The sequence below is a fragment of the Streptomyces sp. NBC_00775 genome (assembly GCF_036347135.1).
Lineage (GTDB): Bacteria > Actinomycetota > Actinomycetes > Streptomycetales > Streptomycetaceae > Streptomyces > Streptomyces lutosisoli.
Genome location: NZ_CP108938.1, coordinates 5,442,528 through 5,500,198, shown reverse-complemented (window position 1 = coordinate 5,500,198; position 57,671 = coordinate 5,442,528). Strand labels below are relative to the sequence as shown.

Annotated in this window: 51 protein-coding genes (1 of these 51 only partly in view); 29 read left to right on the top strand and 22 right to left on the bottom strand. The window is 68.0% G+C overall.

Annotated elements, in window-relative coordinates; translation table 11 throughout:
• Positions 1–30: 30 nt before the first annotated feature.
• The 5 genes from OIC96_RS24490 to OIC96_RS24470 all read left to right on the top strand — a co-directional run bounded on the left by OIC96_RS24490 (position 31) and on the right by OIC96_RS24470 (position 3,784).
• Entirely contained in the window at positions 31–411 is a 381-nt protein-coding gene (locus OIC96_RS24490; RefSeq protein WP_330305777.1) for a phage holin family protein, read from the top strand.
• Between the two features lie 7 nt (positions 412–418).
• Positions 419–910, top strand: a complete 492-nt coding sequence (locus tag OIC96_RS24485) for a low molecular weight protein-tyrosine-phosphatase (protein WP_330305778.1) — start codon at positions 419–421, stop codon at positions 908–910.
• Positions 907–2,079: a cystathionine gamma-lyase gene (locus OIC96_RS24480; RefSeq protein WP_330305779.1), complete on the top strand. Its 1,173-nt coding sequence runs from the start codon at positions 907–909 to the stop codon at positions 2,077–2,079. The genes OIC96_RS24485 and OIC96_RS24480 overlap by 4 nt, the downstream gene beginning before the upstream one ends.
• A 249-nt stretch (positions 2,080–2,328) precedes the next feature.
• Positions 2,329–3,234 (top strand): LysR family transcriptional regulator, encoded by a 906-nt coding sequence (locus OIC96_RS24475; protein ID WP_330305780.1) that lies wholly within the window; start codon positions 2,329–2,331, stop codon positions 3,232–3,234.
• A gap of 67 nt (positions 3,235–3,301) precedes the next feature.
• The gene (locus OIC96_RS24470; RefSeq protein ID WP_327430051.1) at positions 3,302–3,784 is read left to right on the top strand and encodes an NUDIX hydrolase; all 483 of its coding nucleotides are present in this window, start codon (positions 3,302–3,304) and stop codon (positions 3,782–3,784) included.
• 34 nt (positions 3,785–3,818) lie between these two features.
• On the opposite strand, the gene OIC96_RS24465 is transcribed toward OIC96_RS24470, so the two are convergent.
• Complete coding sequence (locus OIC96_RS24465; protein ID WP_406501793.1) at positions 3,819–5,516, bottom strand: globin domain-containing protein; 1,698 nt, start codon at positions 5,514–5,516, stop codon at positions 3,819–3,821.
• A 420-nt stretch (positions 5,517–5,936) separates the two neighbouring features.
• Positions 5,937–6,569, bottom strand: a complete 633-nt coding sequence (locus OIC96_RS24460) for an HAD family hydrolase (protein WP_330305782.1) — start codon at positions 6,567–6,569, stop codon at positions 5,937–5,939.
• A gap of 208 nt (positions 6,570–6,777) precedes the next feature.
• On the opposite strand from OIC96_RS24460, the gene OIC96_RS24455 reads away from it, so the two are divergent.
• On the top strand, positions 6,778–7,644 hold the full coding sequence (locus OIC96_RS24455; RefSeq protein WP_330305783.1) for a GNAT family N-acetyltransferase: 867 nt from the start codon (positions 6,778–6,780) through the stop codon (positions 7,642–7,644).
• Between the two features lie 130 nt (positions 7,645–7,774).
• Here OIC96_RS24455 and OIC96_RS24450 read toward each other — a convergent pair whose 3' ends face one another.
• Together OIC96_RS24450 and OIC96_RS24445 are read right to left on the bottom strand one after the other, a co-directional pair.
• Positions 7,775–8,194: a GlcG/HbpS family heme-binding protein gene (locus OIC96_RS24450; protein WP_330305784.1), complete on the bottom strand. Its 420-nt coding sequence runs from the start codon at positions 8,192–8,194 to the stop codon at positions 7,775–7,777.
• 122 nt (positions 8,195–8,316) lie between these two features.
• The gene (locus OIC96_RS24445; protein ID WP_330305785.1) at positions 8,317–9,528 is read right to left on the bottom strand and encodes an MFS transporter; all 1,212 of its coding nucleotides are present in this window, start codon (positions 9,526–9,528) and stop codon (positions 8,317–8,319) included.
• 144 nt (positions 9,529–9,672) lie between these two features.
• Between OIC96_RS24445 and OIC96_RS24440 the strand changes: the two genes are divergently transcribed.
• Positions 9,673–10,131 carry a MarR family winged helix-turn-helix transcriptional regulator gene (locus OIC96_RS24440; RefSeq protein WP_330305786.1) on the top strand — a complete coding sequence of 153 codons (459 nt, stop codon included), beginning with the start codon at positions 9,673–9,675 and terminating at the stop codon, positions 10,129–10,131.
• Between the two features lie 39 nt (positions 10,132–10,170).
• A complete protein-coding gene (locus OIC96_RS24435; RefSeq protein ID WP_330305787.1) occupies positions 10,171–10,623 on the top strand; it encodes a GNAT family N-acetyltransferase in 453 nt (150 codons plus the stop codon).
• 84 nt (positions 10,624–10,707) lie between these two features.
• Here OIC96_RS24435 and OIC96_RS24430 read toward each other — a convergent pair whose 3' ends face one another.
• On the bottom strand, positions 10,708–12,093 hold the full coding sequence (locus OIC96_RS24430) for a serine hydrolase domain-containing protein (RefSeq protein WP_330305788.1): 1,386 nt from the start codon (positions 12,091–12,093) through the stop codon (positions 10,708–10,710).
• Between the two features lie 76 nt (positions 12,094–12,169).
• Complete coding sequence (gene dnaB, locus OIC96_RS24425; protein ID WP_330305789.1) at positions 12,170–13,645, bottom strand: replicative DNA helicase; 1,476 nt, start codon at positions 13,643–13,645, stop codon at positions 12,170–12,172.
• 450 nt (positions 13,646–14,095) lie between these two features.
• Here dnaB and OIC96_RS24420 point away from each other — a divergent pair, with 450 nt between their 5' ends.
• Positions 14,096–15,442, top strand: a complete 1,347-nt coding sequence (locus OIC96_RS24420; protein WP_406501796.1) for an MATE family efflux transporter — start codon at positions 14,096–14,098, stop codon at positions 15,440–15,442.
• A 233-nt stretch (positions 15,443–15,675) separates the two neighbouring features.
• Here OIC96_RS24420 and rplI read toward each other — a convergent pair whose 3' ends face one another.
• The 4 genes from rplI to rpsF all read right to left on the bottom strand — a co-directional run bounded on the left by rplI (position 15,676) and on the right by rpsF (position 17,400).
• Positions 15,676–16,122 carry a 50S ribosomal protein L9 gene (rplI, locus tag OIC96_RS24415; protein WP_189187153.1) on the bottom strand — a complete coding sequence of 149 codons (447 nt, stop codon included), beginning with the start codon at positions 16,120–16,122 and terminating at the stop codon, positions 15,676–15,678.
• Positions 16,123–16,140: 18 nt separating this feature from the next.
• The gene (gene rpsR, locus OIC96_RS24410; RefSeq protein WP_003949403.1) at positions 16,141–16,377 is read right to left on the bottom strand and encodes a 30S ribosomal protein S18; all 237 of its coding nucleotides are present in this window, start codon (positions 16,375–16,377) and stop codon (positions 16,141–16,143) included.
• A gap of 57 nt (positions 16,378–16,434) precedes the next feature.
• Complete coding sequence (locus tag OIC96_RS24405; RefSeq protein ID WP_330305791.1) at positions 16,435–17,034, bottom strand: single-stranded DNA-binding protein; 600 nt, start codon at positions 17,032–17,034, stop codon at positions 16,435–16,437.
• Between the two features lie 75 nt (positions 17,035–17,109).
• The gene (gene rpsF, locus OIC96_RS24400) at positions 17,110–17,400 is read right to left on the bottom strand and encodes a 30S ribosomal protein S6 (protein ID WP_005482942.1); all 291 of its coding nucleotides are present in this window, start codon (positions 17,398–17,400) and stop codon (positions 17,110–17,112) included.
• 288 nt (positions 17,401–17,688) lie between these two features.
• Here rpsF and OIC96_RS24395 point away from each other — a divergent pair, with 288 nt between their 5' ends.
• From OIC96_RS24395 to OIC96_RS24385, 3 genes are all read left to right on the top strand, one after another.
• The gene (locus OIC96_RS24395; protein WP_330305792.1) at positions 17,689–18,000 is read left to right on the top strand and encodes a hypothetical protein; all 312 of its coding nucleotides are present in this window, start codon (positions 17,689–17,691) and stop codon (positions 17,998–18,000) included.
• A 163-nt stretch (positions 18,001–18,163) separates the two neighbouring features.
• On the top strand, positions 18,164–19,285 hold the full coding sequence (gene femX, locus OIC96_RS24390) for a peptidoglycan bridge formation glycyltransferase FemX (protein WP_327430064.1): 1,122 nt from the start codon (positions 18,164–18,166) through the stop codon (positions 19,283–19,285).
• Positions 19,286–19,437: 152 nt separating this feature from the next.
• Positions 19,438–20,469: an alanine racemase gene (locus OIC96_RS24385; protein WP_327430065.1), complete on the top strand. Its 1,032-nt coding sequence runs from the start codon at positions 19,438–19,440 to the stop codon at positions 20,467–20,469.
• A 92-nt stretch (positions 20,470–20,561) separates the two neighbouring features.
• On the opposite strand, the gene OIC96_RS24380 is transcribed toward OIC96_RS24385, so the two are convergent.
• Positions 20,562–22,067 carry a glycosyltransferase family 87 protein gene (locus OIC96_RS24380; protein WP_330305793.1) on the bottom strand — a complete coding sequence of 502 codons (1,506 nt, stop codon included), beginning with the start codon at positions 22,065–22,067 and terminating at the stop codon, positions 20,562–20,564.
• Positions 22,068–22,185: 118 nt separating this feature from the next.
• A complete protein-coding gene (locus tag OIC96_RS24375) occupies positions 22,186–24,903 on the bottom strand; it encodes a transglycosylase domain-containing protein (protein ID WP_330305794.1) in 2,718 nt (905 codons plus the stop codon).
• 374 nt (positions 24,904–25,277) lie between these two features.
• Between OIC96_RS24375 and OIC96_RS24370 the strand changes: the two genes are divergently transcribed.
• From OIC96_RS24370 to OIC96_RS24355, 4 genes are all read left to right on the top strand, one after another.
• Positions 25,278–25,961, top strand: a complete 684-nt coding sequence (locus OIC96_RS24370) for a PadR family transcriptional regulator (RefSeq protein ID WP_330305795.1) — start codon at positions 25,278–25,280, stop codon at positions 25,959–25,961.
• 43 nt (positions 25,962–26,004) lie between these two features.
• Entirely contained in the window at positions 26,005–27,087 is a 1,083-nt protein-coding gene (locus OIC96_RS24365; RefSeq protein WP_330305796.1) for an inositol-3-phosphate synthase, read from the top strand.
• 101 nt (positions 27,088–27,188) lie between these two features.
• The gene (locus OIC96_RS24360) at positions 27,189–28,457 is read left to right on the top strand and encodes an MFS transporter (RefSeq protein ID WP_330305797.1); all 1,269 of its coding nucleotides are present in this window, start codon (positions 27,189–27,191) and stop codon (positions 28,455–28,457) included.
• Between the two features lie 120 nt (positions 28,458–28,577).
• On the top strand, positions 28,578–29,090 hold the full coding sequence (locus OIC96_RS24355) for an LppU/SCO3897 family protein (protein WP_330305798.1): 513 nt from the start codon (positions 28,578–28,580) through the stop codon (positions 29,088–29,090).
• 106 nt (positions 29,091–29,196) lie between these two features.
• Here OIC96_RS24355 and OIC96_RS24350 read toward each other — a convergent pair whose 3' ends face one another.
• On the bottom strand, positions 29,197–30,663 hold the full coding sequence (locus OIC96_RS24350; RefSeq protein WP_330305799.1) for a CCA tRNA nucleotidyltransferase: 1,467 nt from the start codon (positions 30,661–30,663) through the stop codon (positions 29,197–29,199).
• A gap of 222 nt (positions 30,664–30,885) precedes the next feature.
• On the opposite strand from OIC96_RS24350, the gene OIC96_RS24345 reads away from it, so the two are divergent.
• The 7 genes from OIC96_RS24345 (at position 30,886) to trxA (ending at position 40,671) form a co-directional block, all read left to right on the top strand.
• A complete protein-coding gene (locus tag OIC96_RS24345; RefSeq protein WP_330305800.1) occupies positions 30,886–33,303 on the top strand; it encodes a DUF6049 family protein in 2,418 nt (805 codons plus the stop codon).
• A gap of 46 nt (positions 33,304–33,349) precedes the next feature.
• Complete coding sequence (gene murJ, locus OIC96_RS24340) at positions 33,350–35,605, top strand: murein biosynthesis integral membrane protein MurJ (RefSeq protein WP_330305801.1); 2,256 nt, start codon at positions 33,350–33,352, stop codon at positions 35,603–35,605.
• Between the two features lie 118 nt (positions 35,606–35,723).
• Positions 35,724–37,439 carry a protein kinase family protein gene (locus OIC96_RS24335; RefSeq protein ID WP_330305802.1) on the top strand — a complete coding sequence of 572 codons (1,716 nt, stop codon included), beginning with the start codon at positions 35,724–35,726 and terminating at the stop codon, positions 37,437–37,439.
• A 37-nt stretch (positions 37,440–37,476) separates the two neighbouring features.
• Positions 37,477–38,208 carry an RNA polymerase sigma factor SigM gene (gene sigM / locus OIC96_RS24330; protein WP_330305803.1) on the top strand — a complete coding sequence of 244 codons (732 nt, stop codon included), beginning with the start codon at positions 37,477–37,479 and terminating at the stop codon, positions 38,206–38,208.
• On the top strand, positions 38,205–39,152 hold the full coding sequence (locus tag OIC96_RS24325; RefSeq protein ID WP_330305804.1) for a hypothetical protein: 948 nt from the start codon (positions 38,205–38,207) through the stop codon (positions 39,150–39,152). Before sigM ends, OIC96_RS24325 begins: the two co-directional genes overlap by 4 nt.
• A gap of 180 nt (positions 39,153–39,332) precedes the next feature.
• Positions 39,333–40,295: a thioredoxin-disulfide reductase gene (gene trxB / locus OIC96_RS24320; protein ID WP_327430079.1), complete on the top strand. Its 963-nt coding sequence runs from the start codon at positions 39,333–39,335 to the stop codon at positions 40,293–40,295.
• A gap of 43 nt (positions 40,296–40,338) precedes the next feature.
• Positions 40,339–40,671, top strand: a complete 333-nt coding sequence (gene trxA / locus OIC96_RS24315) for a thioredoxin (RefSeq protein WP_327430080.1) — start codon at positions 40,339–40,341, stop codon at positions 40,669–40,671.
• Positions 40,672–40,809: 138 nt separating this feature from the next.
• Here the strand turns inward: trxA and OIC96_RS24310 are convergent, their stop codons facing one another.
• The 9 genes from OIC96_RS24310 to rpmH all read right to left on the bottom strand — a co-directional run bounded on the left by OIC96_RS24310 (position 40,810) and on the right by rpmH (position 47,900).
• Positions 40,810–41,427: a GNAT family N-acetyltransferase gene (locus OIC96_RS24310; protein ID WP_327430081.1), complete on the bottom strand. Its 618-nt coding sequence runs from the start codon at positions 41,425–41,427 to the stop codon at positions 40,810–40,812.
• Positions 41,428–41,754: 327 nt separating this feature from the next.
• The gene (locus tag OIC96_RS24305) at positions 41,755–42,849 is read right to left on the bottom strand and encodes a ParB/RepB/Spo0J family partition protein (protein WP_330305805.1); all 1,095 of its coding nucleotides are present in this window, start codon (positions 42,847–42,849) and stop codon (positions 41,755–41,757) included.
• Positions 42,846–43,919 carry a ParA family protein gene (locus OIC96_RS24300; protein WP_330310193.1) on the bottom strand — a complete coding sequence of 358 codons (1,074 nt, stop codon included), beginning with the start codon at positions 43,917–43,919 and terminating at the stop codon, positions 42,846–42,848. Before OIC96_RS24300 ends, OIC96_RS24305 begins: the two co-directional genes overlap by 4 nt.
• Positions 43,920–44,258: 339 nt before the next feature.
• On the bottom strand, positions 44,259–44,975 hold the full coding sequence (gene rsmG / locus OIC96_RS24295; RefSeq protein ID WP_327430083.1) for a 16S rRNA (guanine(527)-N(7))-methyltransferase RsmG: 717 nt from the start codon (positions 44,973–44,975) through the stop codon (positions 44,259–44,261).
• Between the two features lie 196 nt (positions 44,976–45,171).
• Positions 45,172–45,681, bottom strand: coding sequence for a Jag family protein (locus OIC96_RS24290; RefSeq protein ID WP_327430084.1), 510 nt, complete (start codon positions 45,679–45,681; stop codon positions 45,172–45,174).
• Positions 45,682–45,696: 15 nt separating this feature from the next.
• Positions 45,697–47,007, bottom strand: a complete 1,311-nt coding sequence (gene yidC, locus OIC96_RS24285) for a membrane protein insertase YidC (RefSeq protein ID WP_330305806.1) — start codon at positions 47,005–47,007, stop codon at positions 45,697–45,699.
• A gap of 3 nt (positions 47,008–47,010) precedes the next feature.
• Positions 47,011–47,376 carry a membrane protein insertion efficiency factor YidD gene (gene yidD, locus OIC96_RS24280; RefSeq protein WP_054236429.1) on the bottom strand — a complete coding sequence of 122 codons (366 nt, stop codon included), beginning with the start codon at positions 47,374–47,376 and terminating at the stop codon, positions 47,011–47,013.
• Entirely contained in the window at positions 47,373–47,744 is a 372-nt protein-coding gene (gene rnpA, locus OIC96_RS24275) for a ribonuclease P protein component (RefSeq protein ID WP_327430087.1), read from the bottom strand. Before rnpA ends, yidD begins: the two co-directional genes overlap by 4 nt.
• A gap of 18 nt (positions 47,745–47,762) precedes the next feature.
• The gene (rpmH, locus tag OIC96_RS24270) at positions 47,763–47,900 is read right to left on the bottom strand and encodes a 50S ribosomal protein L34 (RefSeq protein WP_006381191.1); all 138 of its coding nucleotides are present in this window, start codon (positions 47,898–47,900) and stop codon (positions 47,763–47,765) included.
• Positions 47,901–48,298: 398 nt separating this feature from the next.
• On the opposite strand from rpmH, the gene dnaA reads away from it, so the two are divergent.
• The 6 genes from dnaA to gyrB all read left to right on the top strand — a co-directional run.
• A complete protein-coding gene (gene dnaA, locus OIC96_RS24265) occupies positions 48,299–50,347 on the top strand; it encodes a chromosomal replication initiator protein DnaA (RefSeq protein WP_330305807.1) in 2,049 nt (682 codons plus the stop codon).
• Positions 50,348–51,339: 992 nt separating this feature from the next.
• Positions 51,340–52,470, top strand: coding sequence for a DNA polymerase III subunit beta (gene dnaN, locus OIC96_RS24260; RefSeq protein WP_330305808.1), 1,131 nt, complete (start codon positions 51,340–51,342; stop codon positions 52,468–52,470).
• Positions 52,471–52,632: 162 nt separating this feature from the next.
• Positions 52,633–53,508 carry a phosphogluconate dehydrogenase (NAD(+)-dependent, decarboxylating) gene (gnd, locus tag OIC96_RS24255; protein ID WP_327430090.1) on the top strand — a complete coding sequence of 292 codons (876 nt, stop codon included), beginning with the start codon at positions 52,633–52,635 and terminating at the stop codon, positions 53,506–53,508.
• Between the two features lie 168 nt (positions 53,509–53,676).
• Positions 53,677–54,798 (top strand): DNA replication/repair protein RecF, encoded by a 1,122-nt coding sequence (gene recF, locus OIC96_RS24250; protein ID WP_330305809.1) that lies wholly within the window; start codon positions 53,677–53,679, stop codon positions 54,796–54,798.
• The gene (locus OIC96_RS24245) at positions 54,795–55,394 is read left to right on the top strand and encodes a DUF721 domain-containing protein (RefSeq protein ID WP_330305810.1); all 600 of its coding nucleotides are present in this window, start codon (positions 54,795–54,797) and stop codon (positions 55,392–55,394) included. Before recF ends, OIC96_RS24245 begins: the two co-directional genes overlap by 4 nt.
• Before the next feature lie 328 nt (positions 55,395–55,722).
• Positions 55,723–57,671, top strand: partial view of a DNA topoisomerase (ATP-hydrolyzing) subunit B gene (gene gyrB, locus OIC96_RS24240; protein WP_330305811.1) — the 5' portion only. Its footprint extends 115 nt past the window's final position; only the first 1,949 of its 2,064 coding nucleotides appear in the window; the start codon lies at positions 55,723–55,725; its stop codon lies beyond the right edge, outside the window.

The window sequence follows — 57,671 nt, the reverse complement described above, 5'->3', positions numbered from 1 at the left end:
CAGTCGATCTCTTCTGCCACGATCAGACACATGAAGAATTTCGTAGTCAAGACGCTCGCCAACGCGGGGGCCCTGGCCGTCGCCGTGTGGCTGCTCGACAAGATCACCCTGACGGGCGGCAGCACCGGCAAGAAGATCGGCACGCTGCTGCTCGTCGCGCTGGTCTTCGGCCTGGTCAACTTCCTGGTCAAGCCGATCGTGCAGGTGCTGACGTTCCCGCTCTTCATCCTCACGCTCGGCCTGATCACCCTTGTGGTCAACGCCCTGATGCTGCTGCTCACCTCATGGCTGGCCGACAAGCTCGATCTGAGTTTCCACGTCGAGGGCTTCTGGACCGCCGTCGTCGGCGGCCTGATCATCTCCGTCGTGTCCTGGGCGCTCAACGTCGTACTGCCCGACGGCAAGGACTGAGTGCCCGATGCCCTATCGCGTCTGTTTCGTCTGCACCGGCAACATCTGCCGCTCCCCGATGGCCGAGTCCGTCTTCCGCGCCCGCATAGAAGAGGCCGGGCTCGACGGCCTCGTCGAGGTCGACAGCGCGGGCACGGGCGGCTGGCACGAAGGCGACGGCGCCGACTCGCGCACCGTCGCCGTGCTGGAGGCCGGCGGCTACGAGAGCAGCCACGCGGCCCGGCAGTTCCAGGCCTCGTGGTTCTCCCGCCTCGACCTCGTCATCGCCCTCGACTCCGGCCACCTCAAGGCCCTGCGCCGCCTCGCGCCCACGGCCGAGGACGCGGACAAGGTCAAGCTGCTGCGGTCGTACGACCCCGCCGCGGGCGACGATCTGGACGTTCCCGATCCGTATTACGGACATATAGATGGCTTCGAAGAGTGTCTTGAGATGGTGGAAGCGGCGAGCCCCGGACTGCTCGCCGCGATACAGGAGCGAGTGGAGGGACGGGCGGCATGACGTCAGGAGATTCCGTTACGGCCAGCGGTGACGGCACGCGCGCGGCAGGGCAGGGCGACGGCACGCGCGCGGTTCGGGCCGGACTGCCCGAACCCGTCAAGTACGAACCGACGCTCCCGGGCCCGGCCTTCGCCGCGCACTACCACCTGCCCGGCGAGCCCACCGGCCCGTACACCTACGGCCGTGACGAGAACCCGACGTGGACGCTCCTGGAGCGCGCCATAGGCGAGCTGGAGGCCCCCGGACAGGACGGCGTCGAAACGCTCGCCTTCCCTTCCGGCATGGCCGCCATCTCGGCGGTGCTCTTCTCCCAGCTGCGCGCCGGCGACGTCGTGGTCCTGCCCGACGACGGCTATCAGGTGCTACCGCTGGTGCGCGAACAACTGACCGCGTACGGCATCGAGGTGCGCACCGCCCCGACCGGCGGCGACGCCCAGCTGGAGGTCCTCAACGGCGCGAAGCTGCTGTGGATCGAGACGCCGTCGAACCCGGGCCTCGACGTGTGCGACGTACGACGGCTCGTCGCGGCGGCTCACGCGCAGGGCACCCTCGTCGCCGTCGACAACACCCTGGCGACCCCGCTCGGACAGCGCCCGCTGGAGCTGGGCGCCGACTTCTCCGTGGCCAGCGGCACCAAGATGCTCACCGGGCACGGCGACCTTCTCCTGGGATACGTCACCGTCCGCGACGCCGCTCTGATGGCTCCCGTACGACGCTGGCGGAAGATCGTCGGCGCGATCCCCGGCCCCATGGAGGCCTGGCTCGCGCACCGCTCGCTGGCCACACTCCAGCTGCGCGCCGACCGGCAGACCGCCAACGCCCTGGTGATCGCCGAGGCGCTGCGGGAGCGGCCCGAGGTGACCGGGCTGCGCTACCCGGGGCTGCCCGACGACCCCTCGCACAAGATCGCTTCACAGCAGATGCGGCGCTTCGGGTGCGTGGTGTCCTTCACGCTGCCCACGCGCGCGCGTGCAGACCGTTTTCTCGACGCGCTGCGGCTGGTGGACGAGGCGACGAGCTTCGGCGGCGTGCGGTCCACGGCCGAGCGGCGCGGCCGGTGGGGCGGGGACGCGGTGCCGGAAGGCTTCATCCGTTTCTCGGCCGGCGCCGAGGATCCCGAGGACCTGGTGGCGGACGTTCTGCGCGCTCTCGAGGAATCCGCGGAGTGAACCGTTCCTGAGCGACCGGTGAGTACGCTGCTGCGCGCCTCCGGGCCGCGGGTTTAGTACCTCGCTACGTACAACGGACGGTCCGAGCCTCCCCCCTCGTGGCTCGGACCGTCCCGGTTCTGCGCGCGAAGAACCGCGCGAACAAGGCTAGTTGACTCTGTGTCAGTGTCCAATCACAGTAGCGACAGAGACCTATCGACTTATTTATAGTTAGGGCTCGCGCGGGGGTGCTGGGAGGGGAGGGGCACCATGGATTTGGCCTTGCTGCGCACTTTTGTGACTGTGCACCGGGCCGGTTCCTTCACCCGCGCCGCCGCGCTGCTCGGACTCTCGCAGCCGGCCGTCACCTCGCAGATCCGCACACTGGAGCGGCAGTTGGGGCGGCCCCTGTTTCTGCGCCAGGCCCGCGGGGTGACTCCGACGACCATCGGCGACGAACTCGCCCACAAGGCCGCACCGCATCTCGACGCCCTGGTGGAGATCGCCGAGACCGGCCTCGACGAGGACTCCTCAATACGCACCCTGCATCTCGCCGGGCCGCCGGAGTTCACCGCGGAACGGGCGCTGCCCGCGCTCACGGAGCTGACGGGCGACGACGGCCAGGGCTTCGCGCTGCGGGCCTCCTTCGGGAACGCCGAGGAGACGCTGGAGGGGCTCGCCGCCGGACATCATGATCTGGCCATTACGACGGCCCGTCCGCGCGGTGCGCTGCTCACCGCGACTCCGCTCTGCGACGAGGAGCACGTCCTGGTCGCCGCCCCGCGCTGGGCCGCCTGCGTCGGCCCCGGCAAGCTGCGCCGCAAGGGCGCCTACGCCCTGGAGAACTTCCCCGTCGTCGAGGTGCACGAGTCGCTGCCGCTCGTCGCCCGCTACTGGGCCTCCGTCTTCGACTCCCGCCCGGCTGCCGCGGGCACCGTCGTCGTCCCCGATCTGCGCGCGGTCCTCGCCTGCGCCACCGCGGGCGCCGGCATCGCCGTACTACCCCGGTATCTCTGCGCCGCCGCACTGGAGCGCGGCGACGTCGTGGCACTCCTCGACCCGGCGGTCCCTCCGTTGCGTACGTACTTTCTGGTGGTCCGCACCGGAACGCTGGCGATGCCGCACATCGCGCGGGCGCATGAGTGGCTGCTGAGGGCGGCGGTCGACTGGAGCTGAGGGCCCTCCTGAAGGTCTCAGGGCTCCACGATGTTTCACGTGGAACCAGCCGGGCCACATTTCTCCCATGACCGTCCGACCCGTGGTCAAGCGCACCGCCCGCGCCATCCTGCTCGATGGCGACGACCTGATTCTCATCAAACGCACCAAGCCCGGCGTCGATCCCTACTGGCTCACACCGGGTGGCGGGGTCGAACCGGAGGACACGACTGTCGTCGACGCACTCCACCGTGAGGTGCATGAAGAGCTCGGCGCCAAGATCACCGATGTGGTGCCCTGCTTCGTCGACACCGTCGAGCACATCGGCGACGACGGCGGCGCGACCGGCGTGAAGGTGCAGCACTTCTTCGTCTGCCGTCTGGAGTCCATGGATCCGGCCCAGCGCCACGGCCCCGAGATCGACGAGCCGTGCGGCGAGTACGAAATCGTCCGTGTGCCCTTCACCCGCGTCGGGATCGCCTCCGTCCACCTCGTACCGCTGTCCCTGCGGCACTACCTCGACGGGAACATCGAGGGCGTACGGGCGATGCACGCGCCTGACCTGGGCTGACGTACGGCGCGGGGAGGGCCCTCTGGGGCCTTGCTCAGTCCCCGGCCGCGACGAGTTCCTCGACGGAGTCGTGGCGTATGCGATCCGACGGGATGCCGATGTCCCTCAGCGCGTCCACACCGCTGCGGATCATTCCGGGCGGACCCGAGAGATAGGCGTCGTACTCGTTCCACGGCCCGTACTCGCGTACGACGTCCGGCAGCTGGAGATGAGCCTGCTGGTCGACGACCGGGCGTACCGCGAGCCAGGGGTGGCTCTGCTGGAGGCGCAGCATCGTGTCGATGTCGTACAGGTCGTGATCGGTGCGGGCCCCGTAGAAGACCTCGACCGGGCGGCGCTCTCCGTGCTCGGCGACATCCTCGACCAGGGCCTTGATGGGCGCTATGCCGGTGCCGCCGCCCAGACAGAGCAGTCCGCTGTCGGTGGTGTGGTCGACAGTCATCGAGCCGGCCGGCGGGCCGAGCCGGATGATGTCGCCGGGCCGGGCGCGGTGCACCAGCGCGTTGGACACCCAGCCCGCCGGAACCGCCTTCACATGGAACGCCAGCAGTCCGTCGGAGCGGGGCGCCGAGGCGAACGAGTAGTGCCGCCAGATCCGCGGCCACCACGGCGTCTCCAGGCTTGTGTACTGCCCGGCGAGGAAGGGGTACGGCTGGTCGGGGCGAACCGTGACGACGGCGACGTCCGGGGTCCTGAGATCGTGCGAGACCACCTCGGCGTACCACCAGGCCGGGGCACGCAGTTCGTCCACGGCCGCCGCGTCGATCATGACCTGGGAGATCGTCGTGTACGCACGCACCCAGGCCGCCTCCATCTCGGGCTCCCAGATCGCCGAGGCGAACCGGCTGAGCGAACCGATGAGGCACTCGCCGACAGCCGGGTAGTGCTCGGGCCGGGTGCCGTACTTGCGGTGTCCACGGCCGAGGTTCTGCAGATACGCGACGAGGACCTCGGTGTTGTCGATGTGCTCGGCGGCGGTCAGCAGCGCCTTGAGCAGCCGGTCCCGCTGGGTGTCCATCGCGGCGGGGAACAGCGAGCGCAGTTCCGGGTGGCGCACGAAGAGCAGCGCGTAGAAGTACGAGGTGACCTTGTCGGCGACGGGGCCGACCTCGGCCATGGTCCGGCGGATCAGCACGGCGTCGGGGGACGCCTTCGGAGCGGGGGCCGCCTCGGGGGCGGGCCTCTGGACGGGCACACGCGGCTCCGGAGTGGGATCAGGCTGCGGAGCGCCGTGTCCGGGCTGCGCGGGGCCCGACTGCGGTCGTACGGCTTCGTGGGCGTTGTGAGCGCCATGGGCGCCGTGGGCGGACTCCGGCTCAGGGCGCGGCGCCTCGGGCTGTGACGGCTGACGGGGGCGCATCTCAGTCGGTGCCGCCTCGTAAGGCCGCATCGCAGTCGGTTCTGCTTCCTGGGGCCGCGTCGCGGTCGGTGCTGCCTGTCGGTGCGTCGGCGCGGCCTCGTCCGGCGCGGGTGACGCTTGCACGGCCGAGGATATTCGTTCCTGCGCCGCTGTTTCCCGCTCTGGCGTTTCCTGCGCCGACGTTCCCTGTCCAGGCGTTCCCTGTCCCGTGGTGGGTCGGCCGACCGGACGCATTGCGGCGAGTCGACGGCCGCCGGCTGCCCCCTGCTCCCCGCCGGAAGGCGCCGGCTCCTTGCGCGGCGTGAACCAGCCGCCCCCTCCGTTGCCGCCGGAAGTGCCGTTGTCGGCCGACGTGGTGGTCGGAGCGTCCATGGTGTGCCTCGCCTCGAACATCTTTCGGTCGGTCTGCGCACTTCCGTGGTCGGAAGATGCCTGCTTTCCCCCGCAGACGGCTTGCTTTCTTTCCCGGTTCAGTCCCCGTCGCCCAATGCGGCCACATTGAACCCGGATTCCCGCTCCGTACGGACAAGTAAGGCGAGAATGTGACATTGGCCGCAGTACCCTCACCGCAGCATCCCACCCCGAGTCAACACCCGGCCGCATAACGGAAAATGCGAGTCTTCGATCTCTCCGTCCCGTTAGGCTGCATTGGCCTGCGTTCGTGCCCCCACGAGACGTGCGTACATCTCGGTGGACGCGAACCGGACTCGACCATACCGGCAGCCGCTCCATACACAAGTCCCCGCTTCCGCCACCATGAATTGGCGGGAGCCGATACATCAATTGCCTCAATTAACGGGCCCGACGGACCAATTCATAGGCATCCCACAGATCCCGTCCCACGTAGGAGTGGGTGGCGAGGCCCGCCAGATGTCGATCCGCATTGACCGCGACGGATACCGGCACGGCACCGAACAGGTCCCTGTCCGACAATGAGTCGCCGTAGGCCACGCAGTCGGCCCGGCCCACCCCGAACTCTTCACAGAGCCGGTCGACGATCTGCACCTTGGCCGCGCTGCTGAGAATCCCCGCCGGGTCGACCGGCTCGGTGAACGGCACGGCGGGAAACCGTGAGCCGTATGCCGCGTGCGCTCCCCACGCCGTCAGCCGTTCCACGAAGAAGGAGGGCGAGAGCGAGACAACGGCGCAGTAGTCACCGTTCCCCCGGATCTCCGCCCAGACATCCTCGATGCCGGACAGCCAGGGCGCTCCCTCGAAAGCCGCCGTCACATGCGCCTCGGTGAGCTCCGTCCACAGGGCATGCACCTGTGTCGCGTACTCCGGAGGGCCTATGCGCCCCTCGGAGATCGCCTGATCGAGTGCCACGGTCTCGGCTTCCCGTCCGAGCTGCCGCGAGATCTCCACCGGTGCGGTGCTCCCGTGCAGCAACGTCCCGTCGAGATCGAAGAGATGAAGTCGTGCCATGTCGGCCGAGGTTAGCGGTGTGAGCTGTCCCTCCACCGGCAAGCCCAGCCATTGATCCGTTCGCTGGCGAGCCGAGCTGTTGATCGCGCCGTTTCACGTGAAACATCTGTCCGCGCGCTGTGCGGTTGTGCACGACATGGCCAAAAGCGCGTACGTGTGCCCGCAAACGGGTGGACGTCAGGGGTGGGTGTCAGACAGCCTGACCTGCGTGTCGACACCTTCCCTCGCCGCTCTGCCCATCCGTCGTCTGACGCCTCGCGATCTCACCGCCTGCGCCGACTTGTCCGAGGACCGGGGCTGGCCCCGCGAGGAGCACAAGTGGGGTCTTCTCCTCACGGCGGGAACCGGTTACGGCATCGATGACCCCGAAGGCGGCCTCGTCACCGCCTGCGTCGTGACCGAGTACGGACCGCGGGAGTGCCCTGATCTGAGTGCGATCGGCATGGTGCTCGTCGCCGAGAGGCATGCCCGCCAAGGCGTCGGCCGTCGACTGATGCGGCATGTGGTCGCGGAGATGGGCACCACCCCGCTGACCCTGCATGCGACGGCGTACGGCCGCCCGCTCTACGAGGAACTGGGTTTCAAGGTCACCGGCCGCGCCGAGATGGTCCGTGGACACTTCGTCCCCGGCAGGCCGGAACCCGAGGTCTTCACGCGCCCGGCCACGGCCGAGGACCTCACCGCCATCCTCCGCCTCGACGAGGAGATCTTCGGGTCTGATCGCACCCACATGATCGCGCGGCTGCCCGCCTTCTCCGACCAGCTGCGCGTCGCCGAGGAGAACGGCCGGATCATCGGGTACGCATCCGCCTGGCCCAATATGAACAACCATGTCGTGGGTCCGCTGATCGCCCGCGACACGGAGACCGCGAAGGCACTCATCACCTCGCTGGCCGCCCACACCGATCGCCCTCTGCGCACCGACATCGACGTACGGCACGAAGAGCTGCTGTCGTGGCTGAAGGAGCGCGGACTGGCGTCCATCAGCTTCAACTCGGTCATGACGTACGGGATCTCGGAGCTGCCTGGGGACTGGACGCGACGCTTCGCTCCACTGACGGTGGCGGCAGCTTAGGGCCCTTCTTTCGGATCAGGCCGGCTTCGGGGCGCGGCACCGAGAAACCCAAAAGGAGGTGTCGGTCCCCCATAGGACGCTGGGGGACCGACACCTCTCTACTCACGTACGACTTCTGTGCTCACATACGTCAGGAGAGCGACTCGACGGCTGCGACGGCAAAGCCGTGGTCCTGATCCGGCATGCCGCCACCGACACCGATCGCGCCGATCAGGCGGCCGTCGCGGTGGACCGGTACGCCGCCCGCGATGAACAGCAGGGGCCGGTCGAGCGCGGTGGGCAAGGTGTGGAAGAGGCCGCCGGGCTGGACCGCGTCGACGAGGTCGGCGGTGGCGGAGTCCAGCTGCAGCGCTGTGTAGGCCTTGCGCGTGCTCGTCTCACCTGAGATCAGGACGGCCTGGTCGTCGCGCCGGAAAGCGAGCAGATGACCGCCCGCGTCGAGGACGGTGACGCTGACCCTGACTCCGGAGGCTTCGGCGGCGCGGCGGGCCGCGGTGACGAGGACTTCGGCGTCCTCGATGGTCAGCGGGGCGACGGCGGTGGTGCTCATGAGGGGTGTCTCCTTGTGGGGGCGTGCTGAGTCGAGTGCGGGTGGTGTCGGATCGAGTGCGGGTGATGCAGGGTCGAGTCGGTGCGGGGACGGCCCTGGCCCCACACCTGGCTCGACGCCGGTCAGTGGTGGACGGCGGTTCGCTGTTCGGCAGGCGCGCCGCCGGCCACGACGACGGCGCTCGGGGCGTCCGTGCGGCGTTCCAGGGCGGCCGAGAGGACGGCGAGGAGGAGCGCGCTCGCGGCGAGGACGGCTCCGACCCAGTTGGGGGCGGTGTAGCCCATACCCGCGGCGATGACGATGCCGCCGATCCAGGCCGAGAGGGCGTTGCCAAGGTTGAAGGCGCCGATGTTCACGGCCGAGGCCAGGGTGGGGGCACCGTGCGCCTGGTCGAGGACGCGCTTCTGCAACGGCGGCACGGTGGCGAAGCCCAGAGCGCCGATCAGGGCGATGGTGACAGCCGCGAGGATCTTGTTGTGCGCGGTGACGGTGAACAGGGCCAGCACGACCGCGAGGCCGCCCAGGGAGACGTACAGCATCGGCATCAGTGCGCGGTCGGCGAACTTGCCGCCGATGAGGTTCCCGCCGACCATGCCGAGGCCGAAGAGGACCAGCAGCCAAGTGACGGAGCCGTCGGCGAAGCCCGCGACATGGGTCATCATCGGAGCGATATAGGTGATGGCCGCGAAGACTCCGCCGAAGCCGAGCACGGTCATCGCCATGGCCAGCAGCACCTGGACGTTCTTGAAGGCGGCCAGTTCGTGACGCAGCTGCACGCCTTCGGGCTTCGGCATTTCGGGGACCAGCTTGGCGATGCCCAGCAGCCCGATCACGCCAAGCGCGGCGACACCGGCGAAGGTGACTCGCCAGCCCACGGACTGCCCGATCAGCGTGCCCAGGGGAACGCCGACGACATTGGCGATGGTGAGCCCGCTGAACATCATGGCGATCGCGCCGGCCTTCTTCTCGGGCGCGACCAGCTCGGCGGCGACCACGGAGCCGATGCCGAAGAAGGCGCCGTGGGCGAGCGAGGCGACCACGCGGCCCGCCAGCATCAGCCCGAAGACCGGGGCGACGGCGGAGAGCAGATTGCCGAGCACGAACAGCCCCATCAGCAGCATCAGCATCCGCTTGCGGGACATCTTCGTACCGAGCGCGGTCATGATCGGGGCTCCGATCACCACGCCGAGGGCATAGCCGGTCACCAGCAGTCCGGCGGTGGGGATGGATACACCGAAGTCACCGGCGACCTCGGGCAGTACACCCATGATCACGAACTCGGTGGTTCCAATTCCGAAGGCCCCGATCGCGAGGGCCAGAAGCGCGAGAGGCATGGTGGGGTAACACCTTCCCAGACGATTGCAGGAGCGCTTAACGTGCGATCACAATAGTTGCAGACGCGGGCTATGTGCAACAGCTGACTATTGCACGCGTGCTCTATCCTGGGTTTCAGCCGCTCCGGGACGGAGGAAAACGCCATGACAGCCACGGACCCCGCGCTCACCGCCCTCGCTCAGGGCTGGTGCGCCCTCTCCCTGCTGCACGGGAGGATCGAGGCCCACATCGAGCGGGCCCTACAGACCCATCACGACCTGAGCGTGCGGGAGTACTCCCTGCTCGATGTGCTCAGCCGGCAGCACGACGGCACAGGCGGCCATCTGCAGATGAAGCAGGTCGCGGACGCGGTCGTCCTCAGTCAGAGCGCGACCACACGGCTCGTCACCCGGCTCGAGGACCGCGGGCTGCTCTCCCGCTATCTGTGCCCGACCGACCGTCGCGGCATCTACACGAACGTCAGCGAGACGGGCCTCAAGCTGCTCGAAGAGGCGCGCCCCACCAACGACGCCGCCCTGCGCGAGGCGCTCGACACAGCGGCCAGGAACCCGGAGCTGGCCCCCCTGGTCCGAGTCGTGGAGTCGGCGAGCGTGCCCGCCTGAACCGAGCGCTCCCCGAATACGTCCTCATAGGGTGCGGCCATGGGAGATCTTGAAATACGAGCGGCTGTCGCCGCCGACGTGCCCGCCATCGTCGCCGTGCTCGCGGACGACCCACTGGGCGCCCAACGCGAGTCACCGGACGACCTGACCCCCTATCTGGCTGCCCTGGAGCGCCTGCGCAGCGACCCGAACCAGCACCTGGTCGTCGCCGTACGCGAGAGCCGGGTCGTCGGCACCCTTCAGCTCACGGTGGTTCCCGGACTGTCCCGCAAGGGAGCGACTCGCGCCATCGTCGAAGGTGTACGCGTCCACGCCGACGAACGCGGCAGCGGCCTCGGCACCCAGCTCATCGAATGGGCGATCGACGAATCCCGGCGCCAGAACTGCCAGCTGGTCCAGCTGACCTCCGACGTCACTCGCCCCGATGCCCACCGCTTCTACGAGCGGCTCGGCTTCACGGCCTCCCATGTGGGCTTCAAGCTGCCGCTCTGAGGCGTATCACCTACGTCTGGCAAGCGCCGCACGCGGAGAGGCGGCCTGTTTCACGTGAAACAGGCCGCCTCTCCATGACACCGCCTACTTGATCCCTCGCCAGCCCTCGGGATCCAGCCCACCCGGCACAGGAGCCCCCTCCTCGTACGGCTGACGCGTGAAGACGAACGACCCGAGGTCGAGATGACTCACCGAGCCGTCCGGGCGTCGTACGGCCCGCAGCGGCTCCCCCGCGTAGTAGCCGTCGAGCCCCGTCCAGGTCCCGTCGGCGTTCGCCCTGAAGCGGGCGCCCCGACCGACACCGGACAGCGGCTCCAAGCCGACCTCCCCGTCAGCCGACAACCGCAACCCGAAGGCGTAGGTCCCCCAGTACCACTGCCCCACCAACTCCAGCACGGCACTGTCCACTTCGGAGATCGGTCGCCAGGGCTCAGGAATCCTCGGTTCGGCCTGCGCGACGATCCGTACGAGATCGACGGCGACGGTCAACGCGGACGGACCTGAGGTGCAGTTGGACAACAGGACCGCTGCCACGTCTTCCTCTGCATCGATCATCAGGCCGGCGATGAAGCCCGGCAGGGACCCGGAGTGCCCGACGAGTGTCCGGCCGTCGCGGTGCACGAACTGCAGGCCGAGGCCGTACCCGGAGCCTGCGGCCAGCTCGGCGGTCTCGGGCGGCGCGGAGGGCGTACGCATCTCCCGTACGGATGCCGCGGTCAACACCCGGTCGTCGCCCCGGGCAAGGAAGACGGCGAAGCGCGCCAAGTCCCCGGTGGTGGACCACAGTTGTCCGGCCGAAGCCATGCGGCCGAGGTCCTGCGCGGGCTCGGGCATCATCACGTCGGCCCAGGGGTGGACCGCCCAGCCGCCCGCGTGCGGTGCCTGCGGTCGACCGCTCGTACGGTGCAGGCCCAGTGGTTCGAGGACCTCGCGCCGCAGCACCTCCTCCCAGGGAGCGCCCCGCAACTCCTCGACCAACGCGCCCAACAGCGCGTAGCCGGGGTTCGAGTAGTGGTGCCGGCGCCCGGTCGGATGCCGGAAGGGCTGTTCGCCCAGCACGTCGGCCAGCTCGGGGCGCAGCGAGCCAGGCGTACGCTCCCACCAGGGCGCGGGCGACTCGGCGGCCAACCCACCGGTGTGCGCGAGCAGTTCGGCGATGGTGACCTCCCCCGCGCCGGTGCCCGGCAGATGCTTCTCCAGCGGGTCGCCGAGGTCCAGAACACCCTCGTCACGCAACCGCAGTACGAGTACGGCCGTGAAGGTCTTGGTGATCGAGCCGATCCGATACTGCACGTTCTCGTCGGGGCCGTGCCCGTCCACCGAGGTCCGTGCCCCGTTCCACACCGTCTCCCCGCCCCGGACGACCGCCGCGACCAGCGATGGTGCCCGCCCTTCGGCCTGTGCAACGGCGATACGGTGCAGCAGGGCCCGACGTGTGGCGGGAAGCAGATCTTCCTGAGGTGTCGTCATGCCCACAGTCCACCCGGCCGGTCACCGGACGTCGAGTGCATTTCTCCGGCGCCGCGATACTCCGAGGGGTGTGGCATCAGGTCTGCGCCATGTCCACGAAGCGCGAGTAGTGGCCCTGGAAGGCCACCGTGATCGTGGCCGTCGGGCCGTTACGGTGCTTGCCGACGATGATGTCCGCCTCGCCCGCGCGCGGTGACTCCTTCTCGTACGCGTCCTCGCGGTGCAGCAGGATCACCATGTCCGCGTCCTGCTCGATCGATCCGGATTCACGCAGGTCGGAGACCATGGGCTTCTTGTCCGTGCGCTGCTCGGGACCACGGTTGAGCTGCGACAGCGCGATCACCGGCAGCTCCAGCTCCTTGGCCAGCAGCTTCAGGTTTCGCGACATGTCGGAGACTTCCTGCTGGCGGCTCTCGGAGCGCTTGCCGCCCGACTGCATCAGCTGGAGATAGTCGATGACGACGAGCTTCAGGTCGGCGCGCTGCTTGAGGCGACGGCACTTGGCGCGGATCTCCATCATCGACAGGTTCGGGGAGTCGTCGATGTAGAGCGGGGCGGCCGAGACGTCGGGCATACGGCGCGCGAGCCGGGTCCAGTCCTCGTCGGTCATCGTGCCGGACCTCATGTGGTGCAGGGCCACGCGCGCTTCGGCCGACAGCAGTCGCATCGCGATCTCGTTGCGGCCCATTTCGAGCGAGAAGATCACGCTGGGCATGTTGTGCTTGATCGAGCAGGCCCGGGCGAAGTCCAGGGCCAGCGTCGACTTACCCATGGCGGGACGTGCCGCGATGATGATCATCTGGCCCGGGTGCAGACCGTTGGTGAGCGAGTCGAGGTCGGTGAAGCCGGTTGGCACACCGGTCATCTCCCCCGACCGCGAACCGATCGCCTCGATCTCGTCGAGCGCGCCCTCCATGATGTCGCCGAGCGGCAGATAGTCCTCGGTGGTGCGCTGCTCGGTGACCGCGTAGATCTCCGCCTGGGCGCTGTTGACGATCTCGTCGACGTCGCCGTCGGCCGCGTATCCCATCTGTGTGATGCGCGTACCCGCCTCGACCAGGCGGCGCAGGACCGCCCGCTCGTGCACGATCTCCGCGTAGTACTCGGCGTTCGCCGCGGTCGGGACCGTCTGCACCAGGGTGTGGAGATACGGTGCGCCGCCGACCTTGGTGATCTCACCGCGTTTGGTGAGCTCGGCGGCGACCGTGATGGGGTCGGCCGGCTCGCCCTTCGCATACAGGTCGAGGATCGCGCCGTAGATGGTCTCGTGCGCCGGCCGGTAGAAGTCGTGACCCTTGAGGACCTCGACAACATCGGCGATGGCGTCCTTGGACAGAAGCATGCCGCCGAGGACGGACTGCTCGGCGTCCAGGTCCTGGGGCGGCACACGCTCGAAGGACGAACCTCCGCCCTCCCACGAGCCGCTGTCCCGGTCGCGGTCGTGCTGCTCGTCACGGCCGCGGCCTCCGTTGCCGCGTTGGCGGGAAGCGGGCAGACGATCACTGGGACCGCTGTCGGCCCAGGGGTCGTCCAAGGGCTCGGAAATACTCACCGAGCCACCTCCTCCCGTCCGCCGAGCGGACCTAACCGTGCCTCTCATTTCTACGGCACGGCACTGACAACTGAGTTGCCCAACTCCGGTTCTGACGCGTCGGTTTTGCCAGGTTTCCGAGGACGGAGGAGAGAGCGGGCGCCGCACCACGGTAGGCCCGCGGGCACCGTCAGCCAATCTGGTTATCCACAGGCCATGTGGACGACGGCCCGGATGCTGTGGAGAACCCCACAAAACCTGTGCACGACCCGGTGGACAGCCTTGTGAACAAGCCCTCAGCCCCTTCGAGCAACCCGCCCTGACCTGCACCTTTCCCGTCCACCGGCTGTGCAGAAGAAAAACTTTCCCGGTCGGACCAAGATCGCTTCAAACGGTGCACCACGACGCGGCCCACGAGACAGTAAGTAAGGGGTCTTTTTACATTGCATCTCTTACCTGTGGAAGATTAGATTGGTGCTCATGACACAGGCTCCCGCGGCGTCAAGGACCGCTCGTCGCCGGCACGACCGAGAGATCGTCGCGCTGGCCGTTCCGGCCTTCGGCGCACTCGTCGCCGAGCCCCTCTTCGTCATGGCCGACAGCGCCATCGTCGGCCATCTCGGCACCGCACAACTGGCGGGCCTGGGCGTCGCCTCGGCCCTCCTCATGACGGCCGTCGGTGTCTTCGTCTTCCTCGCCTACGCCACCACGGCCGCCGTCGCCCGCCGTGTCGGCGCGGGTGATCTGCGGGCCGCGATCCGTCAGGGCATGGACGGCATCTGGCTCGCCCTGCTGATCGGCGCGACCGTCATAGCCGTCCTCCTGCCCACGGCACCTGCCCTGATGGAACTCTTCGGCGCCTCTGACACCGCCGCACCGTATGCGACCACCTATCTGCGGATCTCGGCGCTCGGCATCCCGGCCATGCTCGTCGTGCTCGCCGCCACCGGTGTCCTGCGCGGACTGCAGGACACAAAGACCCCGCTGTATGTCGCCGTCGGGGGCTTCGTGGCCAACGCCGCGCTCAACGTGGGCCTCGTCTACGGTGCGGGTCTGGGCATCGCAGGATCCGCCTGGGGCACCGTCATCGCCCAGTTCGGCATGGCCGCCGTCTATCTGTACGTCGTCATCCGCGGGGCCCGGAAGCACAGTGCCTCCTTGCGGCCGGATGCCGCCGGGATACGGGCCTGCGCCCAGGCCGGCGCACCCCTGCTCGTACGCACCCTGTCGCTGCGAGCGATTCTCATGATCGCCACGGCGGTCGCCGCCCGGCTCGGGGACGCCGAGATGGCGGCGCACCAGATCATCCTGTCCCTGTGGAGCCTGCTCGCCTTCGCGCTCGACGCGATCGCCATAGCAGGACAGGCCATCATCGGGCGCTATCTCGGTGCCGGCGACGCCCGAGGCGCCCGCGAGGCATGCCGCCGCATGGTGCAGTGGGGCATCGCCACCGGGGTCGTACTCGGTTTCCTGGTCATGACCGCTCGCCCCCTCTTCCTTCCGCTGTTCAGCAGCGATTCGACCGTGCAAGACGCTGCGCTGCCCGCCCTGCTGATGGTGGCCGTCTCCCAGCCGATCTGCGGCATCGTCTTCGTGCTGGACGGAGTCCTGATGGGCGCGGGGGACGGCCCCTACCTGGCGTGGGCCATGCTGCTCACCCTGGCGGTCTTCGCTCCCGTCGCGCTGCTCGTCCCCGCACTCGGCGGCGGGCTCACCGCACTCTGGGGAGCAATGACGCTGATGATGGCGATACGGATGCTGACCCTGTGGCTGCGTTCTCGCTCGGGGCGCTGGATCGTCACGGGCGCGACGCGCTGACCGTTTCACGTGAAACGCGTGCCGCGGCACGCGGCACGCGGCACGCGGCACGCGGCACGCGGCACGCGGCACCAGAGACCAGAGACCAGGGTTTCACGTGAAACGACGCACCGCTGTCGCCTCCGCCCCCGAGTACTGGCATCCGCAGGAAAGGCAGCCGCACACTAGCGGCACGCAGAAGGGCCGCACCCCGTGGGGTGCGGCCCTTCTCTCAGCTATGCCGAGCGCTGCACTCAGGCAGCGACAACCTCGATGTTGACCTTGGCGGCAACCTCGGGGTGCAGACGCACGGACGTCTCGTGGGCGCCCAGGGTCTTGATGGGCGCGCCCAGCTCGATGCGGCGCTTGTCGACCTCGGGGCCACCGGAAGCCTTGATCGCCGAGGCGATGTCAGCCGGGGTGACGGAGCCGAAGAGACGACCGGCGTCGCCGGAGCGAACGGCCAGACGGACCTTCACGCCCTCGAGGCGGGCCTTGATCTCGTTGGCCTGCTCGATGGTCGCGATCTCGTGGATCTTGCGAGCACGACGAATCTGCTCGACGTCCTTCTCGCCGCCCTTGGTCCAGCGGATCGCAAAGTTCCGCGGGATCAGGTAGTTGCGAGCGTAACCGTCCTTGACGTCAACGACGTCGCCCGCGGCACCGAGGCCGGAGACCTCGTGGGTGAGGATGATCTTCATGTTTCGGTCACCCTTCCCTTATCGCGCGGTGGAGGTGTAGGGCAGCAGCGCCATCTCACGGCTGTTCTTCACGGCCGTGGCGACGTCACGCTGGTGCTGCGTGCAGTTGCCGGTCACGCGGCGGGCACGGATCTTGCCGCGGTCGGAAATGAACTTCCGCAGCATGTTCGTGTCCTTGTAGTCCACGTACGTGACCTTGTCCTTGCAGAAAGCGCAGACCTTCTTCTTAGGCTTGCGCACAGGCGGCTTCGCCATGGTGTTTCTCCTGTGTGATCAAGAAGTGGGGGTACGGCCCACCCTCGGCCCGGGGGCCTAGAAGGGGGGCTCGTCCGAGTAGCCGCCGCCGGAGCCGCCGGAGTTTCCACCCCAGCCGCCGCCACCGCCGCCGCCTTGGTTGCCACCGGCAGGAGCGCTGGTCGCCCAGGGGTCTTCGGCGGGAGCGCCGCCACCCTGCTGCTGACCGCCGCCGGAGCCTCCGCCCCAGCCGCCGCCCTGCTGGCCGCCGCCACCGCCGCCGTAACCGCCCTGGCCGCCCTGGCCACCTCGACCGGTGGTCTTGGTGACCTTGGCCGTGGCGCTCTTCAGGCTGGCGCCGACTTCCTCGACGTCCAGCTCGTAGACCGTGCGCTTGACGCCCTCACGGTCCTCGTAGGACCGCTGCTTCAGCCGGCCCTGCACGATGACGCGCATGCCTCGCTGAAGCGATTCGGCGACGTTCTCCGCCGCCTGACGCCAGACCGAGCAGGTCAGGAACAGGCTCTCGCCGTCCTTCCACTCATTGGTCTGACGGTCGAAGGTGCGGGGGGTGGACGCGACACGGAACTTCGCGACCGCCGCACCGGAAGGGGTGAAGCGCAGCTCGGGGTCGTCGACAAGATTGCCGACGACCGTGATGACGGTCTCGCCTGCCATGGGGGAACCTCTCGGCGGGTTTGCTGCTGGCTGCTTAGTGCTGCTACTCGATGCCCGAGATCAGCTGAGCGGAGCTCAGTGGGTCTCGGGACGGAGGACCTTGGTCCGGAGGACCGACTCGTTCAGGTTCATCTGGCGGTCGAGCTCCTTGACGACCGCAGGCTCGGCCTGCAGGTCGATGACCGAGTAGATGCCCTCGGGCTTCTTCTTGATCTCGTACGAGAGACGACGACGGCCCCAGGTGTCGACCTTCTCGACCTTTCCGTTGCCCTCACGGACGACGGAGAGGAAGTTCTCGATCAGGGGGGCGACAGCGCGCTCCTCCAGATCGGGGTCGAGGATGACCATCACCTCGTAGTGACGCATGTGGAACCCACCTCCTTTGGACTCAACGGCCACGGTCGTTCCGTGGCAGGAGGGTTGTGATGCGTACGCAACGGTATCGGCCGCCACTGACAATCGGGCTCCCCGATCGGTGAACCGAGCGGCAATCCCTGTCGTGACCTGGCTTTGAGCCTGGGCAGACACCGGTGCAGAGGGTACAGAGTACCTGCACACCGGCTTCCGGTTGAAATCCGACCGGGTTGACCGTCAATCTGTACACATCGGGTGTGTATGGCGCTACGATGCGCCGCCTTCCGCAGGAGGTGCCCTATGGCACAGGTATTGCGACCCAACACCACCGGCTCACTCTTCGCCACGGACGGCAAGCCGCATCCGCTCCAGGACACCTTGCTCGTGGTGACCCTGGTGTGCGGGATCACGGCCTTCGTCTCGTCGATGTTCGACAGTCTGCATCTGCTCAGTTCCTGGGCCGGCCTCGTCGGGATCCTCACCGGCGCCTACGGGCAGTTCATCTCCGAGACGACACGAGAGCGCTTCGGGCTGATTCTGGGGCTCGGCTTCTCGGCCGTCGGTTTCTACCTCGGCCTGGCCCACGGCGGCCTCTTCGGCGGTGTGTTCTGAGTCGAACGTCCGTTTTCCCCTGACCCTGGGACGCTTCACGCTCCATCCCCGGGGTCCAGGTTCCATACGGCCAGACGGGGCGCTCGCAGGGCGCAGTAGGCTTCGGCGCGAGAGCCGGAGCCCCTGTACCCATGGGGACACACCAGCCCGAGGAGCGCCCCGAATGAGCCTGACCCTGAGGACCATCAGTCGAGAGCAGCATCTGGCATACATCCAGAGTCTGCCCTCGGCGAGTCACATGCAGGTCCCGGCCTGGGCAGATGTCAAGGCGGAGTGGCGCTCCGAGAACCTCGGCTGGTTCGACGACAGGACCGGCGAGATGGTCGGCGCGGGCCTGGTGCTGTACCGCCAGCTGCCCAAGATCAAGCGCTATCTCGCTTATCTGCCCGAGGGTCCGGTCATCAACTGGTACGCGCCGAACCTCGACGACTGGCTGCAGCCGATGCTCGCGCACCTCAAGCAGCAGGGCGCCTTCTCCGTGAAGATGGGCCCTCCGGTGATCATCCGGCGCTGGGAGGCCGCGTCCATCAAGGGCGGCATCCAGAACCCGGACGTGAAGCGCCTGCGCGACATCGAGGCGGACTTCATCGAGCCGCGCGCCTTCGAGGTGGCCGACAAGCTGCGCCGCATGGGCTGGCAGCAGGGCGAGGACGGCGGCGCCGGCTTCGGCGACGTCCAGCCCCGCTACGTCTTCCAGGTGCCGCTGGCCAACCGCTCCCTGGAAGAGGTCCACAAGAACTTCAACCAGCTGTGGCGCCGCAACATCAAGAAGGCCGAGAAGGAGGGCGTCGAGGTCGTCCAGGGCGGCTACCAGGACCTGGAGGAGTGGCAGCGGCTGTACGAGATCACCGCGATCCGCGACCACTTCCGGCCCCGCCCGCTGTCGTACTTCCAGCGCATGTGGACGGCCCTCAACACCGAGGACCCCAACCGGATGCGGCTCTACTTCGCCCGGCGGGGCGGCGTGAACCTGTCCGCCGCGACGATGCTGGTCGTCGGCGGGCACGTCTGGTACTCGTACGGCGCATCGGACAACATCGGACGTGAGTTCCGACCCTCGAACGCGATGCAGTGGCGCATGCTGCGCGACTCGTACGCCCTGGGTGCGACGGTCTATGACCTGCGCGGCATCTCCGACTCGCTGGACGAGACCGACCACCTCTTCGGACTGATCCAGTTCAAGGTGGGCACGGGCGGGCAGGCCGCCGAGTACCTCGGCGAGTGGGACTTCCCGCTGAACAAGCTGCTCCACAAGGCGCTCGACATCTACATGTCGCGCCGCTGAACCAGACCGAAAACAACCCCCCACCGCATCCCACACCGCATGCTGAGCCATTGATCCGGCCCGGCATCGCCACGTCGGCCCCGCGGATCCGCCACAATTTCCTTTCATACCTCTGATACACCGCAGCCACGAGAAAGGTTCCGGGACCGGCCATGGCGCTCACGCTCTACGTCGACACCGCGCGCTGGCGGGCACACCACAAGCAGGTGTCCGAGCAGTTCCCGGGTCTTGTCCCCGTCTGCAAGGGCAACGGCTACGGCTTCGGCCACGAACGGCTCGCGGACGAGGCCACCCGCCTCGGCTCCGACGTCCTCGCCGTCGGCACCACGTACGAGGCCGCCCGGATCAAGGACTGGTTCGGCGGCGATCTGCTGGTCCTGACGCCGTTCAGGCGGGGCGAGGAGCCCGTACCGCTGCCCGACCGTGTCATCCGCTCGGTGTCGTCCATCGACGGCGTGTACGGCCTCGTGGGCGCCCGTGTCGTCATCGAGGTGATGTCCTCGATGAAGCGGCACGGTGTCAGCGAGCAGGACCTGCCGCATCTGCACTCCGCCATAGAGAACGTCCGGCTGGAGGGCTTCGCGATCCACCTGCCGCTGGACCGCACCGACGGCTCGGACGCCGTCGAGGAGGTCATCGGCTGGATGGACCGCCTTCGCGCGGCCCGCCTGCCGCTGCACACGATGTTCGTCAGCCACCTCAAGGCCGCGGAACTCGCGCGGCTGCAGCAGCAGTTCCCGCAGACCCACTTCCGTGCGCGTATCGGCACGCGGCTGTGGCTGGGGGACCACGAGGCGACCGAGTACCGCGGGGCCGTCCTGGACGTCACCCGTGTGTCCAAGGGCGACCGCTTCGGCTACCGGCAGCAGAAGGTGGCCTCGGACGGCTGGCTCGTCGTCGTGGCGGGCGGTACGTCGCACGGAGTGGGTCTGGAGGCCCCGAAGGCGCTGCACGGCGTCATGCCGCGCGCCAAGGGCGTCGCCCGTGCCGGCCTCGCGACGGTCAACCGGAACCTTTCGCCGTTCGTGTGGGCGGGCAAGCAGCGCTGGTTCGCGGAGCCCCCGCACATGCAGGTCTCGATCCTCTTCGTGCCCTCGGACGCCACGGAGCCGAAGGTCGGCGACGAGCTGGTGGCCCACCTTCGGCACACCACCACACAGTTCGACCGCATCGTCGAACGCTGACCCTCTGGGTTCGACCCGCTCGGAGACAGCCGAAAGGCCGTACACGGACACCGTGTACGGCCTTTTGCGTGGCTTCCCTACGCCCTGTTCGCTCAGGGCGAACGGTCTCCGGCTGCCCCACTCCGGCTGCCCCACTCCACCTGCGGCCCGTCGAAGTGCGCCGCGTGCCGCGGTGGATGGGCCGCGGCACCGAGTACGAAGACGTCCTCCGCACCATCCAGGACACCGCCCGACGGGTCGTCGTCACCAGCTCGGCGCACCATGTCGCGCTCCGGCATGAAGATGTCGCGTACGACTACGGCGCACAGGTACAGCGTCCCCAACAGGTGGACGGCGATGGCGACTTGGTACCCGTCGGTCGGCAGTCCCTTGTGAGCGTCCCCACTGGTCGTGTACGCGAGGTACATCCAGATCCCCAGGAAGTACGCGACCTCGCACGCCTGCCAGATCAGGAAGTCCCGCCAGCGCGGCCGGGCCAGCGCGGCGAGGGGGACCAGCCACAGCACGTACTGGGGCGAGTAGACCTTGTTGGTGAGGATGAAGGCCGCGACGATCAGGAAGGCGAGCTGGGCGAAGCGGGGGCGGCGCGGGGCGGTGAGCGTGAGGGCGGTCAGGCCCGCACAGAGGAGCAGCATCATGATCAGCGCCCACGTGTTCGCGGTGTCCGCGGTGATCGCGATCTTCAGCCAGTTCGAGATGAACAGGAAGACCGACCCGAAGTCCACCCCGCGGTCGTGGCTGAAGCTGTAGAACTTCGCCCACCCTTCCGGCGCCAGGTACATCACCGGAAGGTTCACAGCGAGCCAGGCCCCGACGGCGCCGAGCAGCGCTGTCCCGAACTCGCGCCACTTACCGGCCCGCCAGCACAGCAGGAAGAGCGGTCCCATCACCAGGAACGGGTAGAACTTGGCGGCCGTGGCGAGGCCGATCAGCACGCCGAACGCCAGAGCGCGCCCCCGCGACCACATGAGCATCGCGGCGGCCAGCAGGGCCACAGCGAGGAGATCCCAGTTGATGGTGGCCGTGAGCGCGAACGCGGGCGCGAGGGCGACCAGGAGGCCGTCCCAGGGGCGTCGACGGTGGGTGCGCGCGGTGCATACGGCGATGACCGCCGCGCACACCATCAGCATCCCGGCGTTGACCATCCAGTAGGTCTGCTCCTGGACCTGGATGCTCCCGCTACCCGGGGTGAGCCAGGCCGCGACCTCCATGAACACACCGGTCAGCACCGGGTACTCGAGGTAGTCCATGTCGCCGGGGATCTTGTCGAAGTACGGCACAAGACCGTCGGCGAAGCCGCGCCCCTGGTAGAGGTGCGGGATGTCCGAGTAGCACGCGTGCGTGTACTGCGAGCTGGCGCCGAAGAACCAGGCACTGTCGTAGCAGGGCAGCTTCTGCACCATGCCCAGGGCGAACATCCCGATCGCGATGAGCGCGACAACCCGCACAGGCGTCCACCAGGACGTCCCGAGCAAGGCCCGTCGCCCGATGGGGCCGCCGATCAGCTCACTGCCGCTCGCGGCGACCTCGTCCTCCCTGGTCGGCCGTACCAGCTCTGGCTCGCGCACGCTCGCTCGCGTCGTCTCTGCACTGGGCATGCCGCACATCCTGCCGTACGCGCCTAGGAATACGCCGAGGGCCGCCGCACCTGGTCGGTGCGGCGGCCCTCGTTTCACGTGAAACGGTGTGTTTCACGTGAAACACACACGGAGACGGCTATCCGCTCGATCCTCCGAAGATTCCACCATTGCCGTTGCCTCTGGTGGTGCTGGTGGTGGTTTCCGTTGGGGTGGCGGTCACTCCTCCGTCCGTACTGCCGGTGCTCGTGCCACCCGTGCTGGTGCCGCCCGTGTCGCTACAGCTCCAGCCGAAGTTTCCGCAGGTCTCGCTCGTCGAGGGCGAAGGAGACGTCACGGACTCACTGGGCGTCGGAGTCGGCGTCGCACTCTCCGTCGCGCTCGCGGTGGGCGAGGGGGTCGCGCTCGGGCTCGGGGTGTCATTGAGGACCTTGCCGATGTCCGTGGGCGTCGGGAAGTCCACCGCCTTCTCACCCTTGAGCGCCTGCTCCATGTAGTCGCGCCAGATCTGGGACGGGAACGAGGCACCGTGAATCGTCTTCTCGCCGCCGGTGCCGTACATCTGCAGGAACTCGCGATTCTTGCTGGTCTCGTCGTCGTCCATGCGGTACATGCCGATCGCCGTCGACAGCTGAGGGGTGTACCCGACGAACCAGGCGGACTTGTTGCCGTCGGTGGTACCGGTCTTACCAGCCACTTCACGACCGGTCAGCTGGGCGTTGGTACCGGTTCCCTTCTCGACCACGGTCTTCAGGACGTCGGTGACGTTGTCGGCGACCTCCGCGGTGAACGCCTGCTTGGTCTTGGCGACTTCGCTGTGGCGGAAGACCGTGCCGTCCTTGCTGGTGATCTCCTGGACCGAGTACGGGTTGTTCTGCTTGCCGCTGGCCGCGAACGTGGCGTATGCACCGGCCATACGGATCGCGCTCGGTGAGGACGTTCCCAGGGAGAAGGACGGATAGTTGGCGCTGGCAAGGCTCGACTCCAGGATGCCGGCGTCCATGACAGCCGCCTTGACCTTGTCCAGGCCGACATCCATACCCAACTGGACATATGCGGAGTTCACGGACTCTCGCATCGCCTCACGCAGGTCGATCTTGTAGCTGGGCGGGTTGTACGACTGCTGGCCGTCGTTCTTCTGCCGCCACTCGTTGCCGTTCTTGTCCGTCCAGATAGTCCCGTCGTAGTCCTTGATCTTGAGCTTGTTCTTACCGCTGTACAGGCTCTTCGGGGACACGATGGTGCGCTCGTCCTGCGCCTGGACCGGATCACCGTCGGGGTTCCTGACACCCCACGACATGGCGGCGGCCAGCACGAAGGGCTTGAACGTCGAACCCACCTGGGCGCCGGTCTGGTCGGCGTTGTTGGTGAAGTGCTTGGTCGCGTCCTCACCGCCGTATATGGCCTCGATCGCGCCGGTTTCCGGGTTGACGGACGCCCCGCCGAACTGAACGTACTTGTCCGTCTTCGGGCGCAGCTTGGGCTTGATGTTCGCCTTGCGGACCTTGTCCACGGCCTTCGTGAGCGCGTCGACCTTCTTCTTGTCGAAGGTCGTGTGGATCGAGTAGCCGCCCTGCTGAAGCTGGCTCGCGGTGATCTTGGTGTTGTTGATGATGTAGCCCTTGGCGAGATCGACGAGATAGCCGATCTGGCCGCTGAGCTGAGTGTTCGACCGCGGGTTCTGCCACTTGGGGAGGTCCTTGTACGTGGCCCGCTTCGCGGCGCTCAGGTGGCCGTACTCGACCTCCTTGGTGAGGGTGTCCGCCCACTGGGCCTTGGCCCGCTTCTTGTTGGCATCGGGTGTCGCGCCGACCGGGTCGACCTCCGTCGCACCCGCCGGGTCGTAGTACGTGGCGCCCTTGAGCATCGCCGCCAGGAAGGCGCACTCGCTCGGGTTCAGCTTGATGGCGTCCTTGTTGAAGTACGCGCGCGCGCCCGCCTGGATACCGTAGGCCCCGCGACCGAAGTACGCGGAGTTCAGGTAGCCGGCCATGATGTCTTCCTTCTTGACCGTGGCGCCGACCTTTATCGCTACGAAGAGCTCCTTGAACTTCCGCGAGATCGTCTGCGACTGGTCGTCCAGCATCGCGTTCTTCACGTACTGCTGGGTGATGGTCGAGCCACCCTGCGTCTGACCACCCTTGGCCATGTTGTAGAAAGCGCGGGCGATGCCCTTCGGGTCGATGCCGCTGTCGGTCTCGAAGGTCTTGTTCTCCTGCGAGATGACGGCATACCGCATCGCTTCGGGGATCTGGTCGTAGTTGATGATCTGGCGGTTGGTCTCACCACCGGTGGCGACCATCTCGCTGCCGTCGGCCCAGTAGTAGACGTTGTTCTGCGCCGTGGCGGTGTCGGCGACCTTCGGGACGGAGACCATCGCGTACGCGATACCGGCCACAGCGACCAGGCTGCCGCAGAAGCCGATGAACAGCCCCGTCACCAGCTTCCAGGACGGGACCCAGCGCCCCACGCCGTACTTGCCCGCGCGCGGATAGTCGATGATCCGCTTCTTGGCGGGCGGCCCGGAACGGCCTCGGCCACGCCCGGGCCCGTTCGGACCCGCGGGGCCGCCACGCCGGCCGCCACCGCCTCCGGGGCCGCCGCGTCCCGCGCCGTCGGCCGATCTGCGCCGGCCGCCGCCACTATTACTACTGCTGCCTCTCTGCGCCGCCCGTCGGGCCTCGGCACGGCCACCGTACGGGCGCTCCTCACCCCCCGAGCCATAGGAGTCGGAAGGAGACTCGGTGGCGCCACGCGGTGCCGCGCGGCGGCCTTCGGACGGGCCGGGCTGGCCGCGTCGGGCCGCGGCACGTCCGCCGCCCTGTGGCTGCGGCGTTTTGCGACGGTGCTCGCTCATCGAACGATTACTCCTCGGGCAGGCGCACCCGTGCGCGCCTGGAAACGGCGGCTGGTTTCCGGTCCCCCCGAAGTACGGATGCGGTCGTTTGCGCATTCACCCGTACTGCACCAAGGACGATGACGCCCCCAGGCGTCACTTGGTTCCCGGTGGTGTGCATGCCGCACAGACTACGCACCGTCAAAACCCACCTAGCTCCGAAGTTCACCCCAAATCAGGCAACTTGCTTCGTATGAATCGGTGATGTGACGCCGTTCACCGTGACCCCACTTGTCGCATCCGCATGACCGTTCTATCGTGCTGATGTATCGAGTCGATACATCAGCGCGGCATAAAGACCGTGCCGACGAGGCAGCGACAGGGAGGAGGCGACGATGAGCCGGCGTTCCGGGATCCTCGAGTTCGCCGTACTCGGCCTGCTCCGCGAGTCCCCGATGCATGGCTATGAGCTGCGCAAACGACTCAATACGTCACTGGGTGTGTTCCGTGCCTTCAGCTACGGGACGCTCTACCCCTGCCTCAAGACTCTGGTCGCCAACGGCTGGTTGATCGAGGAATCGGGTTCCACACCCGAGGACGCCCTCGCAGCTCCACTCGCAGGGCGTCGCGCCAAGATCGTCTACCGGTTGACGGCGGAAGGCAAAGAGCACTTCGAGGAGCTGCTCTCGCAGACGGGTCCCGACGCGTACGAGGACGAGCACTTCGCCGCCCGCTTCGCGTTCTTCGGACAGACGTCACGCGACGTACGCATGCGCGTACTGGAGGGCCGCCGCAGCCGGCTCGAGGAGCGCCTGGAGAAGATGCGCGCCTCTCTGGCGCGCACCCGGGAGCGCCTCGACGACTACACGCTTGAGCTCCAGCGCCACGGAATGGAGTCCGTGGAGCGCGAAGTGCGCTGGCTGAACGAGCTCATCGAGAGCGAGCGAGCGGGACGGGACGTCAAGGGTTCCGTCTCCGAAGGCTCCGCTCAGCAGGACAACACATCTGGAGAGACGGGCGGCCTGCCCCGGCACCGGGACAGCACCCGGCCGGATCCGTCCGACGACACCACCAGGTGAGACCCGTTGGGGTTTCACTACGTACATACAGGGAGCAATCGGAATGGGTTCGGTTCGCGTAGCCATCGTCGGCGTGGGCAACTGCGCCGCCTCGCTGGTGCAGGGCGTCGAGTACTACAAGGACGCCGACCCGGCGGCCAAGGTGCCCGGTCTGATGCACGTCCAGTTCGGCGACTACCACGTCGGTGACGTCGAGTTCGTCGCCGCCTTCGACGTCGACGCCAAGAAGGTCGGCCTCGACCTCTCGGACGCCATCGGCGCCAGCGAGAACAACACCATCAAGATCTGCGACGTCCCGAACAAGGGCGTCACGGTCCAGCGCGGTCACACCCTCGACGGTCTCGGCAAGTACTACCGCATGACCATCGAGGAGTCCGCCGACGCCCCGGTCGACGTCGTCCAGATCCTCAAGGACAAGCAGGTCGACGTCCTCGTCTGCTACCTGCCCGTCGGTTCCGAGGACGCGGCGAAGTTCTACGCCCAGTGCGCCATCGACGCCAAGGTCGCCTTCGTCAACGCCCTCCCGGTCTTCATCGCCGGCACCAAGGAGTGGGCGGACAAGTTCACCGAGGCCGGTGTCCCGATCGTCGGTGACGACATCAAGTCGCAGGTCGGCGCGACCATCACGCACCGTGTGATGGCGAAGCTGTTCGAGGACCGCGGTGTCCGTCTTGAGCGCACCATGCAGCTCAACGTCGGCGGCAACATGGACTTCAAGAACATGCTGGAGCGCGACCGCCTCGAGTCCAAGAAGATCTCGAAGACGCAGGCCGTCACCTCGCAGATCCCGGACCGCGACCTGGGCGAGAAGAACGTCCACATCGGCCCGTCGGACTACGTGCAGTGGCTCGACGACCGCAAGTGGGCGTACGTCCGCCTCGAGGGCCGCGCCTTCGGCGACGTCCCGCTGAACCTCGAGTACAAGCTCGAGGTGTGGGACTCCCCGAACTCCGCGGGTGTCATCATCGACGCCGTGCGCGCCGCGAAGATCGCCAAGGACCGCGGCATCGGCGGCCCGATCCTCTCCGCGTCCTCGTACTTCATGAAGTCCCCGCCGGTCCAGTACTTCGACGACGAGGCCTTCGAGAACGTCGAGAAGTTCATCAAGGGCGAGGTCGAGCGCTGACGAGACAGGGAGCCGTGCGTCAAAGCACATCTCTGTGAACGTCGTTGAGGGTCCCCGGGCATTCCGCCCGGGGACCCTCCTCGTATGTGAGGCTGTGCCCCATGGCTGTCGTGCGTGACCTGCGCGTCCTCCTGCGCTTCCAGGGCTTCAGGCGCCTGCTCGGCATACGGCTGCTGTCCCAGGGCGCCGACGGGGTCTACCAGGTCGCGCTCGCCACCTACGTCGTCTTCTCACCGGAGAAGCAGACCTCGGCGGCCTCGATCGCCTCCGCGATGGCGGTGCTGCTGCTCCCGTACTCCCTCATCGGCCCCTTCGCCGGTGTCCTGCTGGACCGCTGGCGGCGCCGCCAGGTTTTCCTGTACGGCAACCTGCTGCGGACCGCGCTGGCGTGTGTGACGGCTGTCCTGATGCTGAGCCACGTGCCCGACTGGCTCTTCTACGCCTCCGCGCTGTGCGTCACCGCGGTCAATCGCTTCGTCCTGGCCGGCCTTTCGGCCGCGCTGCCCAGGGTCGTCGACTCGGACCGCCTGGTGATGGCCAACTCCCTGTCGCCGACCGCCGGAACACTCGCCGCGACCCTGGGCGGAGGTCTCGCGTTCGTCGTACGGCTGGTCGCCTCGGACTCCGACGCGGCGGTCGTCCTCGTCGGGGCGGCCCTGTACCTCTGCGCGGCGCTCGCCTCCCTGCGCATCGCCCCGGAACTGCTCGGCCCCGACCAGCAGTCGACGCAGCCGCATCTGGCCAAGGCGCTCGTCGGCACCGCACGCGGCCTGGCGGCGGGCGTACGTCATCTGGCCGAGCCCGCACGGCGGGAGGCGGTCTGGGCGCTGCTGGCGATGACGCTCATGCGCTTCTGCTACGGCGCTCTGACCGTCATGGTGCTGATGCTCTGCCGCTACGCCTGGGCGCCCGAATCGGGTTCGGACAACGGACTCGCGCTGCTGGGGCTGGCCGTCGGTGTCTCCGGGGCCGGCTTCTTCGTGGCGGCCGTGGTGACGCCCTGGGCGGTGGGCAGGCTGGGGCCCGGCGGGTGGATCGTCGCGTGCGCGGGCGCCGCCGCGATCCTGGAGCCCGCGCTGGGCCTGCCGTTCGCCGCTGCCCCCATGCTGGTCGCCGCGTTCGTCCTGGGGCTGACCACACAGGGCGCGAAGATCGCCACGGACACGATCATCCAGTCCTCGGTCGACGACGGCTTCCGCGGCCGGATCTTCTCCGTTTACGACGTCCTGTTCAACGTCGCGTTCGTCGGCGCGGCCGCAGTAGCCGCTCTGATACTGCCTTCTGACGGACGCTCGGTTTCCCTCGTCGTCACCGTGGCAGCGCTCTACGCGGCAATTACTCTCGCTATGGCCCGCTTTGAACTGCAGTAAGTGTCACATCAGTGCCACAGAGCCCCTCCTGACTACTGCGTTGTCACAGGGTCCCGATAGCTTACGTGCGTCTTATTCGCGTCTCCGCGTCACGCGCCTACGTTCTAGGGGGACCCCTAAGTGACCACTCCGCCGCCCCAGGGCCAGAACCCGTTCGCCCAGGGCCAGCCGCCCCAGGGTCAGGCCCCGTACGGCCAGCAGCCGCCGCAGGGTTACCCGCAGCAGCCCGGCTACCCCCAGCAGCCCGGCCAGCCCGGCTTCCCCCAGCAGGGCGCCCCGTACGCCCCGGTCCCGCCGCAGCGCCCGAAGCGCAGCATCAGGCAGTACCTGCGCATAGTCGTGGCCATCGCGGGCCTCAGCATCATCGTGGGCGGCTGGTTGCTCAACAAGGACGGCGAGGACGCCAAGAAGCTGGCCGTGGGCGACTGCCTGTACAACAAGGGGACCTCGAACGACCCCGACGTCGTCCAGGTCGACTGCAGCAACTCGAAGGCCACGCACAAGGTCCTCAAGAAGGCTGACGGCGCGTCGCTGCCTTCGCTGACCTGCCAGAGCGTCACGGGCACGACGGCGACGCTGACCTGGGAAGAGACGGGCGAGTCCTTCACGCTCTGCCTGGGGGACAACAAGTAACCCGCACAGCTGGATGTGCGAAGGGGCGGTGTTTCACGTGAAACACCGCCCCTTCGCGTCACCCGGGGTCATGTTTCACGTGAAACATGACCCCGTTCCATGAGCCTCAGCTCTGCTCGGCCCACCACTCCTTGAGCGCCGCTACCGCAGCATCGTGCTCCATCGGCCCGTTCTCCAGACGCAGCTCCAGCAGGAACTTGTACGCCTGGCCGATCGCCGGACCGGGGCTGATTCCCAGGATCTCCATAATCTGGTTGCCGTCGAGGTCGGGGCGGATCGCGTCGAGCTCTTCCTGCTCCTTGAGCTGGTCGATGCGCTCCTCCAGGCCGTCGTACGCGCGGGAGAGTGCGGTCGCCCTGCGCTTGTTGCGCGTGGTGCAGTCGGAGCGGGTCAGCTTGTGGAGGCGGTCGAGGAGCGGGCCCGCGTCACGTACGTAGCGACGGACCGCGGAGTCCGTCCACTCGCCGGTGCCGTACCCGTGGAAGCGCAGATGAAGCTCGACAAGGCGCGAGACGTCCTTCACAAGATCATTGGAGTACTTGAGCGCCGTCATCCGCTTCTTGGTCATCTTCGCGCCCACCACCTCGTGGTGGTGGAAGGAGACCCGCCCGTCCTTCTCGAAGCGACGCGTCCGCGGCTTGCCGATGTCGTGCAACAGCGCGGCAAGCCGGAGGGTCAGGTCGGGACCGTCCTCCTCCAGCGCCATCGCCTGCTCCAGGACGATCAGCGTGTGGTCGTAGACGTCCTTGTGCCGGTGGTGCTCGTCACGCTCCAGTCGGAGCGCGGGAAGCTCCGGCAGCACATGGTCGGCCAGCCCGGTGTCGACGAGCAGCGTCAGGCCCTCGCGCGGGTGCGTGGACAGGATCAGCTTGTTCAGCTCGTCCCGGACCCGCTCGGCCGAAACGATCTCGATGCGCCCGGCCATGTCCGTCATCGCGGCGATGACCTCGGGGGCCACCTCGAAGTCGAGCTGCGCGGCGAACCGGGCGGCACGCATCATCCGCAGCGGATCGTCGGAGAACGACTCCTCAGGGGTGCCCGGCGTCCGCAGAATACGAGCGGACAGGTCGCCGAGGCCGCCGTACGGGTCGATGAACTCTTTCTCCGGCAGCGCGACGGCCATCGCGTTCACCGTGAAGTCCCGGCGCACGAGATCTTGCTCGATGGAGTCGCCGTAGGACACCTCAGGCTTGCGCGAGGTCCGGTCGTACGCCTCGGAGCGGTACGTCGTGACCTCGATCTGGAACGACTGCTGTACGTCGTCCACGCGGGCGTCCTTCTGCGCGCCCACCGTGCCGAAGGCGATCCCGACCTCCCAGACGGCGTCCGCCCAGGGCCGCACGATCTTCAGTACGTCCTCGGGGCGGGCGTCGGTCGTGAAGTCCAGGTCATTGCCGAGCCGGCCAAGGAGCGCGTCCCGGACCGAGCCGCCGACCAGGGCGAGCGAGAACCCGGCCTCCTGGAAACGGCGGGCGAGGTCGTCGGCGACAGGCGACACCCGCAGCAGTTCACTCACCGCGCGGCGCTGCACCTGACTCAGGGCACTGGGGTTGTCTTCGTTGGCGTTCGGCACAACAGAAAAGGGTACGTGGCCGAGGCACCCGCGGGCTCCTCCATAAAACGTGCACAGGCAGCCCCAATTTCTGGGGGCATCAATACGCGCACATACAGGGCAGTCGGCCCGGTCCGCCGATCTTGTGATGTACTCCGCGGCACTTACCCTCCGCGCACATCGTTACCATGCGTGGACGCACATTCCGACGACCACTGACGACGACGAGGGACGGGCGAGCGCGTGGCCGAGGCGGCAGACTTCCAGGGGATGAGTCCCTCACCTGCCCGCCGGTGGCTCCGGCGCAGCGGAGCACTGCTGGCCGGGGTACCCCTGCTGGCCGGGCTGCTCCAGCTGCCCATCAGCACGTCCGCGGCCGCCGCGGAGAAGACCTCCGTGGCCGAAGCCACCGGGTCCAGCACGGTTGACGTCTCCCTCGACTCGCTCAGCCCCAGCGCCCCCACGGACGGCGACACCCTGACCGTCTCCGGCTCGGTCACCAACAACGGCAAGCAGGCCGTCACGGATGCCCATGTGGGTCTGCGCGTGGGACCGTCCCTGAACACTCGCTCCGCCATCGACACCGCCGCGAAGCGCACCGGGTTCCAGCTGGGCCTCGACCCCTTCGAGGTCGGCGGCAAGTACGTCGTGAAGTTCTCCAAGCTCGCCGCGGGCGTCTCGCAGCACTTCAGCATCTCGGTGCCCGTCAAGGAGCTGAACCTCGGCTCCGACGGGGTCTACCAGCTCGCTGTCTCACTCACGGGCCGTACGGCCGCCCAGCAGTGGGACCAGGTGCTCGGCATCCAGCGGACGTTCCTGCCCTGGCAGCCCGACGAGGCGGGCACGAAGACGAAGACGACCTACCTCTGGCCGCTCATCTCCACGGTCCACCTCACGGCGGAGACCGGCTCGGACGAGGCACAGACGCCCGTCTTCAAGAACGACGACCTGGCCAAGGAGATCTCCCCTGGCGGCCGCCTGGACCAGCTCCTGTCGCTGGGCAGCGACCTCGACGTCACCTGGGTGCTCGACCCGGACCTGCTGGCGTCCGTCGACGCGATGAGGGACAGCTACCGGATCCAGGGCGAGAACGGCACCACCACGGCGGGCAAGAACCAGGCGGTCGCCAAGGCCTGGCTCGACAAGCTGGAGAAGACCGTCCAGGACAAGAAGGTCGTCGCCCTCCCCTTCGCCGACCCCGATCTGGCATCGCTGGCCCACAACGGCAAGGACGTCACCGGTTCCCTGAGCCACCTCAAGGACGCCACCGATGTGGCCTCCAGCACGGTGGAGACGATCCTTCATGTGAAGCCGAGCACAGAGTTCGCCTGGCCCGCTGACGGCGCCGTCGACCCGTCGATCGTCAAGGTGGCCACCTCGGCCGGCGCCGACAAGGTGATCGCCCGCAGCGACAGCCTGCGCGAGACGGGCGGTCTGCCCTACACACCGAGCGCGGCCCGCCCCATCGGCGGCGGAACGACGGCGGTGGTCGCGGACGCCCGGCTGTCGACCGCGTTCCAGGGCGACATGACGAAGGCCGACAACTCCACGCTCGCCGTGCAGGAATTCCTCGCCCAGAGCCTGATGATCAACCTGCAGGAGTCGGAGGAGCAGCGCAGCATCGTGGTCGCCCCGCAGCGGATGCCGTCCGCGAGCCAGGCCCAGACGATGGCGCAGGCGCTCAAGGCCCTCCAGGACGGGAACTGGTCGGAGTCCCAGGGCCTCGCCGCGGCCGCCAAGGCCAAGCCGGACACGGGCGCCACCACAAAGGTGCCCTCCGCGGCCTCGTACCCGTCCTCGCTGCGCAAGCAGGAGCTGCCGCGATCCGCATTCGAGCAGATCCAGGCCACGCAGAACAAGCTCGACAACTTCCAGGTGATCCTCACCGACAAGGCTCGGGTGGTCACCCCGTTCGGTCGGGCCATAGACCGCGGGATGTCCACGTCCTGGCGGGGCCGCGCCTCCGAGGCGGAGACCTTCCGCAAGGGCGTGGAGTCGTATCTCAACGGCCTCACCGGCCTGGTCCGGCTGATCGACAAGTCCGACGCGAAACTGTCCGGGCGCAGCGCCACGATCCCCGTGACCGTGCAGAACAACCTCGTACAGGGCGTCGACCATCTGGTGCTGCGCCTCACCTCGCGCCAGCCCACCCGACTCAAGATCGGCGACGGCCCCTACCAGGAACAGCCGATCCAGGTCGCGGGCGAGCACAGCCAGTCGGTGAAGTTCACCACCTCGGCCGAGGCCAACGGTCCGGTCAAGGTCGTCGCCCAGCTGTACACGGAGGACGGCCAGGCATACGGTCCCGAGGTCACGTTCGAGGTGAAGGTCACCGAGATCACCCCGACGGTCATGCTGGTCATCGGCGGTGGCGTCCTGCTGCTCGTGCTCGCCGGCTTCCGGATGTACACGCAGCGCAAGCGCGCCGCCGCCCGACAGGCCGAGGAAGAGCCGGAGGACGGTCCCGAGGCCGAGGGCGTGAACAAGGACGCGGACGGCACCGTAGACACTGAGAACACCGAAGGCTCCGAGAACGGTCCCGAAGGGGAGTCCGGCGCGGAGCCCGGGGCAGACGACCCGGAGCACCCGAGTGACCCGACACCGGACACCGCACCGGAAAGCACCGACCCGTCCGGCACGGGTGAGAGAGTGGACCGTTGAGCGATGTCGTGGCCGGTGGGCCCGGGGACGATGAGGTGGGGTAACCATGAACGCGCCGTACGACGGTGACCGCGGCCAGGGCGCGGGCGGCTCGGGCTACCCCGAGGGCTACCCGGACCAGGACGCGGGCCACGCCGGCTACCCCGAGGGCCAAGCGCCGGAGCACGGCCAGATGCCGGCCGGTCCCGCCGCGGACATGTACTTCCAGGACGCCTACGACCAGGATCCCTACCGGGCGCAGGACCTCTCCGCCCAGGACCCGGTGGCCGAGGCGCTCTACGACCGTGCCGCGCACCCTCCGCCGCCCCCCGGCGCGTACTACCCGCAGCAGCCGCTCTACGCCCAGCCGCCCACGCCGCAGTACGCCCCCGACCCGCGTGTGTGGGCCCAGACGCCCCCTCCGGAACCGGCCGGCCCGACGCGGCACCTTCCGTACGGCGAGGACGCGCGCACCACCCAGTTCGTGGGCGTCGACGACCTGGTCACCCAGGCCGGCGAGGAGCGCCACGAGCCCGACGCCTTCGCCCATCTCTTCCGCGACCAGCAGCAGGGCGGCGGCCGTCCCCCCGTCGGCCAGCACGCAGTACCGTCGCCGGCACCTGAACCGGCTCCGGCCCCCGCACAGCCCTCGGCGCCCGCACCCGCACCCGCAGCTGCCGCGACGAAGTCGGGCGGACGCGCGTCGGGTCTGCTGAAGTCGAGCGCGGTGATGGCGGCGGGCACGCTGGTGTCCCGCCTCACGGGCTTCGTACGCACCATGGTCATCACGGCCGCTCTCGGCGCCGCGACACTCGGTGACGCCTGGACCGTGGCGTACACACTGCCGACGATGATCTACATCCTCACCGTCGGCGGCGGACTCAACTCGGTCTTCGTGCCCCAGCTGGTGCGCTCCATGAAGGACGACGAGGACGGCGGCGAGGCCTACGCCAACCGCCTGCTGACGCTCGTCATGGTCGCCCTCGGCGTGATCGTCACCGCCGCTGTCTTCATCGCGCCGCTGCTGATCCAGCTGATGTCGGACTCAATCGCGAGCGACCCGGCATCGAACAACGTCGCCGTCTCCTTCGCCCGCTACTGCCTGCCCACGATCTTCTTCATGGGCGTCCACGTGGTGATGGGCCAGATCCTCAACGCCCGCGGGAAGTTCGGCGCGATGATGTGGACTCCGGTCCTCAACAACATCGTCATGATCTTCACCTTCGGGATGTTCCTCTGGGTGTACGGGACCGCCGGGGACTCCGGCATGACGGTGAACAACATCCCGCCGGACGGCATCCGCCTGCTGGGCATCGGTACCCTGCTCGGTCTGGTCGTTCAGGCCCTGGCGATGATCCCGTATCTGCGCGAGACCGGGTTCCGGTTCCGCCCGCGCTTCGACTGGAAGGGCCACGGCCTCGGCAAGGCCGTCAAGCTCGCCAAGTGGACCGTGCTCTTCGTCCTCGCCAACCAGGCGGGTGTCCTCGTCGTCACGCAGCTGGCCACCGCGGCGGGCAAGGCCTCGGGCAGGAGCGGCGCGGGCATCCTGGCCTACTCCAACGCCCAGTTGATCTGGGGCATGCCGCAGGCGATCATCACGGTCTCCGTCATGGCGGCCATGCTCCCGCGGATCTCCCGGGCCGCCCACGACGGCGACCCGGGTGCGGTCCGCGACGACATCTCCCAGGGGCTGCGCACCTCGGCGGTGGCGATCGTCCCGGTCGCCTTCATGTTCGTCGCCCTGGGCATCCCCATGTGCACCCTGCTCTTCGGCTCCAGCAGCGTCGAGGCCGCCCAGTCCATGGGCTACGTGCTCATGGCCTTCGGCCTCGGCCTGATCCCGTTCTCGGTGCAGTACGTGGTCCTGCGTGGCTTCTACGCCTACGAGGACACCCGCACCCCCTTCTACAACACGGTCATCGTGGCCGCCGTCAACGCGGCCGCCTCGGCCGTCTGCTACGTGGTGCTGCCCTCTCAATGGGCGGTCGTCGGTATGGCGGGCGCGTACGGTCTGGCATACGCCGTGGGCGTCGGAGTGGCCTGGCAGCGGCTGCGCAGGCGGCTGGGCGGCGACCTCGACGGCGCCCGCGTGCTGCGTACCTATGCCCGTCTCTGCCTGGCGTCCATCCCGGGCGCCCTGGCAGGCGGCGCGGTCGGCTTCGCCATCACCCGAGCCCTCGGGCACGGGGCTCTCGGATCGATCGCGGCGCTCCTCACCGGATCGATCGCCCTGCTCGGCGTCTTCTACATCGCAGCCCGGAAGATGCGCATCGAAGAACTCAACTCAATGGTCGGAATGGTCCGCGGGCGCCTAGGGCGCTGAGGCGGGGGTACGCGCACAACCATCGTCCGTCGCCGTGTGTCGTGCATAGCGCCGGACTATGGGCACAATTGGTTTCTGCGTCGGACAGCGCGCAACAGATGGGGAGGCAGGGACGACGGTGGCGGAACGGAGCACGGCTGCCGTCGACGTGGCAGACAACAGCGGTGACGAGCCGCTGACCGCCAAGGCGGACCAGTCCACGGCCGACGGGGTGGCCCAGAACCGGGAGCGGGACACGGAGAGCGAAGAGGCACAGGGGAGCGGCGGGACCGAGAGTCCCGGAAAGGCCTCACCGCCCGAGCTGCACAGCGGCCACAAGCTCGCCAGACGCTACCGCCTCGAGGAGTGCGTCACCCGTCTGGACGGTTTCAGTAGTTGGCGTGCGGTGGACGAGAAACTCCGCCGCGCCGTCGGTGTGCACCTGCTGCCCGCCGACCATCCACGGGCCCGCTCGGTACTGGCGGCGGCCCGTTCCTCCGCCCTGCTGGGCGATCCCCGCTTCGTCCAGGTCCTGGACGCGGTCGAGGAGAACGACCTCGTCTACGTGGTGCACGAGTGGCTGCCGGACGCCACGGAGCTGACGGCGCTTCTGGCCTCGGGCCCGCTGGAGGTGCACGAGGCCTACCAGATGGTGAGCCAGGTGTCCCAGGCGATGGCCGCCGCGCACCGCGAGGGCCTCGCGCATCTGCGGCTGACCCCTGGCGCCGTGCTGCGCACCTCGTCCGGCCAGTGGCGCATCCGCGGGCTCGCCGTGAACGCCGCGCTGCGCGGCATCAGTTCCGACACCCCGCAGCGCACCGACACGGAGGCGATCGGCGCACTCCTGTACGCCGCGCTCACCCAGCGCTGGCCCTACAACAACGACGCGTACGGCCTGTCCGGGCTGCCCAAGGGCGTCGGCCTCATCGCCCCCGACCAGGTTCGCGCCGGCGTCCACCGGGGCCTGTCCGAACTCGCCATGCGCGCCCTCGCCAACGACGGCGCGACCGCCTCCCGCCATGAATCCCCGTGCACCACGCCGGAGGAACTGGTGAAGGCGGTCAGCGAGATGCCCCGCATCCGTCCGCCGGAGCCGGTGTTCACCGCCCCGCCGGAGTACCAGCGCACGACGTACCAGCAGGGCTCGTACGGCCGTCCGGCGCCGCGTCCGGGTGTCACCCAGCCCGTGCCCACTCCGCCGCCCCCGCTGCAGAGCCGTACCGGCAAGGCCCTCAAGTGGGCCGTGTCGGCTCTCCTCATCGCCGCGCTGGGCCTGGGCAGTTGGCAGCTCGCGGACGCCCTCATGGACCAGGACAACAAGTCCGACGACACGAAGCAGACGCAGACGACCGACGGCAACGACAAGAACAGCGACAAGACCAAGCCGGCCAAGCAGCTCAAGATCCAGAACGCGCAGGAGTACGTCGCGAGCGGCGAGCCCCAGGCTGCCGGGGACGTCGGCAAGACGTACGACGGCGACAGCAGCACGTACTGGCGCACCAAGAAGTACAACGCCGGTCCGACGCTGGCGCCCTACAAGCCCGGCGTGGGCATCGTCTACGACCTCGGCTCGGCCCAGGAGATCTCAGCCGCGTCGATAGGACTCCGCTATCCCGGGGACCACACGACGATCCACCTGTACGCGACGGACTCGTTGTTGCCCTCGACGTCCGTTGACGGGATGAACGAAATCGGTTCCGTCACCACGAGCGGCACAACCGCGAAGGTGAAGGGCAAGTCCGTGAAGACGCAGTACGTCCTGCTGTGGATCACCGACGTGCCGAAAGCGCCCGCCGACGGTTACAGCAGCGCGGGCTACAAGCAGGCCATCACGGACGTGAAGTTCACCGGCTGACAGGTCGTCGACGCGTCGCTGAAGGGGAGGGGGTCCGATGGCCGATGAAACCGCATACGGCGAAGCAAGCGATCAGGACCTCCTCACCCGCCACGTGGAGGGCGATCCCGACGCCTTCGGTGAGCTTGTGCGGCGCCACCGCGACCGGCTGTGGGCGGTGGCCCTGCGGACGCTGGGAGACCGCGAGGAGGCCGCTGACGCCGTCCAGGACGCGCTCGTCTCCGCCTACCGGGCCGCCCACACCTTCCGCGGTCAGTCGGCCGTCACGACGTGGCTGCACCGCATCACGGTGAACGCCTGCCTGGACCGCGCCCGCAAGGCCGCCTCCAGGAAGACATCTCCCGTCGACGACACCGAACGCCTGGAACAGCTCCTCGAACCGCACGAGTCCGCCGCCGCCCCGGCCGAGCGCAACGATCTGCACCGCGAGCTCCTGCAAGCACTGGACACTCTCCCGGCCGACCAGCGCGCAGCCCTCGTCCTGGTGGACATGCAGGGCTACCCCGTGGCGGAAGCGGCCCGCATCCTCGATGTCCCGACCGGCACGGTGAAGAGCCGCTGTGCACGCGGCAGAGCCAGACTGCTCCCGCTGCTCACCCATCTCCGTACGGAGAACGGGAGCAGCCAGGACGGCAAGAAGTCGGGCGGTGGAAGGAACCGGACGCAGGGGACATCCGTCCCACCGTCAGCGGGACCCCACGATGCGGGTCCACATGATGCAGGGCCAAGCGATTCAGCTGCGGTGAAGGGCGGAGGTGGGCGAGCGTGACATCCACGACGGATACGGACGGGCACCCGGATGTCGCGGAGATCTCCGACCTCACCGAAGGTCTGCTCCCGCCTTCCCGTACCGCGGACGTGCGACAGCATCTCGATGACTGCGTGCTCTGTGCCGACGTGTACGACTCACTCGAGGAGATCCGTGGTCTGCTCGGCACACTGCCGGGCCCTACGCGCATGCCCGACGATGTGGCCGGACGCATCGACGCCGCCCTGGCCGCGGAAGCCCTGTTGACTGCCACCTCACCCGATCACGCATCCGGTGCGGCGGACGACCGCGCGAGTGTTTCACGTGAAACATCGACTGCCGACGTCTCCGTCCTCTCGGACGACTCGGGCTCCGCTTCGTCCGCGGACCGCCCGTCGGGGCATCCTCGCGCGGCCACCGGCCCCGGCCGTGCCCACCGGGTACGCCGTGGGCGCCGCAGGACGGTCGTTCTCGGCACCGTCTTCACGGCTGCCGCTCTGGGACTGGGCGCGATCCTCGTGCAGTCGATGGGCGGCGACAGCAAGGGCCCTGCGACGGTGACGCAGCAGGAGTCCGGCTCGAAGGGCACCTTTTCTGAGGGAAAGCTGGAGAGCCAGGTCGCGGAGCTCCTCGCGAAGAACAAGAGCACGGGCAGCCGCTCCGGCAGCGCGAAGCCCTGGAGCATCGAGTCGAATGGCGCAGGGACCGATTCCGGCGGGGTCGGCACCTTGATCACCCCCAACGTGCACGTCCCTGACTGTGTCCAGCTAGGGACCGGGAACAGCGGAGTCGTCCTCGCTGCCGAGAAGGGCACCTACAAGGAGACGAGTGTCTATCTCGTCGTCCAGCCCGACGCCTCCGACAGCACGAGGGTCACGGCCTACATCGTCGACGACGCCTGCGAGAAGCAGGGCTCGGCGTCCCCCGGAAAGCTGCTGCTGACGCGGTCCTACGCCCGGTCCTGAGCACGTCAGCACCCAAAGGCTTCCTCCCGTGATACTGCATGGCATCTCTGTGCGGTACCGCGCTTCCGTGTGCCCGGACACACCGGGAATTGAAGCCCCTTAGGATCCGTTGGGTGGGGTGAGAGTACTGAGAGAGGCTCCACCAGTACGCAGCAGTCTCCAGAGACGAGGAATCAAGCCGTGAGCGACGTCCGTAACGTGATCATCATCGGCTCCGGGCCCGCCGGCTACACGGCAGCGCTCTACACCGCGCGCGCATCGCTGAAGCCGTTGGTGTTCGAGGGCGCCGTCACCGCAGGCGGTGCGCTGATGAACACCACCGAGGTGGAGAACTTCCCCGGCTTCCAGGACGGCATCATGGGCCCCGAGCTCATGGACAACATGCGCGGACAGGCCGAGCGCTTCGGTGCCGAGCTGGTTCCGGACGACGTCGTCGCCGTCGACCTGTCGGGCGAGATCAAGACCGTCACGGACACCGCGGGCACCGTGCACCGCGCCAAGGCCGTCATCGTCACGACGGGCTCGCAGCACCGCAAGCTCGGCCTGCCCAACGAGGACGCCCTGTCCGGGCGTGGCGTCTCCTGGTGCGCGACCTGTGACGGCTTCTTCTTCAAGGACCAGGACATCGCCGTGATCGGCGGCGGCGACACCGCGATGGAGGAGGCCACCTTCCTCTCGCGCTTCGCCAAGTCCGTGACGATCGTCCACCGCCGGGACAGCCTGCGCGCCTCGAAGGCGATGCAGGAGCGCGCGTTCGCCGACCCGAAGATCAAGTTCGTCTGGGACAGCGAGGTCGCCGAGATCAAGGGCAACCCCAAGCTGGAGGGCCTGACGCTGCGCAACCTGAAGACCGGCGAGCTCTCCGAGCTGCCGGTGACCGGTCTGTTCATCGCGATCGGTCACGACCCTCGCACCGAGCTCTTCAAGGGCCAGCTCGACCTGGACGACGAGGGCTACCTGAAGGTCGAGGCGCCCTCGACCCGGACGAACCTGACCGGCGTCTTCGGCGCCGGTGACGTGGTCGACCACACGTACCGCCAGGCGATCACCGCGGCCGGCACCGGTTGCTCCGCCGCTCTCGACGCCGAGCGCTTCCTCGCCGCCCTCGCGGATGAGGCCGCCGCCGCGGCTGCCACCGTCTGATCCCCCATCCGCCCCACCGCATCAACGAGTTAAGGAGCCCGCCGTGGCCGGCACCCTGAAGAACGTGACCGACGATTCCTTCGAGACCGACGTCCTCAAGAGCGACAAGCCCGTCCTGGTGGACTTCTGGGCTGCCTGGTGCGGCCCGTGCCGCCAGATCGCGCCGTCCCTCGAGGCGATCGCCGCCGAGTACGGCGACAAGATCGAGGTCGTCAAGCTCAACATCGACGAGAACCCGGGCACGGCCGCCAAGTACGGCGTGATGTCGATCCCGACCCTGAACGTCTACCAGGGTGGCGAGGTCGCCAAGACCATCGTCGGTGCGAAGCCGAAGGCCGCGATCGTCCGCGACCTTGAGGACTTCATCGCCGAGTAGTCGGTGACGGCCGCACGCGCGGCGGATGTTTCACGTGAAACACGAATGGGCCAGCCCTTCCGGGTTGGCCCATTCGCTTGATGGGGGCGCAGAGCCCCGCCTACAGGAACAGGGCGTCATGCGGAAGTAGAGCGCCGGCTACAGGGGGCGAAGCGCCGGTTCCTTCTGTACCGCTCCCAGAAGACGGTCCAGGGCCAGCTCGACATCTTCCTTCCAGGAGAGCGTCGTTCGCAGCTCCAGCCTCAGTCGCGGATAGGTGGGGTGCGGCCGGACCGTCTTGAAGCCGACCGCCAGCAGATGGTCGGCGGGCAGCACACAGGCCGGCTGCTTCCACCGTGAGTCCCCGAAGGCCTCGATCGCCTTGAAGCCACGGCGCAACAGATCCTTGGCAACCGTCTGGACCATCACCCGGCCGAGTCCCTGCCCCTGATAACCCGGCATGATGAAAGCGGTCATCAGCTGAACCGCGTCCGGCGACACCGGGCTCGTGGGGAAAGCGGTGGAGCGGGGGACATAAGCGGGAGGCGCGTACAACACGAAGCCCACCGGAACGTCGTCCACATAGACGACACGGCCGCAGGAGCCCCAGTCCAGCAGGACCGCAGAGATCCAGGCTTCCTTCTCCAGTGCGGGCGTGCCCGCCTTCAGCGCGGCCTCACCGCTGACTGGGTCCAGCTCCCAGAAGACACACGCGCGACAGCGCTTGGGAAGGTCCTGAAGGTTGTCCAGCGTGAGCGGAACGAGCCGGCGCCCCATGAAGGATGTTCCTCACTTCCTTCGCCCGCAGCATCACGGGCGGCTGTCAGAGCGCTCCGCTCCCTGAGCAGACTGCCGACGAAGCCGCCGACGGCCCCCAGGCCCAGACCCGCGGTCAGCAGTCCGGTGCGGCTCACGGTTTGCATGGCCCCCGCCTCCCCAATGAAGGTGCTGCCAGGTGGATGCGCCATACCCGATCGCATCGTATCCACGATGCGATTCCATCGATACCGCCAGAAAGCAAAAGAGCGGGCCGTGTTCCGGTACACACCGGACACGGCCCGCTCTGATGGTCGGCCGAGGGGAGACGCTCCGCCCTCGGGCGACTCAGACCTCCGTGTCGTCGGAGTCGTCGTCCAGAAGGCTCCTCTGAAGCACTGGCCCCTCACCCGGGGCGAGGGATCCCAGGATGCGCTCAAGGTCGTCCATCGAGGCGAACTCGACGGTGATCTTGCCCTTCTTCTGCCCCAGGTCGACCTTCACCCGAGTCTCGAAGCGGTCCGAGAGACGCGTCGCCAGATCACTCAGCGCCGGGGAGAGCCGAGCGCCGGCCCGCGGCCCCTTGGAGCGCGGTGCGCTCTGCGGCCGCGATCCCATGAGGGTGACGATCTCCTCGACGGCCCGCACCGAAAGCCCCTCGGCCACGATGCGGTGAGCCAGCCGGTCCTGCTCCTCCGAGTCCTCCACGGAGAGCAGAGCTCGCGCATGCCCCGCGGAAAGGACTCCGGCAGCAACACGACGCTGCACCGCGGGCGAGAGCTTCAGCAGGCGCAGGGTGTTCGAGACCTGCGGGCGCGACCGGCCGATCCGGTCCGCCAACTGGTCGTGCGTGCAGTTGAAGTCCTTGAGCAGCTGGTCGTAGGCGGCCGCCTCTTCCAACGGGTTCAGCTGGGCACGGTGCAGGTTCTCCAGCAGCGCGTCCAGAAGAAGCTTCTCGTCCTCCGTGGCCCGCACGATCGCCGGAATGGCCTCCAGCCCCGCCTCACGGCATGCCCGGAAGCGCCGCTCGCCCATGATGAGCTCGTACCGCGTCGGCCCCACCTGACGCACCACGACGGGCTGGAGAAGCCCGACCTCCTTGATGGAGGTGACCAGCTCAGCCAGAGCGTCCTCGTCGAAGACCTCACGAGGCTGACGCGGGTTCGGGGTGATGAAGTCGAGCGGCAGCTCGGCGAAGTGAGCACCGACGGGCGCCGGGGGCGCCTCCAGAGCTCCGTTGTACGACGGCTCCTCCGTTTCATGTGAAACAGGCGGCAGCATGGCCACCTTCGCCGCCGCCACCCCGCGCTCGGCGGTAAGCACCGGTAGAGCCGTCGGCGAGGTGGACGCTCCACCCCCCGAGGAAGCCGCCTTCTCCCCTGTCGGAGCCGCAGGGATCAGTGCGCCGAGGCCTCGCCCCAGCCCCCGTCGTCGCTCGCTCACTGGATCCCCTCCACCATGTTCTGATCATTCTGTGCGCCCACGTGGGCGTGTTGTTCGTCGTACGCCACTCCGACTCCGCGGAGGGCGATTTCCCGTGCGGCCTCAAGATACGAGAGAGCACCGCTCGAACCCGGATCGTAAGTCAGAACCGTCTGCCCATAGCTCGGAGCCTCGGAGATACGGACCGAGCGCGGAATGCTCGTCCGCAGCACCTCTTCGCCGAAGTGACTGCGCACCTCGTCCGCGACCTGCGACGCGAGGCGCGTCCGGCCGTCGTACATGGTGAGCAGGATCGTCGAGACATGGAGGTCGGGGTTGAGATGCCCCCGCACCAGGTCGACATTGCGCAGAAGCTGTCCCAGACCTTCCAGCGCGTAGTACTCGCACTGGATGGGGATGAGCACCTCCGCACCGGCGACCAACGCGTTGACCGTGAGGAGGCCGAGCGATGGCGGGCAGTCGATGAGGATGTAGTCCAGCGGCTGCTCGTATGCCTGGATCGCTCGTTCCAGCCGGCTTTCCCGCGCCACCAGGGACACCAGCTCGATCTCCGCACCGGCGAGATCGATCGTGGCGGGAGCGCAGAAGAGTCCCTCGACATCAGGGACCGGCTGAACGACTTCGGAGAGCGGCTTGCTGTCGATCAGCACGTCGTAGATGGATGGAACTTCGGCGTGATGGTCGATACCCAGCGCCGTGGAGGCATTGCCCTGAGGGTCGAGGTCGATCACCAGGACCCGGCCACCGTGCAGCGCCAGTGAGGCAGCCAGGTTGACCGTGGTCGTGGTCTTACCCACCCCACCCTTCTGGTTGGCGACCACCATGACGCGGGTCTGTGCGGGCCGTGGCAGGCCCTCACCGGCGCGACCTAGCGCCTCGACCGCCAGTTGGGCAGCACGACCGATGGGAGTGTCGTCCATCGGGGGTGGTGTTTCACGTGAAACATCCTCCCCCATCGACTCGGTACGGGGACCGGGGACCGGATCGGTCATCGGTCCCGCGATGTTGGCGTCGGACCGCAAGGATTCACTCTCCTCGACTTCAGGCTCGCAATGAACAGAGCCTCCCATGTCTTCGGGGTCGTGAACCAGCGAGGCCCGTTGTTCTGTGGAGAAATCCACCTCTGTGGACAACTCCGCACCCTCTCCGAGTGAACCGAGAGGCCTCCGGTCGCGGGGTTCGGCCGCGGCGCGTCCGCGACTGATGATGCCGTGCAGCAATGAGCGACGTTTCACGTGAAACACGATGCATAGCGGTCCCGCCCATTACGGCGCGACACTCCGACATGCGTAGGTTTGGCAGCTTGTGTGGAGTACGGCTCGTCGTCAGGACGGATCAGCGGGAGTGACGAAAAACTCCCGGCTCCGTCCTGCGGAGCCGGGAGTACACGATTTATCTCACACTCAGGATCAGCGGCGGCGGCGCGCACGTCCCGTCCGGGCCGCCTTGGCCCGCTTCGCCGCGAAGCGCACCCCTCCGGGGCTCTCCCCGACCTCAACCCGCACCACGGTCGACAGCGGGTCCACCACGCCCTCACCGACGTGCAGGATGGACGTCTCCACGGCTCCGAGCTTGCTCAGAGCCGTGGCGGCGGCCTTCAGCTCCTCCTCGGCGGTGTCGCCCTTGAGCGCGAGCATCTCGCCGTACGGGCGAAGCAGTGGGATGCCCCACGTCGCCAGCCGGTCGAGGGGAGCGACCGCCCTGGCCGTCACCACATGGACCGGCTGCAGCTTCCCCATGACCTCCTCGGCGCGGCCGCGCACGACGGTGACATGGTCGAGACCGAGCAGCTCAACGACCTCGGTGAGGAAGTTGGTCCGACGCAGCAACGGCTCCAGCAGTGTGATCTTCAGGTCCTCCCGGACCAGGGCCAGCGGAATACCGGGCAGCCCGGCGCCGGAGCCGACGTCGCACACGGTCACGCCCTCGGGCACGACCTCGGAGAGCACGGCGCAGTTCAGCAGGTGCCTCTCCCACAGCCGGGGCACTTCACGGGGGCCGATCAGCCCGCGCTGCACTCCCGTCTCGGCCAGCAGTTCCGCGTACCGGACCGCGTCCGCGAAGCGATCGCCGAATACCTCGCGCGCCTGCTCGGGCGCAGGGGGAAGCTCCGCTGCCTCCGTCACGGGGGACCGTCCTTCCGTACCGCATAAGCGCACTGAGCGCTGACTTCCAGGACTATCAGGGACTACAGCTGCCGGGGACCACAGCTGTCCGGGAACTACCACAGCTACTGGTGACTACCAGCTGTCTGGGACTACAGGCTGACAAACTTCGGCCCCGCCTGCGCAACAGACGGGGCCGGAGGAACGTACGTACCGATCAGGCGGGAAGCACGACGACGAAGCGCTGCGGCTCCTCGCCCTCGGACTCGCTGCGCAGGCCTGCGGCCTTGACCGCGTCGTGGACCACCTTGCGCTCGAAGGGCGTCATCGGCTTCATCTTCACGGGCTCGCCGGAGCTCTTGACCTCGGCCGCGGCCTTGGCGCCCAGCTCCGAGAGCTCCTCGCGCTTCTTGGCGCGGTAGCCCGCGATGTCCAGCATCAGCCGGCTGCGGTCCCCGGTCTCCCGGTGCACGGCCAGGCGGGTGAGCTCCTGAAGGGCCTCCAGCACCTCGCCGTCCCGGCCGACCAGCTTCTGCAGATCGCGGCTGCCGGCGTCGCTGACGATCGAGACAGCCGCGCGGTCGGCCTCGACGTCCATGTCGATGTCGCCGTCGAGATCGGCGATGTCCAGCAGACCCTCGAGGTAGTCCGCCGCGATCTCGCCTTCCTGCTCAAGGCGGGTCAGGGTGTCGCCCTCAGCGGCGGCGGAGGTGGTGCCTTCCGTCACGGGATGGACTCCTTCTTACTTCTTGGACGGGGACTTGGGCCGCTGCGGACCCTTGCGCTGTCCGGACTGGGCTTTGCTGCGGGTACCGGTGCCAGGCTTGTTGCCGCCGCTCGCCTGCTTGGGAGCGGGCTTGGCGTCCTCCGGCTTGTCGTCCTCCGGCTTCTGGTCCTCCGGCTCGTCGGACTTGCTCAGCGAGGTCTTCGACTCGGACTCGCCCGCCGCCTTCGCCGTGCCCGACTGGCGCTGGGACTTCGACTGCCGCTTCGGCTGCTGACGCTTGGGAGCGGCGCCGCCGGTGGTCGGGGTGCCGTCCTCGGTCTCGACGAGGGTCGTGCTCTCGCCCTTCACCACGGTGCCGTCGGTCTGGGCCGCCAGGCCCGCCTTGGTCAGCGTGTTGATGAACTTGCGCTCGAACTCGTTGCGGTCGCGGCCCTTGGAGACGATCGCCTTGACGATGTTCTTCTCGCGGCGGCTGCGGGTCTTGCCGTGGTGCGTGACGTGCTTCTGCAGGCGCTCCAGGAACGCGGCCTGGGCCTTGCTGCCCGGAGTCGGGTTGTTGCGGATCACGTACATCTGCTGGCCCATGGTCCACACGTTGGTGGTCAGCCAGTAGACGAGGACACCGACCGGGAAGTTGATGCCGAAGACGGCGAACATGACCGGGAAGACGTACATCAGCATCTTCTGCTGCTGCATGAAGGGCGTCTTCACCGTGGTGTCGACGTTCTTCGTCATCAGCTGACGCTGCGTGTAGAACTGCGAGAAGCACATCAGAACGATCATGACCGCGGTCACGACACGGACGTCCAGCAGCGTGGCGCCCAGCGCCTCGACCTTGGCCGAGCTGTCCATGAACTTCGCGGCCAGCGGGGCGCCGAAGATGTGCGCCTGACGCGCGCTGGCGAGCAGTTGATCGTCGATGACGCCGATCGTCTTGCCGGTCGCGATGCCGTTGAGCACGTGGTACAGGGCGAAGAAGAACGGCGACTGCGCCAGGATGGGAAGGCACGAGGAGAGCGGGTTGGTACCCGTCTCCTTGTACAGCTTCATCATCTCTTCGGACTGGCGCTGCTTGTCGTTCTTGTAGCGCTCCTGGATCTTCTTCATCTCGGGCTGCAGCGTCTGCATCGCCCGAGTCGACTTGATCTGCTTCACAAAGAGCGGGATGAGGCAGATACGGATCAGGATCACCAGGGACACGATGGACAAGCCCCAGGCCCAGCCCGTGTCGGGACCGAAGATCTTCCCGTACACGGCATGGAACTGGACGATGACCCAGGAAACGGGTGTCGTGATGAAGCTGAACAGACTGGCAATCGTGTCCACTAATCAGGCTCCTTGAGCATGGGACGGGGTCTCGGCGGCCGGGCTCGAGGGATGGTCGGACATACCGTGCCCTTCGATGGCCGGTTCGGCGGCGGAGTTCCCGCCCTTGCGTGCACGCCAGGCGTTACGCAGCATTTCGTGCCACCGCGGACGCTTGCGCGGCGGGACATGGTCCACACCGCCCAGCGACCACGGATTGCACCGGAGGATGCGCCAGGCGGTGAGTGCCGTTCCCTTGATCGCACCGTGCCGGTCGATGGCCTGGTAGCCGTAGTGGGAACACGACGGGTAGTACTTGCACACCGGCCCGAGCAGCGGGCTGATCGTCCACTGGTACAGCTTGATAAGAGCCAGCAGCGGGTACTTCATCGCGCGCCCCCTCCCAGCAACCGCTCAAGGGCGGCATCCAGGTCTCGGGCCAGCTGTTCATGGTCGGCGTCGCCCGCACCGGGCAGCGCTCGTACGACTACCAGGCTACCGGGGGGCAACAGGGCGACTCGGTCACGCATCAGATGGCGAAGCCTGCGCTTCACCTTGTTGCGCACGACCGCTCCGCCCACGGCTTTGCTCACGACGAAACCCGCACGCGTCGGGGGAGCGCTCTCCCCAGGCGCGTGCGGGTCCGTTGCACCGCTACGAAGGTGGACGACGAGGAGCGGGCGTCCGGCCCGGCGTCCTCGGCGTACCGCGGTCGCGAAGTCCTCGCGCCGCCTCAGCCGATGCTCGGTAGGCAGCACGTCATGACCTGTAAGTGATCAGGCGGACAGGCTCGCGCGACCCTTGCCACGGCGGTTCGCGAGAATCGCGCGGCCGGCACGGGTACGCATCCGCAGGCGGAAGCCGTGGGTCTTGGCGCGACGACGGTTGTTCGGCTGGAAGGTGCGCTTGCTCACTCGGGGGCTCCAGAAAGAATCGGTGGTGGCGGGGTGCCGCCTTGGCTGTCACCGTGCGCCCACGAGTAGCTCGTAATTACGCCCGAGTGCACCGCTTCCCGATCACTTGACGTGACCTGTGCCCATCGGAGGCAGGCGGCAGCAGCCATCGACAACTCGACCTGGTCACGGTACGCGGGGCTACGCCATCCGGTCAAACCAGCCTCTCGCACGAGACACTATCCACAGGCTGGGGACAACAACTTGAACCGCAGCGGTCGCTCTGACTACCGTGGCTGAACTCCGATTCGTTCCCTTCCCACCGCCCCAGCGGTTTTGTTCCCCCCGCCCCACCCGACTGACTTCCCAACCTGTTCCCAGAACCACACGTTCGTGGGACCCGTGAGAGAGCGTGCCCTGTGGCCGACGTACCTGCCGATCTTGCCGCAGTGTGGCCACGAGTACTGGAACAACTCCTCGGTGAAGGCCGCGGTCAGGGTGTCGAGGTGAAGGACGAGCACTGGATCAAGCGCTGCCAGCCGCTGGCCCTGGTCGCGGACACCGCCCTGCTCGCCGTCCCGAACGAGTTCGCGAAGGGCGTACTGGAAGGACGCCTCGCGCCGATCGTCAGCGAGACCCTGAGCCGTGAGTGCGGCCGCCCGATCCGCATCGCGATCACCGTCGACGACTCCGCCGGGGAACCGCCTGCCCCCGCGCCCGCCCCTTCCCGGTACGAGGAGCCCGAGCTCCCCTCGGGCTCCGGTCAGGGCCGCGACACGTACGACAGCGGTCCGGGCCAGGGTCGCGACGCGTACGACGGCCAGGGCGGCGAAGAGCGGAACCCCTACGGCGGCCAGGGCCGCGACGAGCGGAACGGCTACGAATCCCCGAACCGCGACGAACGCAACAGCTACGAATCCCCGAACCGCGACGATCGCGGCGGCTACGACCCACAGCGCCGCGACGGCTACGAGGGGTACGGCCGCCACCGCGCCGACGACCACCGGGGCGGCCGCTCCGACCAGCTCCCCGGTGCCCCCGGCGACCAGCTGCCGTCCGGCCGTCCGGACCAGCTCCCGACCGCCCGCCCCGCCTACCCGGACTACCAGCGCCCCGAGCCGGGCGCCTGGCCGCGGCACTCCCAGGACGACTACGGCTGGCAGCAGCAGCGCCTCGGCTTCCCCGAGCGTGACCCGTACGCCTCGCCCTCGCAGGACTACCGGCCGCAGTCGATGGAGCGCCCGCCCTACGAGCAGCAGCGCCAGGACTACGACCAGCCACGCTCCGACTACGACCAGCGCCCCGACCGCCGCGACCTTCAGGAGCCGTCCTCGGGCGGCGGCATGCACCGCGGCGGCCCCCCGCAGTCCTCCGTCGGCGGCTCGCCCGGCCCACTGGCCGCGAAGCCCGCGCCGGCATCCGGTCCGGGCGAGCCCACCGCGCGCCTCAACCCGAAGTACCTCTTCGACACCTTCGTCATCGGCGCCTCCAACCGCTTCGCGCACGCCGCCGCGGTCGCCGTCGCCGAGGCACCGGCGAAGGCGTACAACCCTCTCTTCATCTACGGGGAGTCGGGGCTCGGCAAGACGCACCTGCTGCACGCGATCGGGCACTACGCGCGGAGCCTCTACCCGGGCACGCGCGTGCGGTACGTGAGCTCCGAGGAGTTCACCAACGAGTTCATCAACTCCATCCGCGACGGCAAGGGCGACAGCTTCCGCAAGCGGTACCGGGAGATGGACATCCTGCTGGTCGACGACATCCAGTTCCTCGCGGACAAGGAGTCGACGCAGGAGGAGTTCTTCCACACCTTCAACACGCTCCACAACGCGAACAAGCAGATCGTGCTGTCCTCCGACCGGCCGCCCAAGCAGCTGGTGACCCTGGAGGACAGGCTGCGCAACCGTTTCGAGTGGGGTCTGATCACGGACGTCCAGCCGCCCGAGCTGGAGACCCGTATCGCCATCCTTCGTAAGAAGGCGGTGCAGGAGCAGCTCAACGCCCCGCCGGAGGTGCTGGAGTTCATCGCGTCCCGGATCTCGCGCAACATCCGCGAGCTGGAGGGCGCGCTGATCCGGGTGACGGCGTTCGCGTCGCTCAACCGGCAGCCGGTGGACCTCGGTCTGACGGAGATCGTCCTCAAGGACCTGATCCCCGGCGGCGAGGACTCGTCCCCGGAGATCACCGCGCCGGCCATCATGGCGGCCACCGCCGACTACTTCGGCCTCACGGTGGACGACCTGTGCGGATCCTCGCGCAGCCGCGTCCTGGTGACGGCGCGCCAGATCGCCATGTACCTGTGCCGCGAGCTCACGGACCTCTCGCTGCCGAAGATCGGCGCGCAGTTCGGCGGCCGCGACCACACGACCGTCATGCACGCCGACCGCAAGATCCGCGCGCTGATGGCCGAACGCCGCTCCATCTACAACCAGGTCACCGAGCTCACCAACCGCATCAAGAACGGCTGACAGAGCCGGCTGCGGAGCCGAGACAGAGCCGCCGCCAGAGCCAGTCGTACGTCGCTGAAGGCGCCCCGGGACACCTTCCCGAGGGCGCCTTTCGCTGCTCCCGAACCCGTGCCGAACCCGTGCCCGTACCCGTCCCGAGGGCGCCTTTCGCCGTTCTCGGACGCGTACCGAGGGCTTCCCGCCTCTCGTGACCGCTACCGGAACGACACCCACTGTTCGAATACGAGCACGGTTACGGCCACTCTCCACAGATTCGGTGACTTTCTGACGTCCACACCCTGGGGACTGGAAAGTTGTCCCGATCGTGTCCACAGGGGGCACTGTTGAAAGACCATCAGACCAGGTCAACCCCCTGTGGATTCGTGGACGAAGACTCTCCACAGACTGTGGACGAAGAAAAGATCCACAGGGTGTGCACGGAGTTGTCCACCGGCAACCCACAGGCCGGCGTCAGTTGTCCCCAGTGATCCCCAGCTTCTCCACACCCCTGTCCACTGTTCGGCAACGCGACGCGCCCTCTCACCGTGTCGAGTGAAAGGCGTCACACCAAGGTGTCCGGTTGGCCTGTGGGGAACGCGGGTAAAGCTGGGGACGGCGCTGGGGAGAAGTCGCCCCGGGCTGTGCATCGAGTGTGCAGAACTTTTCGTCGTCCACAGATACCCGGGGTTGTCCACCGCCTCCGCCCACAGGGTCAGTGGACAAAAAATCCCTGTTGACCTGCGAAAACGCGGTTATCCACGGTATCCACAGGCCCTACTACTAAGACCAACTAGAGAGAGCCTGGGAATCGCTTCGAAGACGGGGCTGTGCACAACTCGAGCTCGGAGGCTCCAGTGCCGCTCGGCACGACTTGACCCCGAGGGGCACCGACTGTCAGTGCGGTGCGTCAGACTGGTCCCCGGTGTCCTTCCCGCCACAGGGCTGAACGACACCGAGTCAGACGACGAAGGCCAGCAGGGCGAGAGCGCCGGCAACAGACGGAGGCGGCAACGGTGAAGATCCGGGTGGAACGCGACGTACTCGCGGAGGCAGTGGCCTGGGCGGCACGCAGCCTCCCGGCCCGTCCGCCGGCGCCTGTGCTCGCCGGCCTGCTTCTGAAGGCCGAGGAGGGTGCCCTGAGCCTCTCCAGCTTCGACTACGAGGTCTCGGCACGAGTCTCCGTGGACGCAGAGGTCGACGAAGAGGGCACGGTCCTCGTCTCCGGCCGCCTCCTCGCGGACATCTGCCGCGCCCTTCCCAACCGGCCGGTGGAGATTTCCACAGACGGTGTACGAGCGACCGTGGTCTGCGGCTCCTCGCGATTCACACTCCACACCCTGCCTGTGGAGGAATACCCGGCGCTGCCGCAGATGCCGTCGGCGACGGGCACCGTCCCCGGTGAGGTCTTCGCCTCGGCCGCCGCCCAGGTGGCCATCGCGGCGGGGCGTGACGACACGCTCCCCGTCCTGACCGGCGTGCGCATCGAGATCGAGGGCGACACGGTCACCCTCGCCTCCACCGACCGCTACCGCTTCGCGGTCCGTGAGTTCCTGTGGAAGCCGGAGAACCCCGACGCGTCCGCGGTGGCCCTGGTGCCCGCCAAGACGCTCCTGGACACCGCCAAGGCCCTCACGAGCGGCGACAGCGTGATCCTGGCGCTGTCCGGCTCCGGCGCGGGCGAGGGCCTGATCGGTTTCGAGGGCGCTGGGCGGCGTACGACCACCCGTCTGCTCGAAGGCGACCTCCCGAAGTACCGCACGCTGTTCCCGACGGAGTTCAACTCCATCGCCGTGATCGAGACCGCCCCCTTCGTGGAGGCCGTCAAGCGCGTGGCCCTGGTCGCCGAGCGGAACACCCCGGTGCGGCTCAGCTTCGAGCAGGGCGTGCTGATCCTGGAGGCCGGTTCCAGCGACGACGCACAGGCTGTGGAAAGGGTTGACGCCCACCTGGAGGGCGACGACATCTCGATCGCCTTCAACCCGACGTTCCTGCTCGACGGCCTGAGCGCCATCGACTCGCCGGTGGCCCAGCTCTCCTTCACGACGTCCACGAAGCCCGCGCTGCTGAGCGGCAAGCCCGCCATGGACGCCGAGGCGGACGAGGCCTACAAGTACCTGATCATGCCGGTGCGTCTGTCGGGCTGAGCTCCCGAGCCCGCCGGTCCGCAGGGCCCGGCGGGCGAATCCGCAGGTGGGGTGTACGTCTGAGCGGCTATGCCCACAGGTGTGCGTGAGCGTCCGGGTTTAGGCTCAGTCACAGGTACGAGAGTGCCCTCACGCCACGTCGCAACCCCTAAGGAACAACTGATGGAGCTCGGTCTCGTCGGCCTCGGCAAGATGGGCGGCAACATGCGCGAGCGGATCCGCCGCGCAGGCCACACCGTCATCGGATACGACCGCAACCCGGACGTCGCCGATGTCCACAGCCTGGAAGAGCTTGTGGGCAAGCTCAAGGGCCCGCGCGTGGTGTGGGTCATGGTCCCGGCCGGTGCCGCGACCCAGTCCACCGTCGACGAGCTGGCCGCCCTGCTGGAGCCGGGCGACGTCGTCGTGGACGGCGGCAATTCGCGCTGGACGGACGACCAGAAGCACGCCGTCGAGCTGGGCATCAAGGGGATCGGGTTCGTCGACTGCGGCGTCTCCGGCGGCGTCTGGGGCCTGGAGAACGGCTATGCGCTGATGTACGGCGGCGACGCGGAGAACATCGCGAAGGTCCAGCCGGTCTTCGACGCGCTCAAGCCCGAGGGCGACTTCGGCTCGGTGCACGCCGGCAAGGTCGGCGCGGGCCACTTCTCGAAGATGGTCCACAACGGCATCGAGTACGCGATGATGCAGGCGTATGCGGAGGGCTGGGAGCTCCTTGAGAAGGTCGACTCCGTCACGGACGTGCGCGAGGTCTTCCGCTCCTGGCAGGAGGGCACGGTCATCCGTTCCTGGCTGCTCGACCTCGCCGTCAACGCGCTGGACGAGGACGAGCACCTGGAGAAGCTCAAGGGTTTCGCACAGGACTCCGGCGAGGGCCGCTGGACTGTGGAAGCCGCCATCGACCACTCGGTGCCGCTGCCCGCGATCACCGCGTCGCTCTTCGCGCGCTTCGCCTCGCGGCAGGACGACTCGCCACAGATGAAGATGATCGCGGCGCTGCGCAACCAGTTCGGCGGCCACGCGGTCGAGAAGGCCTGATCCGCGCCCCGGGTTCTCCACACCCGGGGTGACCCGGTTGTCCACAGCCGGGGAAAAACCTGACGGCCGGGCCAGCCCCGGTCATCGGGGAAGGAACCGCCGCCCGGGGCCGACCCGGACGGCGGGGAGAACCCGAAACACCACGCTGGGGGAGGTCGGCGAACGACCATGCACGTCACGCATCTGTCGCTGGCCGACTTCCGCTCGTACGCCCGGGTCGAGGTCCCGCTCGACCCGGGCGTCACCGCGTTCGTGGGCCCCAACGGACAGGGCAAGACGAACCTGGTCGAGGCGGTCGGCTATCTCGCCACCCTCGGCAGTCACCGCGTCTCCTCCGACGCGCCTCTCGTACGGATGGGCGCCGACCGCGCGATCATCCGGGCCAATGTCCGCCAGGGCGAGCGTCAGCAGCTCATCGAGCTGGAGCTGAACCCGGGCAAGGCCAACCGCGCCCGCATCAACAGGTCCTCGCAGGTCAGACCCCGTGACGTACTCGGCATCGTACGAACGGTGCTGTTCGCGCCCGAGGACCTCGCCCTGGTCAAGGGCGACCCCGGCGAGCGGCGCCGTTTCCTCGACGAGCTGATCACGGCCCGCTCCCCGCGGATGGCGGGCGTCCGCTCCGACTACGACCGGGTCCTCAAGCAGCGCAACACCTTGCTGAAGTCGGCCGCACTGGCCCGGCGGCACGGCGGACGCACGATGGACCTGTCCACGCTCGACGTGTGGGACCAGCACCTCGCGCGCGTGGGCGGCGAGCTGCTCGCCCAGCGGCTCGACCTGGTCTCCGCGATCCAGCCGCTGGCGGACAAGGCGTACGAGCAGCTGGCGCCCGGCGGCGGGCCCGTCACCCTGGAGTACAAGCCGTCCGCGCCCGGCGAGGCACACACCCGCGAGGACCTGTACGGGCAGCTGATGGCGGCGCTCGCCGAGGTCCGCAAGCAGGAGATCGAGCGGGGCGTGACTCTAGTAGGACCCCATCGAGACGATTTGCTTCTCAAACTCGGTCAGCTGCCCGCCAAGGGATACGCCTCCCACGGCGAGTCCTGGTCCTACGCACTGGCGCTGCGCCTGGCCTCGTACGACCTGCTGAGGGCCGAGGGCAATGAGCCGGTGCTGGTTTTGGACGACGTGTTCGCGGAGCTGGACACGCGCAGGAGGGAACGCCTCGCGGAACTCGTCGCCTCGGGCGAGCAGGTGCTGGTGACCGCCGCGGTCGACGACGACGTACCGGGCGTACTGGCGGGGACGCGGTACGTCGTGTCCGAGGGGACGGTGGAGCGCGTATGACGGAGAACACACCGGAAAAGAACGTTCCCGGAGGCGCACCCGGCGAAGCGCCCGGGAAGTCGGGCGAAGCGGCCAAGAAGAAGACTCCCGAGCCCTCCGGCGTCGACCTCGCGCGCGTGGCCCTGCGTGCCGCGAAGGAGCAGGCACGCGCGCGTGGGGACGCGGCGCAGCAGAAGAAGCAGGCGCGGCGCGGCGGGGGCCTGCGTTCCGGCGCGCGCGCCGACGGGCGCGACCCCATGGCGCTCGGCGCCGCCATCAACCGGCTGCTGACCGAGCGCGGCTGGGAGACCCCGGCCGCGGTGGGCGGTGTGATGGGCCGTTGGCCGCAGATCGTCGGCGATGACCTGGCCAAGCACTGTGTTCCGCTGCGGTACGACGACGATCCGGCCGAGCGGGTGCTGACGGTGCAGTGCGATTCGACCGCCTGGGCGACCCAGTTGCGCCTGCTCGCCCCGCAGTTGGTCGCGCGGCTGAACCAGGATCTCGGGCACGGCACGGTGCGGCTGATCAAGGTGCAGGGCCCTGGGGGTCCCCCGCGCCGCTTCGGGCCCCTGCGCGCCCCTGGGAGCACGGGTCCCGGCGACACCTATGGGTGAGCCGGGTCACATCGAGGGCCGCTGTGCGGGAGTGCGCGCGGTGGCGAACGCCGACCTGACTCCGCAGTAGCCAAGGGTTGACACCCGGAAGCGCTGAGTGCCGCTGTAAGCCTCTTTGAGCCCGGGTCCGCATATGGGGAGTCGGGTGAGACCGGTTCAGGGCGGCACATGCGGACTCAGGTACCGGCAAACCCCCATCACTGTCGGCGCTACCGGTAGACTGGAAGCTAATCCCGCCCCACTTGTGGGACGCACCGAGCAACGCTGACAAAGGCTTACCAACGCAACACGCCGCAGCCGCTCCGGCCACCCGCCGGGAGCTTGGCTTGTGCTGTGCCAGAAAGGGCGCTTCGTGGCCGATTCCGGCAACCCCAACGAGAACATCCCGTCCACCGACGCAGGCGCCAACGGCGAGGTCACAGCCTCGTACGACGCCAGCGCCATCACCGTCCTCGAGGGTCTGGACGCGGTCCGCAAGCGACCCGGCATGTACATCGGCTCGACCGGTGAGCGCGGTCTGCACCACCTCGTGCAGGAGGTCGTCGACAACTCGGTCGACGAGGCGCTGGCCGGCCACGCGGACACGATCGACGTCACGATCCTCCCCGACGGCGGCGTGCGCGTCATCGACAACGGCCGCGGCATCCCGGTGGGCATCGTCCCCTCCGAGAACAAGCCGGCCGTCGAGGTCGTGCTGACGGTCCTGCACGCGGGCGGCAAGTTCGGCGGCGGCGGCTACGCGGTCTCCGGCGGTCTGCACGGCGTGGGCGTCTCCGTCGTGAACGCGCTGTCCAGCAGGGTCGCCGTCGAGGTCAGGACCGACGGCTACCGCTGGACGCAGGACTACAAGCTGGGCGTCCCGACGGCCCCGCTCGCCCAGCACGAGGCCACGGACGAGACCGGTACCTCGGTCACCTTCTGGGCCGACCCGGACATCTTCGAGACCACCGAGTACTCCTTCGAGACGCTCTCGCGGCGCTTCCAGGAGATGGCGTTCCTCAACAAGGGTTTGACGATCAAACTCACTGACGAGCGCGAGGTGGCGAAGGCCACGGCCGGTGCGGACGAGGCGGGTGCGGACGAGAAGGACGAGGTCCGGTCCGTCACGTACCACTACGAGGGCGGCATCGTCGACTACGTGACGTACCTCAACTCCCGCAAGGGAGACGTGGTGCACCCCACCGTCATCGACCTCGAGGCCGAGGACAAGGACAAGAGCCTGTCCCTCGAAGTCGCGATGCAGTGGAACAGCGGCTACAGCGAGGGCGTGTACTCCTTCGCCAACATCATCCACACCCACGAGGGCGGTACGCACGAGGAGGGCTTCCGTGCGGCGCTGACCTCGCTGATCAACAAGTACGCGCGCGACAAGAAGCTGCTGCGTGAAAAGGACGACAACCTCACCGGTGACGACATCCGTGAGGGTCTGACCGCGATCATCTCGGTGAAGTTGAGCGAGCCGCAGTTCGAGGGCCAGACCAAGACCAAGCTGGGCAACACGGAGGCGAAGACCTTCGTCCAGAAGGCCGTCTACGAGCACCTCAACGACTGGCTGGACCGCAATCCGAACGAGGCCGCGGACATCATCCGCAAGTCCATCCAGGCGGCCACCGCGCGCGTGGCGGCCCGCAAGGCCCGCGACCTCACCCGTCGCAAGGGTCTGCTGGAGACGGCGTCGCTGCCGGGCAAGCTCTCCGACTGCCAGTCGAACGACCCCACCAAGTGCGAGATCTTCATCGTCGAGGGTGACTCCGCCGGCGGCTCGGCCAAGTCCGGCCGTAACCCCCAGTACCAGGCGATCCTCCCGATCCGAGGAAAGATCCTCAACGTCGAGAAGGCGCGGATCGACAAGATCCTGCAGAACCAGGAGATCCAGGCGCTGATCTCGGCCTTCGGCACCGGAGTCCACGAGGACTTCGACATCGAGAAGCTCCGCTATCACAAGATCATCCTGATGGCGGACGCCGACGTCGACGGCCAGCACATCAACACCCTGCTGCTGACCTTCCTGTTCCGCTTCATGCGGCCGCTGGTCGAGGCCGGACACGTGTTCCTGTCGCGTCCCCCGCTGTACAAGATCAAGTGGGGCCGGGACGACTTCGAGTACGCGTACTCGGACCGCGAGCGCGACGCGCTGATCGAGCTGGGCAAGCAGGCCGGCAAGCGCATCCGCGACGACTCGGTCCAGCGATTCAAGGGCCTCGGTGAGATGAACGCCGAGGAGCTCCGCATCACGACGATGGACCAGGAGCACCGCGTCCTCGGCCAGGTCACGCT

What these genes read in the sequence shown, in the direction of transcription:
- OIC96_RS24490 (WP_330305777.1), top strand. Translation starts at nt 31, where the DNA reads ATGAAGAATTTCGTAGTCAAGACGCTCGCCAACGCGGGGGCCCTGGCC.
- OIC96_RS24485 (WP_330305778.1), top strand. Translation starts at nt 419, where the DNA reads ATGCCCTATCGCGTCTGTTTCGTCTGCACCGGCAACATCTGCCGCTCC.
- OIC96_RS24480 (WP_330305779.1), top strand. Translation starts at nt 907, where the DNA reads ATGACGTCAGGAGATTCCGTTACGGCCAGCGGTGACGGCACGCGCGCG.
- OIC96_RS24475 (WP_330305780.1), top strand. Translation starts at nt 2,329, where the DNA reads ATGGATTTGGCCTTGCTGCGCACTTTTGTGACTGTGCACCGGGCCGGT.
- OIC96_RS24470 (WP_327430051.1), top strand. Translation starts at nt 3,302, where the DNA reads ATGACCGTCCGACCCGTGGTCAAGCGCACCGCCCGCGCCATCCTGCTC.
- OIC96_RS24465 (WP_406501793.1), bottom strand. Translation starts at nt 5,516, where the DNA reads ATGGACGCTCCGACCACCACGTCGGCCGACAACGGCACTTCCGGCGGC.
- OIC96_RS24460 (WP_330305782.1), bottom strand. Translation starts at nt 6,569, where the DNA reads ATGGCACGACTTCATCTCTTCGATCTCGACGGGACGTTGCTGCACGGG.
- OIC96_RS24450 (WP_330305784.1), bottom strand. Translation starts at nt 8,194, where the DNA reads ATGAGCACCACCGCCGTCGCCCCGCTGACCATCGAGGACGCCGAAGTC.
- OIC96_RS24445 (WP_330305785.1), bottom strand. Translation starts at nt 9,528, where the DNA reads ATGCCTCTCGCGCTTCTGGCCCTCGCGATCGGGGCCTTCGGAATTGGA.
- OIC96_RS24440 (WP_330305786.1), top strand. Translation starts at nt 9,673, where the DNA reads ATGACAGCCACGGACCCCGCGCTCACCGCCCTCGCTCAGGGCTGGTGC.
- OIC96_RS24435 (WP_330305787.1), top strand. Translation starts at nt 10,171, where the DNA reads ATGGGAGATCTTGAAATACGAGCGGCTGTCGCCGCCGACGTGCCCGCC.
- OIC96_RS24430 (WP_330305788.1), bottom strand. Translation starts at nt 12,093, where the DNA reads ATGACGACACCTCAGGAAGATCTGCTTCCCGCCACACGTCGGGCCCTG.
- rplI (WP_189187153.1), bottom strand. Translation starts at nt 16,122, where the DNA reads ATGAAGATCATCCTCACCCACGAGGTCTCCGGCCTCGGTGCCGCGGGC.
- rpsR (WP_003949403.1), bottom strand. Translation starts at nt 16,377, where the DNA reads ATGGCGAAGCCGCCTGTGCGCAAGCCTAAGAAGAAGGTCTGCGCTTTC.
- OIC96_RS24405 (WP_330305791.1), bottom strand. Translation starts at nt 17,034, where the DNA reads ATGGCAGGCGAGACCGTCATCACGGTCGTCGGCAATCTTGTCGACGAC.
- rpsF (WP_005482942.1), bottom strand. Translation starts at nt 17,400, where the DNA reads ATGCGTCACTACGAGGTGATGGTCATCCTCGACCCCGATCTGGAGGAG.
- OIC96_RS24395 (WP_330305792.1), top strand. Translation starts at nt 17,689, where the DNA reads ATGGCACAGGTATTGCGACCCAACACCACCGGCTCACTCTTCGCCACG.
- femX (WP_327430064.1), top strand. Translation starts at nt 18,164, where the DNA reads ATGAGCCTGACCCTGAGGACCATCAGTCGAGAGCAGCATCTGGCATAC.
- OIC96_RS24385 (WP_327430065.1), top strand. Translation starts at nt 19,438, where the DNA reads ATGGCGCTCACGCTCTACGTCGACACCGCGCGCTGGCGGGCACACCAC.
- OIC96_RS24380 (WP_330305793.1), bottom strand. Translation starts at nt 22,067, where the DNA reads ATGCCCAGTGCAGAGACGACGCGAGCGAGCGTGCGCGAGCCAGAGCTG.
- OIC96_RS24375 (WP_330305794.1), bottom strand. Translation starts at nt 24,903, where the DNA reads ATGAGCGAGCACCGTCGCAAAACGCCGCAGCCACAGGGCGGCGGACGT.
- OIC96_RS24370 (WP_330305795.1), top strand. Translation starts at nt 25,278, where the DNA reads ATGAGCCGGCGTTCCGGGATCCTCGAGTTCGCCGTACTCGGCCTGCTC.
- OIC96_RS24365 (WP_330305796.1), top strand. Translation starts at nt 26,005, where the DNA reads ATGGGTTCGGTTCGCGTAGCCATCGTCGGCGTGGGCAACTGCGCCGCC.
- OIC96_RS24360 (WP_330305797.1), top strand. Translation starts at nt 27,189, where the DNA reads ATGGCTGTCGTGCGTGACCTGCGCGTCCTCCTGCGCTTCCAGGGCTTC.
- murJ (WP_330305801.1), top strand. Translation starts at nt 33,350, where the DNA reads ATGAACGCGCCGTACGACGGTGACCGCGGCCAGGGCGCGGGCGGCTCG.
- sigM (WP_330305803.1), top strand. Translation starts at nt 37,477, where the DNA reads ATGGCCGATGAAACCGCATACGGCGAAGCAAGCGATCAGGACCTCCTC.
- OIC96_RS24310 (WP_327430081.1), bottom strand. Translation starts at nt 41,427, where the DNA reads ATGGGGCGCCGGCTCGTTCCGCTCACGCTGGACAACCTTCAGGACCTT.
- OIC96_RS24300 (WP_330310193.1), bottom strand. Translation starts at nt 43,919, where the DNA reads ATGGGAGGCTCTGTTCATTGCGAGCCTGAAGTCGAGGAGAGTGAATCC.
- yidD (WP_054236429.1), bottom strand. Translation starts at nt 47,376, where the DNA reads ATGAAGTACCCGCTGCTGGCTCTTATCAAGCTGTACCAGTGGACGATC.
- gnd (WP_327430090.1), top strand. Translation starts at nt 52,633, where the DNA reads ATGGAGCTCGGTCTCGTCGGCCTCGGCAAGATGGGCGGCAACATGCGC.
- recF (WP_330305809.1), top strand. Translation starts at nt 53,677, where the DNA reads ATGCACGTCACGCATCTGTCGCTGGCCGACTTCCGCTCGTACGCCCGG.
- OIC96_RS24245 (WP_330305810.1), top strand. Translation starts at nt 54,795, where the DNA reads ATGACGGAGAACACACCGGAAAAGAACGTTCCCGGAGGCGCACCCGGC.